We start from the raw sequence: 56,754 nt of genomic DNA, 5'->3' as shown, positions 1-56,754 counted from the left end.
TCGCCTGGGCGCCGGTGATTTCACAGGCCGAGATGATCGCGGGCATCGAGAGATAGCTCTGGGGGCCGGGTGCCGGTCCGATACACACGGACTCGTCAGCCATGCGCACGTGCATGGCGTCACTGTCAGCGGTCGAGTGCACGGCAACCGTCGCAATCCCCATCTCGCGCGCGGCGCGGATCACACGCAGGGCGATCTCGCCTCGGTTGGCAATCAGGATCTTGTCGAACATGGGCCCGCCTTACTCGATGATGACCAGAGGAGTGCCGAATTCGACAGCGTCGCCATCCCCGACCAGGATCCGCTTGACGGTGCCGGATTTGGGGGCGTGGATGTGGTTCATGGTCTTCATCGCTTCGACGATCAGCAGCGTGTCGCCTTCGGAAACAGATGCGCCAACGGCAATGAACGGGGACGCGCCGGGTTCCGGCTGCATATAGACGGTACCAACCATGGGCGAGGTCACCGCGCCAGGGTGGCTCGCCGGGTCCTCGACGGCAGCGGGTGCTTCGGCGGGGGCAGCAGCGGGGGCTGCGACAGGTGCCGGCGCGGCAGCGGGTGCCGGGACGGCAACTTGCACAGGCGCGGCTGTCGGGCTTACTCGGCTGACCCGGACGTTCAGGCTGTCTTCTTCGCCATATTCCCGTTTCACCTGCAACTCAGTCAGGTCGTTTTCGCGCAAGAGTTCGGCCAGTGCCTTGATGAACGTCACATCCGCTTCGTGTCTGTTGTCTGTCATGAGTGTCCTCGAAGGTTCCCCTTTGGCCCGTCTATCTGCGCGGGCTCTGGTCAATTACGCTGCGTTATAAGGCAACCGCGCGGCCATGAAAAGCGCCGACTGGGGCCGTTCGGCCCCGGTTTCTGCGTTATCGGCAGGGTCCACGACAGTCAGAGCGGCGTGCCGGACAGTTTGGCGACCAGTTCCGGCAGCTTGCGCGCGCCGAATTTCTCGAGCAGCCGGGCGCGGTAGGCTTCGATGGTCCGGTAGCTGAGCCCCAGTTCGACGCCTATTTCCTTGGCCGACAGGCCGCGACAGGACAGGATCGCGACTTCACGTTCGCGTTTGGTCAATTCGACCAGCGGGCGTTCCTCGGAAATGTCGGAAAAGCTCCATATTCCATGGCGGAATGGGTCATCGGGTGTCAGCGACCGGCCGCGCGCGCGACACCAGAACAAGTCGCCGTTGCGGCGGCGCATGACCCGCTCGTCCGTGTAGTAGCCGGTGTCCCGCATGACCTGAAGACTTCGTGCACCAATTCTCTCCCAATCGGCAACGGATGGGTACAGGTGCAGCAAAGGCAGGTTGCGGTAGTCGGATTCGTTGCCCCCGAATGTCCGGGCAAACTGCAAATTGCACCGCCGGATGATGCGGTTTTCAAGCTCGACAAGCCCGATAGGTGCGTATTCGAAGGCCGGATCACTCATTTGCCTATCGTGCCGCCAATTCGGCCGGAATTGAAGAGGGCATTGCAGCACAGGATAGCTTTGGCGTCCGAAAGCGATCAGAGCCCGGTGAAAGCCACGACATTGTCAATGTTGTAAAACTGCTTTGAAAAGGGCGGCGTAAATCGTATAAATACATGAAGTATTCAGAAAATAAAGGGTTGTTTCGAGGGCAACTCGAACACGTTTCGGCGGGGGCATCATGCGTGATTCATTGACGGGCAGCCGTATCCGCGAAAGGCGGCAAATCTCGGGCTTGCGTCAGGCCCAGCTGGCGCGTCAGGTCGGCATTTCAGCGTCATATCTGAACTTGATCGAGCACAATCGGCGGCGCATCGGGGGCAAACTGCTGGTCGATATCGCTTCGGCTTTGTCCGTTGAGCCTTCGGTTTTGACACAGGGGGTCGAGGCGACGCTGATCGCGGCTCTTCGTGAGGCGGCGGCGGATGCGGTCGGCCAAAAGGCCGAAGTTGAGGCGCTGGATGAATTCGCCGGCCGGTTTCCCGGCTGGGCCGCTGTACTGGCACAGATGCATCGTCGGGTGGTTTCGCTGGAACGTACCGTGGAAACCCTGTCAGACCGGCTGACCCATGACCCGCACCTTGCGGCATCCATGCACGAAGTCCTGTCCGCCGCAGCAGCGATTCGGTCGACAGCCGCCATCCTGGCCGAACCGGGCGAGATCGAGGCCGAGTGGCGCGACAGATTCCACCGAAACTTGCACCAGGATGCCGAACGTCTGGCTGAAAGCTCAAAAGCTCTGGTCGCCTTTTTGGACGAAAGCGAGGACACCGGCGAACGGCGCGGGTTGCCGATGGAGGAGGTCGAGGCATTTCTGGAGAAGCGCGGGTTTCATTTGCCGGAACTTGAGACAGGACAGGACCCGGTAACCCTCGCGCAGGCCGAGATGGCCTCTTCCGCCTCAAGATCTGTCGCGCGTCAGGTGCTCGACGCCTATGCGGCGGATGCCCGGGCCATGCCGCTGGAAGCGGTTTCGGAGGCACTGGAGGTCGAAGGTGTTGATCCTCTGCGTCTTGCCGCGCGGTTTTCGGTTGACCTTCCGACAGTCCTGCGACGGCTTGCGTTTCTGCCCGAGGATGTCATGCCGCGTCCGGCCGGGTTGGTCATATGCGATTCATCAGGAAGCATTTTGCTGTTCAAGCCGGTCCCCGGTTTCGCAATGCCGCGCCACGGCGAAGCCTGTCCTTTGTGGCCGGTCTTCAGCGCGCTGAACCGGCCCCTTGTGCCGATCCGAAAACGCGTGACCCTGTTGGGCCGGACGCCGGCGGATTTCGACTGCTTTGCAATCGCCTGGCCTCAACCCGTCAGCGCCTTCGGTCAGGAACCTGTGTACAGATCGGCGATGCTGGTGCTGCCGGTCGAAGAGCCCGGCGTGGCCACCGACTTGCCGCTACAGGTCGGCACGAGCTGCAGGATCTGTCCCCGAAAGCCGTGCGACTCGCGGCGGGAGCCGTCGATTTTGAGTGAAGGTTTTTGACAGTTTCCTGACACAGCGATTAATCTGCACTTGGCAGGTGGCTGGAGGTGCGACCGGTCTTGGGGAGGAAGTGAACATATGAGCCGCAAGGTTCTGTTGATCGAGGATGAACCGAACATCACGGAGGCAATCAGGTTTCTGCTGACCCGCGAAGGGTGGCAGGTCGAAACCCATGCCGAAGGTGAAAACGCGGTTCAAACGATATTGTCTGCGCAGCCTGATCTGGTCATTCTGGATGTGATGCTGCCCGGCAAGAGCGGTATGGATGTTCTGCGCGAATTGCGCGAGCACGAGGAGATGCGCGCCTTGCCTGTTCTGATGCTGACCGCTCGCGGTCAGTCGCGAGACCGCGAGATGGCTGAAAAGGCAGGCGTCAGCCGGTTCATGACGAAACCGTTCTCGAATACCGAAGTGCTGACGGCTGTGCGTGATTTGCACGCGCAGGCGTCACAGTCATGACCACACCGGAAAACGAGCCAGCCCGCCCGACAGGCCCGCGTCCGTCGGTGTTTTTGGAACGGCAGAGTTACCGCCGCCGCAGGCTGGCCGATGCGGCCCGAATGCTGCCCTTTGTCGGCGCGGGTCTGATCTGCATCCCGCTGCTGTGGCCGGATCCGGGGCCGGAAAACTCTGGCGTCCCGTTGTCGTCGGCCATTCTTTATGTCTTTTCATGCTGGGCCGCCCTGATTGTGGTCAGCCTCCTGTTCGGCTTTGCCGCCCGGCGGATGTCGTCCTCGGAGGGGTCCGCGGCAGAGAGTGAGCAATGGCCACGCTGAACGTCCTGATCCTTGTTTGCCTGGGCTACGTCGTGCTTTTGTTCGGCGTTGCGTTTGCAGCCGATCGAATGGCCGCCGCGGGGAGAGGCAAATGGCTGCGGTCACCGTTGATCTACACGCTGTCTTTGTCGATCTACTGCACCGCCTGGACCTTCTATGGCGCGGTTGGCAATGCGGCCCGGTCCGGTCTGGAATTCGTGACGATCTACCTCGGGCCGACCTTGGTGATGATCAGCTGGTGGTGGGGGCTGCGCAAGCTAGTGCGTGTGGGCCGTAGCCAGAGGGTGACTTCGGTCGCCGACTTGATCTCATCGCGCTATGGCAAGTCGAACACCTTGGCCATCTGTGTTACGATCCTCGCCGTGCTGGGGGGCACACCCTATATCGCGCTGCAACTCCAGTCGATAACGCTGTCGTTCTCGATTTTCGCCGAAGCCGACCCTTCGGGCCTTTACCGCGAGGGCGCCAGCGTATTCTGGGTGGCCGCGGGTCTGGCCGTGTTTGCCATTCTGTTCGGCACCCGGAACCTGGATGCCAATGAACGGCACCATGGCGTGGTGACCGCCATCGCGTTGGAATCCGTCGTCAAACTGTTCGCTTTGTTGGCGGTGGGCATCTTTGTCGTCTGGGGGGTGGCCGGAGGCGTCACGCCCATGATGGAGCGGATCGACGCGTCGGAAATCGGGCGTTGGAACGTCGATACCGGACGCTGGATGGCCATTACCTTCCTGTCGGCGGCTGCTTTTGTCTGCTTGCCGCGGATGTTTCAGGTCATGGTCGTCGAGAATGACGACGAAAGCCACCTGAGAACGGCGGCCTGGGCTTTCCCGCTCTACCTTCTTTTGATGAGCCTTTTCGTGGTTCCCATTGCGGTCGTCGGGCTGGATCTGCTGCCGGCCGGGTCAAATCCGGACCTTTTCGTGCTGACGGTTCCTCTGTCACAGGGGAATGACTGGCTGGCGATGCTGTCCTTCATCGGCGGTTTTTCGTCGGCCACGTCGATGGTCATCGTGACGGCGATGGCCCTGTCGACCATGGTCTCGAACCACGTCGTGATGCCGATCTGGCTGAATACGCGCGAGAACGCCAGTTCCATGTCAGGCGATGTGCGAAACGTGGTGCTGATGGCGCGCCGGGTTTCGATTGCCGCCATCATGGCCTTGGGGTTCTTCTACTATCGTATGTCCGGTGGCGGCGCCGCGCTGGCCTCGATCGGCCTGGTGGCGTTTGCAGGTGTGTCGCAGATTCTGCCGGCTCTGGTTGGCGGCCTGTTCTGGCGCGGGGCGACACGGACAGGTGCCCTTGTTGGGCTGAGCGTGGGGTTCTTCCTTTGGATCTACACGCTGTTACTGCCGGGAATGGGCGGTAATGTCATGTCCGCCTCGGTCATTGAAAACGGTCCTTTCGGTCTGGGGTGGCTGCGTCCGCAGGCGTTGTTCGGCCTTGATGGTTTGGACCCGATGACCCACACGGTGCTTTGGTCGCTGTCACTGAACACGTTGGCCTTTTGCCTAGCGTCACTTCTGAGCTTTCCCAGCCCGCTTGAACGGTTGCAGGGGGCGCAGTTCGTCAACGTATTTGATCATTCTGTCGCGCCCGGGGGGTGGACGGGATCCGTTGCCCAGAGTGAAGACCTGATGATCATGACCCAACGGATCCTCGGGGCCGGTCCCGCTCAGGATTTCTTTCAGGCCGAGGCGGAAAAGCAGGGCGTGCGCGGGCGCTGGCCAGAACCTACGCCGGGTTTTCTGGAACGGCTGGAACGCGAATTGAGCGGCTCGGTCGGTGCGGCCACGGCTCATGCCATGATCGGGCAGATCGTCGGAGGTTCGTCCGTTTCGGTCGAGGATCTGTTGGCGGTGGCCGACGAATCCGCGCAATTGCTGGAATACTCCAGCCAGCTTGAGGCGAAGTCGGCCGAACTGAGCCGTACGGCCCGCAAACTGCGCGAGGCCAACGAAAAACTGACCCAGATCTCGCGTCAGAAAGATGCCTTCCTGGGGCAGGTCAGCCACGAGTTGCGCACTCCGATGACGTCCATTCGTGCCTTTTCGGAGATCATGCGGGACACTGACGGGCTGAGCGCTGAGGAATCTCGGCGTTATGCGACAATCATCCATGACGAAGCGCTGCGCCTGACGCGGCTGCTGGATGACCTGTTGGACCTGAGCGTTCTGGAAAACGGTCAGGTCAGCTTGAATATGGGTGATGCCAGCTTGCGGACGGTTCTGGATCGGGCCGTGTCAACGACTATGGCAGGGGCAGACAGCCCTTTGACCATTCTCCGCAATCTGTCTGCCGAGCGCATCGCGTTGCATTCCGATCTGGATCGCCTGGGGCAGGTCTTCATCAATCTGATTTCGAACGCACAGAAGTACTGTGACGCGCCCGAGCCGGTCCTGACGATTTCAGCCCATGATGTCGGCGGCCAGGCGGTGATCGACTTTGTCGACAACGGCAGCGGTATCCCGCCGGACGCCCAGTCGATGGTCTTTGAGAAATTCGCGCGGGTCGGATTTGACAAGGCGGGCGGTGCAGGTCTTGGACTGGCTATTTGCCGTGAGATCATGCACCGGCTTGGGGGAGAAATCACCTATCTGCCCGGGCAGGGCGGCGCAGCGTTCCGCGTGAGCCTGCCATTGCCTCACCGGCAGGCCGCTCAGTAGCGGGCAAGTAAAGGTATTCGTAACGAACAATGGGCTAGACCAGTAGCGAGCAGAATCGAAACTGGCGGACCGTTGCGATGTCAAAGACTGTCAGCGCGGCCTTGGCGCGCAAATTGTCGGCAGGACAAGAGGGGGCGGGTAGCAAATCCCGGGCGCTGCTGCGGGCATTGCGCCTTGCGATTGCCCGCGCCGCGGTCGAACGTTTCAAGCTATCAGCATCCGTCATTGGCGCGAAACAGGCCAGAAGATGCCAGGAAGTCGTCACGAGCGGGCTGGAAGATGGTCAGTTGTTTCTGCTGTTCGCGACCAAAGAGGGCAGGGTAGCCAGTGTTGTCTTGGACGTCGGTTTGGTCTCGGCGGTCATCCAGAAGCAGACAATGGGCGAAGTATTCCCGGACCCGCCCCAGCCTCGCGCCCTCACCGACACCGATGCGGCAATGGTTGCCCCGTTGGTCGAGGACATGCTGGAACGGGCCCGGAAACTGGTCGATGATCAAAGCGATGCAGCCCGCCTGAATGGATATGAGTTCGCTTCACGGGCGGTCGATCGGCGGACGCTTTCTTTGGCACTGGTCGAGGACGGGTATGATGCGTTCGAGTTCAAGGTTGAACTCGAGGGCGGTGTACGGCAGGGAACGGTCCTCATCCTGCTGCCGGAAATTTCAGTGGCCGAGGGGCAGGACGGGCACGCAGATTTGGAACCGCTGAAGACGCTGTCGCAAGCCGCAGGCGTGGTTCGGGCCGAACTCAACGCGGTGATTTGTCGGATGCATCTCCCGCTGACAACGCTGTCGGAGCTGGGCATCGGGGATCTGCTGCCACTTGCGGGAGCGCGACTTGATCGGATCGACATTGCCGCGATTGATCGGACCCAGGCCACTACGGGACGTCTGGGCCAATGTGGCGGTCAACGGGCAGTGCGGATCAACGAGTTTCTGCAGCCGCCCGCCCCAACACGACCCGAAGCGCAGAGCTTTGTCGAGCACAAGCGAAGGGACGCGCCGGCTGAAACAGCAGATTTTGATTTGTCGCGTCAGGACGCCGTTGCCCAAGACCGATCGCATGCGCAATCCGCAGTGGATGAAGACTTCGCGCAAGCAAGCACCGACCGCCTCGCGTCCGAAATATCCGAATTGGCGGGTCTACCTGCTCCTGCGGAACGACCCTACGACTGACGTATGAAATCAGGTGTTCGCCGCCCGCATCTGCAGCAATGCCGGGCGCAAACCGTCCAGCGCGTAGCCCGCCTTTGCCGTGGCTTCGAGAATTTCATCGGGGCTCATCTTGTCGCACTGCCCAAGGGCCCAAACGACAGAACAGCGGGTGCCCGAGGCACAGTAGGCAAGAACCGGGCCTTCGCAAGACTCGGCAAGGTCGCGCTGCCGTGCCACGTTCTCGGGCGTCATGGTTTGGTGCGTCAGTTCAAGCACCTCAAACTCGAGACCCGCATCCCGCACGGCCTGGCCGATTACCTCGGATTGCATGGTGGCAGGCACTTCAACATTCGGACGGTTGCAGATTACCTTGACGAAGCCGGCGGCAACGATGGCGGGCACATCCTCGACCGTGATCTGCGGCGAGACGAAATAGCGGGGCGTGATCTGTCGAATCTCCATGCCGATTTCTTAGGTCGCAGAGTCAGCCCTGTCCAGTTCCACGGCGTGACCGTTCTTGCGCTGCGGCTTTTGCGGATTGATGTCTGTCAAGGCAGTTCGGTCGAAATCAGGTTAATATTCGATCGACTCGCGGCCCAGCGCCGGCCGCCGGATAGCGCGCGGGCGATTTTTTGCTGGGTTTGGGCGGGTCCTGTGTTGGTCTCAATCCTGTTACCTATATCAGGCAGGATGGCAGCATTTGGGAGGATGGCCATGACCACGAACGAGCTTTATTTCGAAGCCGAGCGGTTGGAGCGGAAACTGCACGGGGCAAATCTCGAGACCCGGCTGGCACTGCAGCCCAGCGTCACGAAGGTAATTGAACGCATGCGCGCTCAAGGCATGAGCGTACCATCGCGCTTCCGACGGCTGGACGCTGCGTTGATCGAAGATGCGGTTGAAGCCCAGTTCGACAATATGCCGATCTGACACCGGCGGTCAGCCGAACGATATGCCAAGGATAACCAGCATCAGTCCTATGACGGACAGAAACAGCGCGCCCATGTTCCAAGGCAGCACCCGCTGAACGGCAGCCCGCAATTCGTCGTCAGTCAAGTCTGACCGACGAGCCTTCATCACGCGCAGAATGCACCAGACCAATCCTGCCAGCCCGGCCAATGACAGGCTGGCGCCTCCCCAGATGAACACGTCGAACATTGCGCCCCGCATCGTTCTGTTTCGCTGCCGATGCGCTTAGCGGATCGTTGCCGGCGGCACAAGGCAAGCAGCCCTATTGTTCGCTTGCGGCTGACCCGCCGGCACGGTATCCGACATGTTGCCCGTGACCCCGGCTAAAGAAATTTCCACTTGGGAGAGACGCATATGGAAGACATGACCGAAGACCAGGCCGCTGCGAACTACCGCGTGACAGCAGGCGAGCTGCGCCAGTTCATCGAACGGTTCGAACGTCTGGAGGCCGAAAAGAAAGACATCGCTGACCAGCAGAAGGAAGTGATGGCTGAGGCCAAGGCACGTGGCTACGACACCAAGGTGATGCGCAAGGTTATCGCGCTGCGCAAGCGTGACAAAGACGATATCGCCGAAGAAGAAGCGGTGTTGGAAATGTACAAGGAAGCCCTGGGCATGTAAGCCTCGGGCCTTCCGAGGCTTCGGTCAGCGACCCAGAAACCGCACGCCCGGCATTTTCTTGAGCCGTTCCAGATCCTGTGTGTAAAGCTCGGAAAACGCCGCGTGGATTTCGGCGCTCCACCCGGGGAAGTCCAGTTCCTCCTCGATTCTGTCCGGCAAGGCGTGCTGCGAAAAGACGGCGGCGAGGCGGTCTTGCAGGAGGGCCGGGTCCGTGTGCCCGACTTGCTGTTGGATCGCTTCAATCTCCCGCTTGCCGTCTGCGTCAACCAGCGAGGATAGCAGCGAAAACTCCTCGGTCAGTGGTATGTCGGCGCTCAGACCGCACAGGCTGCGGATGATGTCTCCCCAGATCAGTGGGCACTCCTCATTGGCCCAGACCGTAATGGAAACGGCGGGGGCAAGATCGTGAATATCCTCGATAAGGGTCAGCCAACTCAGGCAGCTCAGGTCCGTTGACGCCAGAATGCTCTCGCGGGTTTCGTCCGGCAATGCCATCAATACCTTGGGTATGAAGCTGCCCGGATTTTGCAGCCCGATAAACAATTCGACCTCGTGTCCTTCGAAAGCCTGATCCAGCAAGGCCAGCCGACGACCTGCATGGGGATAGAATTGGCCGTCCTTAATGGCGCTGTTCAGTTCGCCGATGAAGTCCACAGTGCTCATGACCACTCGGCCGGTTTCCGGATCATCAGGAATTTGGGCTCTCAAACGCTCGAAGGCATCTGGGGTCAGCTTGCCTTCGTCCAGCGCATTCAGCGGCGTCTTGAATGCCTTCCGGAACCGACGCGGACCAAACAGCACAATGCCGTTTTCCTGCAATACACTGGCATTCGCCTGAAGCGATTTGAGCAGGAGCCCCCCGTCTGAAAAAACCACACCGGAGTGAATGGCCACATGCATGCCGACCGCTGTCCTTGCCCTTCGATTGAATACGTTTCGGGGTTACAGGTTGAACGATAGACAGTCAAACCTGCCATTCTTTCGCCATGATAAAGATTGCCTGAGAACGTCGAAACTTGATTGTGGTCAACAGGACAGCGCCAGAAACGACTGGGTCGAATTGCTTCGCAACCGTCGTTGCCGCGTAACCATCTGTGGCGTCTGTGTTGCAGATAATCGAGGCGATTTTATGTGGCGCCGATTTTCCGCATGTTGTTGCAAAATTCCGTCGCAAACCCGCTTGCCTTTATTGAGGCTTTCACCTAATCACAGCGCCATCGGCTCAATGAAATTACATGTGTTTCGATAGGCATGTAATCACAGAGGGTTGAAAAGGTGGGAGTGGTTGCCCGTTCTTGCCTTTGCCTGCAAAGGTATCTGAAAGCGTAATGCTTGCCCCTATAGCTCAGCTGGTAGAGCAACTGATTTGTAATCAGTAGGTCCGCGGTTCGAGTCCGTGTGGGGGCACCATCTTCTCCGAATACGCCAAAAGGTTGGTCGTGATCTGAAAGCTGAACGGTTTTCCGCCGGTGCAGCACGTTTTTTTTCCATCTATTTCAGGAAACGCCTTTCTTAAACTTGCTCCATCGCGCTCGCTTGGGTGCGCTTGGCAGGGTTGGTCTCTGAGGTCTCAATTGCGAGGCCAATTCAGGATATGGCTGCGACATTCTTCTGCCACTTCTGGGAACTGTGTTCGCTCGCGGGTGTACAGATAGACATCACGAACGTCCGACAAATCCTCGATCGGACGGAAGGCAGTGTTTTCCGGCAAAAACCGTGCGACCGTTTCAGGCAGTATGGTCACCCACCGCCCGGTTGCGACCATGGCGATCAACGAGTGAGTGTTGTGCACCGTGATCGCAGACCCTGCGATAACGTCTTCGAAACCCGGATTTTCGATGAGTTGGCACAGCGAGTTGTGCACGAATCCCTTCGCTGCGACTTGGTTCAGCGTTGGTGGCTCGTGCGCAGTGATCAGGGCGTGATCAGCGGCGGCCACAAGCCCAAACCTGTCTTGAAACAGCGGCTCGGCCCGTATTCCGTTCAAGGGGTGATGGCCCGAGGCAATCCCCACATCCGCCCGCCCTTCGGTGAGGCTGTCCAAAACCTGTCGGGTGTCGGTGTCCCTCAGCTCGATCTTCAGGCCGGGAAAGGCGCTGGACAGGTGGTCAAGCAGCGATGGAAACAGCAGTGCTGCCACCGAAGGGACGGAAACGATCCGGATCAGCCCTTGGGACGCTTTGGCCAGGGCTTCAATGCTTTGGACCGTGTCGTCAAATTGGCGCACCTGATTTTGGGCGAGGGCAAAGACTTCCGCCCCCAGAGGCGACAGCTGGTTCTTTCGCTCACCCAGGAACAAGCGTTTGCCGAGATGTTCTTCAAACTGTTTCAGGGTCATCGAGACTGCAGACTGAGTGCGACCCAGACGGCTTGCGGCTTCGGCAAGATTTCCGGACTGGGCGACTGTGCAATAGCAGCGGAGCATTTCCAGTTTCAGTGACAAATTTCAGATTTCCTGAAGTTCATTAAATTTGTTTGAGTTTGCCTGATGTCCGGGCAGAGGTCTATTCTGTTCGTGAAACGTACCGGATCCGAGGCCCCCTGTGACGAAATTGAACCTGATTGCCGGCGAGTGGATGGCCGGCGACACCGCGATCGAGAACCGCAACCCTTCTGATCTGACGGATGTGATTGGCCTGTTCGCCCAGGCAAGCGCTGATCAGCTGTCCGCGACCCTCGATCGGGCACGTATCGCGCAGCTGGAATGGGCGGCCTATGGGGTGGAACGCAAGCAGGCGGTTCTGATGAGTATCGGGACCGAGTTGATGTCCCGCGCCGAAGAGTTGGGGCGCTTGTTGTCGCGAGAAGAGGGGAAGCCGTTTGCCGAGGGCAAGGGCGAGGTTTACCGCGCGGGGCAGTTCTTTACGTATTATGCGGCGGAATGCCTGCGCCAGATTGGCGAAAACGCGGACAGCGTACGTGAGGGCGTCGAAATCGACGTGCGCCGCGAACCGGTCGGGGTTGTCGCGGTAATCTCTCCTTGGAATTTCCCGACAGCTACGGCCGCGTGGAAGATCGCACCGGCCTTGTGTTATGGGAACGCCGTAGTGTGGAAGCCAGCCAACCTGACACCCGCCTCAGCCGTGGCGTTGACCGAGATCATCGAGCGTCAGGACATTCCCAGGGGTCTTTTCAGTTTGGTCATGGGGTCAGGCGGCGCAATCGGACAAAGGCTGGTTGAGAGCCCTCAGGTAGATGCGATTTCGTTCACCGGGTCGGTGCCCGTCGGCAAGGGCATTGCCGCAGCAGCCATCCAGAACCTGACCAAGGTGCAGATGGAGATGGGCTCCAAAAACGCGTTGGCCGTGATGGATGACGCGGATCTGGATCTGGCGGTGTCACTTGCGCTGGGCGGAGCTTTTGGCGGCACCGGGCAGAAATGCACCGCCTCTTCGCGGTTGGTTGTCCACGCCGCGATCCACGACGCGTTTGTCGAGAAACTTGTCGCCGGCGCCAAGGCACTGAAGGTCGGGCATGCCCTTGAGGAAGGCACGCAGATGGGCCCCGTCGTCAGCGAGCAGCAACTGCAAGAAAACCTGGCCTATGTCGAACTTGGCCAATCCGAAGGCGCCGAGCTGGCGTGCGGCGGGCATCGGCTGGAGCTGCAGCATGACGGGTCTTACATGTCGCCCGGCGTGTTCGTGAACACGAACAACTCCATGCGGATCAACCGGGAAGAGATGTTCGCCCCGCTGACCAGCGTGCTCAAGGTCGACAGCTATGATGAGGCTTTGGCGATCGTGAATGACACGAATTTCGGCCTGACATCGGGCATCGTAACCCAGAATCTTGCGCGCGCGACGCATTTCCGGCGTCATGCAAGAACCGGTGTCGTGACCGTCAATTTGCCCACCGCAGGTACTGATTATCACGTTCCTTTCGGTGGCCGGGGCGACAGCTCGTATGGACCGCGCGAACAAGGCAAAGCGGCCGCCGAGTTCTACACCACTGTCAAAACCGCCTATATCAGCGCCGGGACCCCGATCTGATGCGGATTGACGGCCTGCAATACGCCAACTGGTCGGAAAAGATCTTCCGGCAATTGCGGGAAGGGGGCGTGGATGCCATCCACGTCACCGTCGCCTACCACGAGAATTTTCGTGAAACGGTTCAGAACCTCGAGAAATGGAACCGTTGGTTCGAGTTGTTCCCGGACCTGATCATGAAGGGACGATCGGCCAGCGACATCGACACCGCGCGTGACACCGGGCGTACGGCCGTTTTCTTTGGTTTCCAGAACCCATCACCCATGGAAGATGACATTGGGCTGATTGAAATACTGTACGATCTCGGTGCCCGGTTCATGCAGTTGACCTACAACAACCAATCCCTGCTAGCGACCGGCTGCTACGAGGCCGAAGACACCGGTATCACCCGGATGGGGCGGCAGGTGATCAAGGAGATGAACCGCGTGGGATTGGTAATCGACATGAGCCATTCTGCCGACCGCTCGACGATCGAGGCAGCCGACCTTTCCGCGCGTCCGATCGCCATCACCCACGCCAATCCGTATGATTGGGCGCCCGCCCTGCGCAACAAGCGTGACCCCGTCATCCGCGCCGTGACGGAAAGAGGTGGGATGCTCGGGTTTTCGGTCTACCCTCATCACCTGAAGGACAAGTCCGACTGCACGCTGGAAAGCTTTTGCGCCATGATTGCCCGAACGGCCGAAAAATACGGAACACAGCATCTCGGGATCGGAACCGACCTGTGCCAGGACCAACCCGACAGCGTTGTCGAGTGGATGCGTGTGGGTCGCTGGACCAAGGAAATCGATTACGGCGAAGGATCGTCTGCGAACCCGGGTTTTCCGCCGATGCCAAAATGGTTCCGGGACAATCGTGACTTTGACAAGATCGAGGCCGGCCTTCTCGCGGTTGGGATGACCTCGACCGAAGTCGCCGGGATCATGGGGCAGAACTGGTACCGCTTCTTTGCGGATAACTTCGGACCGGTCCAGAATTGACCGGACCGGGGCCGCATATGGCGCGCCGGGATCCGGCAACCGTTATGCGGCTCAGCAGGCTCGGGTCTTTGCACCAGTGCAGGCTCAGCTTCATGCGCGTTCTGACCCGCCGCCTGGCACGCGACAACTGGCGGTTTTCCACGCCGGTGTTCGAGATTGACGAGGCGGGTGTCGGACGGGCCGTCTATGTCGCACAGGGACCCGAACGCGCGTATTCTCTGGTGGCCTTCGCCCATGATCTTCCACCAGAAAAACGGTCGGACCGGGTGATCGCGGATGCTTGGGACGCGACCTTCACCCTATTTGACGGAATCCCTTCCGAAGCCGACCTTGACCGGCTTTCCTGCAATGTTCCGCTGCAGGAGGCCGGCCGGATCAGCGAAACCGAACTGTCGCTATCCCGGGCCAATCGTTCGGTCCGATTGTGGACGCATGTCGTCGAAGCCCTGGCTGACGGTCGACAGCCGGATCTGGAGCAGATCCAAGAGGTTGGCTACCTGATGCGAACCACGGCTGTTTACGGATCGGGAAAATTTGGGGCCGCGGACCGGGAAAACCTTGCAAACCGCACGGAAACCGAGGGGCCGTTTCAGGCCGAGATGCTGTCGGTCTTCCTCACACGCGCCTTCGTGCGGGACCTGGTCGAACACATGGCGCGTGCCAAAGGGGGAAGCAAGGCCGTCAAGATGGCCCCTGATATCGCGCGCCGCCTTGGCATCGGGAATTCCACTGGACTGGGCATGGCGCCCTTCCTGATCAATCATCCGGTCCTGCTGAACAACTGGATCATGGCGCGCGAGGAGGCAATCGCCCGGGTTCGATCCGTGCAAACCGCGACCCAAGAAGAAATCAGTGTATTCCGGTCGGTGTTTGATCGCTGCCTGGTGTCGATTGGCCAATGGCATTCGGAACATCCGATACAAGATCGGAAACTGTCTGCTCTGAAATCAGACCTCGGGGTGATCGCGGACTTTCTCCGCCACTACGATCTTACGGGCCGAAGACCGTGGAACCGTCTGGTGGAGTGGTCGGAAACTGTGCTGAGCGAGGAGGGGCAGGAGTTGCTTCTTTCCCTGATCCTCGAACCCTATTCAGACTTGGTGGACGGTTTGTCAGGATGCATGGCGGATTCAAGCCCGCATATGTACGAGATTGACGGCGCCATGCCGCTGGCAGATGTGCGGCAAGCGATCCGCGACGGTTTCGGTTGGGCGCTGGATCTGGACTGGGGCGCCCGCGAAGCCTGCGCAAGGGTCTGGTATGTATCGGAAGAAAAGCTGGAACCCAGACTGGGTGAGCGCTTTGATGAGCCGGTAGCCGAGTACGAACAACCGCTTGCCCCGGCGCGGGATGCGGCAGCGGCATATTCGGCAATGGCCGATTGGGACACCGCCGCGACCACCGCGGAATTTCTTCTGCGCCATCCCGAACATCGCCACACGATCCGCCGGGCGCAGATCAGCCGCAAGGCCCCCTACAGCGAGATCCGAGACAACACGATTGGTGCATCAGTTCTGCCGATCGACATGCTCCGCGCCAAACTGTCCTTTTTCGGCGCGACGCATTTCGATCCCCGCTCGGACCGTTGGGTCCGTATCTGCATGTATTCAGGCGCGCCGTACCCCGAGGATCTTTCGCCCGAAAATGCCGATTTCTGGGTTTATCCGGAGGTGCCGGAATGAACCTGTCGCTGAACGAGGTCGAAGGACTGGCAAAACGCGCGGCACGTGGGGCGGGTCATCACTGGGGGCCGGCCGAGGACGCCGCCAAGGCGACCCGCTGGCTGTGTCTGCAAGGTTTTGACGGTGCAGCCGCCTTGTCAGCGGTCCTGCGCCAGGAATTTGCCCTTCGGTTTGATGCGCACACGCCGCGGGACCTCGGGGCGCCTTGGCGGGCGCATGGGCAGATGTGCCCGTTGGGGGCGGGGATGCTGCTGTCAGATTGTTCGGATCATCTGGGCCGCGGGCCGATCGTTCTGTATGACGTGGCGGTTCCACTGTTGCTCTTGCCGTTCGCTGGCAACGCTGCACGCCGATTGCAAACCAATGTGACCGTCGTCTGTGATGAACTCAGCGCCACGACGGATGGGGAGGTCGTGGACGCTCCGGATCTTTGGCCGGAAAGCGCCACAAAGGTCATCGTAAGGATCGGCGGTACACCTGAAAAACTGCGCGCCAAGCAGACGCGCGCCCTGCCGGCGCCCGCGGCTCTGGCTTTTTTGAACACTCTGGCTCAACGCACCTATGCCCCCGCAACTGAGGAGTCTCGCCGTTTGGGCGCCGGTGCTGGTTTGTCCGATAATGACTGAGGAGGCCGAGATGCCAGAAACCCGAACGTTGTCCCTTGCCGAAATCGAGGATCTGTCGCTGCGCGCTCTGATGGCGGCCGGCACGTCCGAGGGCAATGCACGGCCATTGGCGGTGGCGACCGCCGCGACCGAGGCGGATGGGGTGGCCAGTCACGGGCTGGCCTACATCCCGATCTATTGCGAGCACGTACAGTGTGGCAAGGTAGACGGGCGAGCACAGCCGGTGATGTCCGCCCCAAAACCGGGCGTGGTGGTCGTTGATGCGGCCACCGGTTTCGCGCACCCGGCGATCGACTTGGGGTTCGACGCGTTGATCCCGGCCGCACGCGAGCAGGGAATAGCTGCGCTGGCCATCCGCAACAGTTACAACTGTGGTGTGCTGGGGTATCACACCTATCGCTTGGCTCAGGCGGGCCTTGTTGGTCTGGGGTTCACCAATGCACCTGCATCTATTGCGCCGTCGGGTGGTTCACGGCCCGTCGTGGGCACAAACCCGTTTTCGCTGGCCGTTCCGGGTGCTGATGGGCAACCTGCCGTCTTGATCGACCAAAGCGCCAGCACGATCGCAAAAAGCGAGGTCATGAAGCAAGCCCGCGAAGGAAAGCCGATTCCTGTCGGTTGGGCGCTGGACCCTGATGGCAACCCGACAACTGACCCTGTCGTGGGCCTCAAGGGCTCGATGGCGCCTTCGGGCGGCTACAAGGGCGTGGGTGTCGCACTTCTGACCGAGGTAATGGCCGCCGCATTGACCGGGGCCACCTTGGGTATCCATGCTTCACCCTTTTCAGGAACCGTAGGCGGCCCGCCAAAAACCGGCCAGTTCTTCATTGCCATCGACCCCGGCGCTACGGCCGGGTCGGAGTTTGCTGCCAATATCGCGGAACTGGCCGAGGCGATCCGGTATCAGGAAGGAGCGCGTCTGCCCGGCGATGGTCGGCGCGCCAAGCGCCTGCAGGCCAGCCAGGACGGGGTTGGTGTCAGCGTCGCGACGCTGGACAAAATCCACGCCATCCTGGCCTGACACCCGTTTCAGGCGGAAACAGGGGCAAGGCTGATGCCTCGCCCCCTCTGCATCACGCATTGATGATGTTGTGTTCCGGTCCGTACGGAAAGCCGGTGATATTTTCGGCCCCATCCTCGCCTACGACCAGAATGTCGTGCTCGCGATAGCCGCCCGCGCCGGGTTGACCTTCGGGAATCCACAGCATCGGCTCGATGGAAACGACCATGCCCGGCTCGAGCACCGTGTCGATGTCTTCGCGCAGTTCCAGGCCCGCTTCACGACCGTAGTAGTGGCTGAGGATGCCGAAGGAGTGCCCATATCCGAACGAGCGGTATTGCAGCAGGCCCTGATCGGCGAAGAACCGGTTGATCTCGGCTGTGATGCCGGAACAGGTCGCGCCGGGTTTGATCAGGCTCAACCCCAGCTCGTGCGCGGCTACATTGGCCTGCCACAGGCGCAGGCTGTCGGCGTCGGGCTCGCCCAAGAACAGGGTGCGTTCCAGCGCGGTGTAATAGCCCGAGATCATCGGGAATGTGTTGAGTGACAGGATATCGCCATTCTGCAAGGCCCGCTTGGTGACCGGGTTGTGTGCGCCGTCGGTGTTCAGGCCCGACTGGAACCAGACCCAGGTGTCGCGGTACTCGGCGTCGGGATAGGCGCGGGCGATCTCGATCTCCATCGCATCGCGGCCGGCCATGGCGATCTCGATCTCGGTGGCGCCTTCACGAATCGCGGCATGGATGGCCGCGCCGCCCACGTCCGCCGTACGTGCGCCGCCTTTGATCAACTCGATCTCTTCGGCCGATTTCACCATCCGCGCGGCCATCGTGTCGGGGGCGATGTCCACAAGCTCGGGCTGGTTCAGCATGGACAGGGCCGTGTCGCGCGCGGCCAGCGTCATGTGGTCGCTTTCGATGCCGATCCGGCGGGCAGTCCCGATCAGGCTGGCTACGGCGCGCCAGTAGTTGTCGCGCTTCCAGTCGGTGTAGATTACGTTGTCTTCGACCGACCGACGCCAGGGCTGGCCCGCGTCGATATTCGCTGACACGGTGGTGCAGCTGTCCTGCGTCACCACGCAGCCATAGGGCCGGCCGAAGGCGCAGTACAGAAAGCCCGAGTAGTAAGCGATGTTCTGCATCGAGGTCAGCAGAACGACCGGGATGTCCCGCTGCGCCATGATGGCGCGCAGTTTGGCCAACCGGCGGTCGTACTCGGCGCGGCTGAAGGGCAGGGGCGCCTTGTCGCCGTTGTGGCAGGTGAAGAATTCGGGGCGATTTGAAAGGTCTGTCATGTGCTCTCTCGTTTCTTTGCCGGACGTGCAAAGCCCGGCCACATGTCCCGGCGTACAGGACAGGCGGTCTCGGGGTCCGAGAGCCGATCACCCCCTTGGGCGCTGCGACGCCATCGCAGCAGGGGGCGAACAGAGAAATCGTTAGATCAGGCCACGCCGCCGGTCAAGCCGGCGTCAGCCCGCGCAGACGTTCCGACCGCCGCCGCAGCAGCTCGACCGTGGTCAGCAGGGCGATCGAGATGACGACGAGAATCGTGGCCACGGCCAGGATGGTCGGGCTGATCTGCTCGCGCAGGCCGGTGAACATCTGCCACGGCAGCGTCTTTTGGCTGGCCGATCCGACGAAAAGCACCACGACCACCTCGTCGAACGAGGTGATGAAGGCGAACAGCCCGCCCGAGATCACGCCCGGCAGGATCAGGGGCATCTGAATCTTGAAGAAGGTCCGCACCGGACCCGCACCCATATTCGCAGCAGCCCGCGTCAGCGAACGGTCAAACCCGACCAGCGTGGCGGTCACGGTGATGATGACGAAGGGAATGCCCAGAACGGCGTGGGCCAGGATCACCTTAAGGTAGCCCACAAAGGTCTTGTTCATGCCCAAAGTGCCTTCAAGGAAGCGGCCGATGTCGCTGTAGAAGAAGAACATGCCCGTCGCCGAGATGATCAGCGGCACGATCATCGGAGAAATCAGGATCCCCATGATGGCGCGCCGCCCCGGCACATGCGATTGGCTGAGACCGATGGCCGCCAGCGTTCCCAGCGTTACAGAAATGATAGTCGCGATGGGCGCGATGATCAGCGAGTTCTTGAAGCTGCGCTGCCATTCGTTGTTGGTGAAGAAATCCTGGTAATGCTTCAGCGAATACCCTTCGGGGTCCAGCCGCAGCATCTCGGGTGTAAAGGTAAAGAAGTCCTGCGCGTTGAACGACAGCGGAAGAACCACCAGAATCGGCGTGATCAAGAAGACGAAGATTGCGCCGCAGATCACCCGGAACAGGTAGTGATAGAACACCTGCTGCGCCGTCAGATAAGGGAGCAGCTTGCGGCGGTATCGGCCCTCGTACAGCCAGAATGTGAACCATGCGAAAAACCAGCCGCCCAAGAAGCCGAGCACACCGCCCATCGGCCCTGAAACCGCGAAGCCGACGGCCGCGAAGCCGATGATGTTGATCCAGTAGGCAAGCCTCTCGTTCTTGAGGACCGAGATGTAGATCCAGGCCAAAAGGGCCGTCAGCGCCGCGCCGCCGATCATTCCCAGGGGGACCGAGCCGTTTCCGGCACCAACAAACATGCCGGCAAACGCGCCGGCCGGTGCGACGCTGGGAAGGACCATGGATAGGGGCTTGCGCGAAATTGGTGTCAGTGCGGCCATGTCGGTTACCCCAGCTTCACGTTATCGATGCCCACGATCTTGTCGTAGACCCAGTAGAGGATCAGAACCACTGCCAGCAGGATCGTCCCCAATGCTGCAGCCAGGCCCCAGTTCAACGACGACGATATGTGATAGGCAATCCGGTTCGAGATGAAGACACCCTTGGTGCCGCCCACGATTTCGGGCGTGATGTAGTAGCCGATTGCCAGAATGAACACGAGGATCGATCCCGCTCCGATGCCCGGGATGGATTGCGGGAAGTAGATCCGCCAGAACGTGGTCCAGTTCGTCGCGCCCATGGATTTGGCCGCGCGGGTGTAGGATGGCGGAATCGTCTGCATCACCGAATACATCGGCAGGATCATGAACGGCAGCAGGATATGCGTCATGGCAATGATCGTGCCGATCTGGTTGTTGATGATGATCAGCCGGGCGTCATCTGCGACCAGCCCGAGCCAGACGAGGGTGTCGTTTATAACGCCCTGCTGCTGCAGCATGACCTTCCATGCGGATGTCCGCACCAGAAGTGACGTCCAGAAGGGCAGCAGAACCAGAATCATCAGCAGGTTCGACACGCGCATTGGCAGGGTCGCCAGCAGGTAGCTGACCGGATAGGCCAGCAGGATGCAGGCCCCGGTGATCACCAGCGACATGAACAACGTGCGCCCGAACAGTTTGATGAGAATCTGTTTGTCTTCCGGCTGTGCCTGAGCACCTTCCGGGGTGCGCCGCATGTCGATTGCGTTCAGGAAGTAACCGTTGGTGATCGGAACCGCATGGGTCTTGATCACGCGCCACGTCTGCGGATCCCCCCAGCCGTCATGGATCTCGATCAGCTTTTCCTTGAACGGACCGTCGGTTTCAGGGTCCAGCCGTTTGATCTTGCGGCCTGACTGGCGGAACAGCGAAGACATTCCGGTTTCTTCGTAGTTCAGACGCGTGCCAAGCCGGGTGTGTTCCTTGTTTTCGATCGCGACCACCATGTCACGCACGAAGGCATCATAGACGTCCTCGCCCGGCAATTCGCCGCTGGTTTCATCCCAGTTGTCCAGCGCTTCGACCGTCAGGGGCAGGGTTTCCGAGACAATCCCGTTTTCGACCGACCGAAACAGCATCGATGCGATCGGTACGAGGAAGGAAAACAGCACGAACAGAAGCAAAGGCGCGATCAGCATAAGCGCGCGCAGTTTCTGACGTCGCAATGAACGCGCCAGCGATTGCTTGAGCGGCGTTCCGTCCGCTGCCAGCATGGGTCCTGCTGTTTGGCTTGCGTCAGTCATCAGTGCCTCTTGGTTGTGCCCGGGTCAGATGGCGGCGCACCGCCACCTGACGTTTCTTCAGAGATTCAAGCGCTTATTGCGCCAACCACGCCTGGAATTTGGCGTCGATGTCATCGCGGTAGTCAGCCCAGAACTCGTAGTTGTAGAGGAACGTGTTCTTGGCGTTTTCCGGATCGGTCGGCATGTGCGGAGCCATGTCGATTCCCAGTTCGGCATGCTTGCCGACCAGCGGAGCCGACGAAGCGCGAGCCGGGCCGTACGAGATGTATTTGGCCTGATCCGCCAGGCGCTGGGTGTCGGTCGCGAACATGATGTAGTCCAGCGCGCGCTGCTTGCGCTCTTCGCTCAGACCGGCGGGAATGATCCAGCCGTCCAGATCGAAGACCTGCGCGTCCCACAGCATGGCGACGGGCTGTTTCTGCTCTTCGATGACGCTGAACAGGCGGCCATTGTAGGTCGAGCCCATGACGACTTCGCCGTCAGCCAGCAGCTGGGGCGTATCGGCACCGGCGGACCACCAGACGACGCTGTCCTTGATGGTGTCCAGCTTCTTCAGAGCACGATCCTGGCCTTCGTTGGTTGCCAGAACGTCATACACTTCGTCCTTAGGGACGCCGTCGCACAGCAGGGCCCATTCCATGTTGTTGATCGGGCGCTTTTCCAGCGACCGCTTGCCGGGATAGGTCTCCAGGTCGAAGACCGCACAGATGTCGGTCGGCGGGTTGTCCCCGACCATGTCGGTCCGATACCCAAAGGTGGTCGAATACACGATCTGAGGGATGAAGCATTCGCTGACCAGCAGATCGCCGAAGTCTTCCGAAGCCGGAGTGCCGTCCGGCGCGGGCGCCAGCTGCGTATCCGGGTCGATTTCCATCGCCAGACCTTCGTCACACAGACGGATCGCGTCCGCGGCAACCACGTCGACGACATCCCATGTGATGTTGCCCGCCTCGTTCATGGCGCGCAGTTTGGCCACGGCCTCGGCCGAGCTGTCATCGTTCAGGATGGTGACGCCGGTCTTTTCCGAATAGGGCTCGTGATAGGCCTTGAGCTGCGACTTGGAATAGGCGCCGCCCCAGGACACGATCGTCATTTCTTCGGCGGAAACTCCGCCTGCTGCAGTTGCCAGAGCAACAGCTGTCAGCATTGTGGTGGTACGTTTCATATGTAGCTCCCAGTTTTTCCCGTTTTATGCTTGGTCGACCAACGCACGGGTTTTCGTCGGTCGGTTCTTTCGGCTTGGGGACGGATTGCGAAGCCGGGCGCGCCTAGGCGTCCAGAGCGCGGCAATCCTGCGCCAGCCATCCGATCTCGATCTCCTGACCCGGTGTCAGCCTGACGGCGTCAGGGGCATTCCGGGTCTTGACGATGAATTCATCATTGCCGGCCACCGACATGCGGAACCTGAATACATCGCCCATGTAGATGAATTCCTTCACCACAGCCTTGAGCGTATGCGCTTCGGGGCTGAGGCGATCCTTGTTGAATTCCACGCGCTCGGGCCGGATCGAGACCTTGGTCCGTTCCCCCGGTTGGCTCACGTTGATCGGAACCGCGTCGATCTCGGACCCATCGTCCAGTGTTACGACGCATTTCCCGCCATCGACGGATTTCAGAACGCCTTCCAGCGTGTTGTTCTCACCTATGAACTGCGCAACGAAACTGTTCTCCGGTTCTTCATAAAGCTGGTCCGGCGGTGCAAGCTGCTGGATCCGCCCATCGTCAAAGACCGCTACGCGATCCGACATGGTCAGCGCTTCGGTCTGGTCGTGGGTCACATAGACGGTCGTGATCCCCAATTCATGGGCCAGACGCGTGATTTCAAACTGCATGTGCTCGCGCAGCTGTTTGTCCAATGCGCCCAGCGGTTCGTCCATCAGAACCAATTCGGGTTCGAAGACCAGCGCGCGGGCCAAGGCGATACGCTGTTGTTGTCCGCCTGACAGCTGAGCGGGTCTGCGGCTGCCGAAGGCACCCATCTGCACCATGTCGAGGGCGCGCTGGACCTTTTCTTCGCGCTCGGACTTGCCGATTTTTCGGACTTCCAGCGGAAAGGCGAGGTTCTCGGCCACAGTCATGTGCGGGAACAGGGCATAGTTCTGAAACACCATCCCGATGCCACGCTTGTGCGGCGGAATGTTGTTGATCGGTCGCCCATCCAACAGAATTTCGCCATGCGTCGCAGTTTCGAACCCGGCCAGCATCATCAGGCAAGTGGTCTTGCCAGATCCCGATGGGCCCAACATTGTCAGAAACTCGCCCTTTGGCATCGCGAGGTTAAGGTCTTTGACGACAAGATTTTCGCCGTCATACGATTTTTGAACGCGTTGAAATTCGACAAACGCGGCGTCGCTAGAAGTGCCGGTCACAAGACCCCCTGTTGCGTCAATTCTTGATCCGGTTGGTCCGGATTTCATTGATCCCTGAGCACATTAAAGACGCAGCAATGTCCGGCTGGCAAGACTCAATGACAAAAACCAATCCTCATTGGGTGGGATTCAAGGATTTTGCGCAGTGTTGAGGCGCCGCATGTGCCACGCAAGGGTCTGATTGCTGGACAAGACCGGTTTGCCAATCTGTTCATGGATCCGCGGGATGGCGTCCAACGTGCGAAGGTTGGTGCAGCTGAGAAAAACAGCTTCGACCGCTCTGTCCGAACCCAGCCTCACCGCGGCGTCAACGATGGATTGCGTTGATATCCGGACGACCTTTGCTTCTTCGGAAATCCCAAAGGTGCCGAACACATCCATGAGGATCCCTTGATCGGCGAAGGCCGCGCGAAGCGCCGTGTTGACCTGCTCCTCATAAGGGGACAGCAGTGCAAAGCGTGACACACCCAATTCGCGCGCCTGAGCAACCGCGGCGCGCAGAGGGTTGGTTACCGTTTGCACGTCACAAGTCTGCTTTACCAGTTCTTCGACCTTTTCCGATCCGATGACCGAGCTTGCCGAGGTGCAGGCGTAACCCACAGCCCGGAAGGGGCGCGCCTTGGGCAGTAAATCTGCCGCCGCTGGAAGCGCATGCTTCATGCGGGTCAACGTCTTGGTCGTGACCTGCGGGTCGCTGGTTATGCGCGAGACATAAATGGGTGAAGGGTCGCCGGCAAAAAGCCTGCGGAAATCGCCTTCGATCGTCTCGTCTGTCTGCAGAACGATCAGGCCAAGCGGAGATATACCCGGGTCATCCGTGTCCAGAGAAAATGGCAGTGTTGTCATAGCTCGGGAATCTCCCGTCGTGCCTTGGGGCTCAGGAACCGCGGTGCGCTTTCGGTGACCAGCACATTTTCCTCGTGGACAAGTATTTTGCCACCGACCTCAATACCTGGCTCCAGCGTCAACACCATTCCGGGTTTCAGAACCGTTTGATCCGTTGGGATGAGCGAAGGCCACTCGGTCAATGACGTGCCCAATCCGTGGCCCAGGCGCCCGGCTTCGGTCCCGCCGCCGCCACGGGACAGGACCGAGCTCATCGTGTGATACAGGTCCGAGGCCGTCGCGCCCGGTCTGGCCTGCTCGAACGCCGCCTCGGTCGCATCGATCAGCGCGTAGTGCGCCGCGCGCACGGCGGGACTGGCCGGGCCGACGGACCAGTTGCGGTCGAAATCGCAAAAATACCCATCCCAGACCAGCCCGGTATCCAACATAAGCACGTCGCCCGGCTTCAACGGTCGTTGGGTTGCCGGTGAGATTACGTCGCCATATCCGCCTTGGTCGGCCGCGCCGGCAAGATAAGGCACCCAATCGGCGCCTGCGTTGAGACACAACATCTGGAACCGTCGAAAGACCTGATCCAGAGGAACACCGGCCGATGCAATCTCAGGAACCCGCTCAAAAGCCTGTCCCGCGATCAGGCAGGCGGTTTCGATCTTTTTGATTTCGGCTTGAGATTTGACCATGCGCAGGTCGCGCAGAATGCCAAGGTCGCCGGTGATCCTGCGGCGGTCGATTTCGGATTTCAGACGCCCGAAATCTGCAAGCGGCATCCGCAAGTGCGTTTCATGCCCATCGGGACATCCGATCAAGCCGCCGTCCGGAACAAGTTCGCGCAGGGTTTCGGCCAGCAACGATACTCCGTCGTCTGCCAGATCCGGGGCGGACCAGGTGCGGATGTCTTCGATCCAGGTCTGCGCCATCAAGGCCGCGCCAATCGACGGGATCACCGCGACAGGTTTGCCGGTCGCAGGAACGACAAGGAACCAGGGGCGCGTCGGGCTTTCCCAGAACCGGGTCAGAAAGCCGCTGAAATACCGGACGTCGGGCTCGGTCGTCAGCAGCAGGGCGTCCAGGCCATGCTCTTGCATGAGATCCTGTGCACGCGCAGTTCTGTCCGCGAACTCGGCTTGTTCGAACCCTCTCACGAGGCTTGCTCGGTCACGATGCACAAAACGCGGTCCTGTGGTCCGATATTGAGCAAGTTGCGGCTATCGGCATCCAGAACGGCGGCCAGTCCGGCGCCGCCTGACGCAGTCGTTTCGAACCCGGCCTCTGCCATGACCGGAAGCTGAGCGGCCACGGTGTCATCCTCCAGCGTCAGAAACTGATCGGCATCCCGCGCCAGTCCATTCAGTGCAATCAGCGATGGCTCCTTGCAATCCAGCCGTCCCATGATGCTGTCCGGACCGTCTGCAAAAACCGGCGCGCCGGCTTGGATGCTGGCCATCAGCGCCGGGGCTGCGGCCGGTTCGACCACGATGATCTTGGGGTCGTCTCCCCAAGCCTTTCGGAAACATGCGGCAACGGCGCCCGCCATGCCTCCCACTCCGGCCTGCAGCAGGATCAATGTCGGAGGTTCGGGACACTGATCAACCGCCTCGACAGCCATTTGAACGTACCCCTCCATCAAGAGATGGGGCAGGTCATAATACCCTTCCCAAGAGCTGTCTGACAGAAGCGTCCAGTCGTTGTCGTTCGCCGCGCGGCTTGCGGCGCTCATGCTTGCGGCGTAATCGACGCCTTCGCGCACCACTCGCGCACCTTGCGCCGAAAGGCGCTGAGCAAAGCTCTCGGGCACGGTTTCAGAAATGAACACTACGGCATTCGCACCAAAAACGCGCGCACCCGCAGCCATGCTTAGGCCGTGGTTCCCGGCGCTGGCCGTTACATAAGTACGGCCAGCAAGGGATGTGTTGTCGGGTGTCTCGGTGGCTTCGCTCGCTTGGTAGGCGATGACATAGGCCGCGCCCAATGCCTTGAACGACCCGAGATTCATCCGCGTCCGTTCATCTTTGATCCAAAGGCGGGAAACGGGCGCCAAACCCTGCGCTTCGGCCAGTGGTGTCACGCCGGAGGCAGGGCACAGCGACAAAAGCTGCGCCAACCGGCTGGAATTGGTTGAAGGGAAGGGGGCCTGTGAAAACAGTTTGCCTTCGCCTCGATACGGGTTGGTGACGGACTTCATCGCGGCCTCCCTCAACGATCCGGCAGACGTCATAGAAATGCAGTCAATCTGTCAAGGCAAAGGGGTGAAATGCGAGAAATGCACACTTCCTGTTCCCTGGGAAAAGTGGCTACCTGCCCTGAACCAAACGGCGTTGATCTGGCTGGCGAATTGACCGCTTGCGGTCTTTGCAATCGGAATCGGTGCGTGTAAGTGTTCGGCACGTGATCCGTTGCCGGTGCATCAGACCGGCCGGATGCGGGCGTGATGGAATGGTAGACATATCGGACTTAAAATCCGAAGGCCCTAGCGCCGTGTGGGTTCGAGTCCCACCGCCCGCACCAAACACAATGGTCGACTTGGCCGAGGGCGATCGTCAGACCGGATAACCCAGCTTGGAGATCAGCCGCCAGATGTCCTGGTTCGCCGCCGACAGCTGCGCTACGACATCCTCGATTTCCTGCATCGCCTGTTCGTCGACCGTATCTTCGCGTCCCAGCTTGATGTCTGTTTTTCGATCGGCAATGCGCATCAAGATCGTTTTGGGGTTCCCGGTTTCCTGGTCGAAAGAATAGATGCAGTGGTTGAACTTGTTGCGGATTCCCGACAGGCGGCTGAGCCGCTGCGTGTGCTCAAGGATCGGATCACGAACCGAGGCAGGCCTTCCGTCCATCTTTGCCAGACGCTCGACCAGATCAATTCGGGCGCGGGTCGTGTTCAGGGTCAGGAAAATGATGACGGCTACGTCTTTGCTGGTCCCCGAGAGGCCGGCAATCAGATGAATCAGCAGGCTTTCGGTGTTCGTCCAGACATAGTTCAGGCGGCCGACCAAAAGGATCAACCGATCGAACCTGGCTTCGAAGTCGTCAGTCAACCGAGGTTCGGTGCGCGTCCTGCGCCGCCGCCTCAAAGAAGAAATGCGCCGCTGCCGTTCTGTTGCTGACACCGATCTTGCCCGACACATTGTGCATGTGCAGCTTGACCGTGTGTTCGGTGATACCCAACTGGGCAGCGATCGCCTTGTTGCTTTTGCCTTCGGAGACAAGTTGCAGAACCTGCTTCTCGCGCCGGGTCAGTTTTGACAACAGAGGGCCAGCCGCAGGGGATTTCGGAGTTTCTCGGGCCGTAGTCGCACCTGTCGCGCACGGCTTCGATGCAACGCAATTGGCCACAAATCCCGGCAGGTACAACTCTTCATGCATCAGCAGCCGCAGGATCGCGCGCCATGCGTCCGGGGCGACGTTCATCGGAAGATACCCGATTGGTCCGTACCGGGATCGGTCCCATCGCTCGAAAACGAAACGGGCTGCGTCCTCTTTGCGGTATGCGAAGGCAAGGCATCCCGGCATGGACGATTGAACATAATCGGAGGGATGGGCCAGCAGATCCTCCATCATGATCTGATCCACGACAACAATCTTGCCGGAACCCTCAGCATTGCTCGCCTCGGACAAGAATGCCGCGAGGGATTCAAACCGATGGGCTGCCACGCCGAATTCGTGCTGAACGCTTCGCAGGGTTTGGTTGGAGTAGAAGAGCTCTTTCCCAACAAAAACAATCATGAAATCTTCACTTTTGTCGATCGTGCTGGAACTGTTACTTAATTCAGAAATGCTCATTTTTGCGCCCCCCCTAAATACCCCAGATTACGTCCTGAATTGGCCGTTACTGGCCGGGGTGAAACTGAATAAAAACAATTAAAATTATGTATTGAGTATACCAGAAAGTTCAGTTTTCGACAACTGTACGGCTTTGAGAATCACCAGAGTTTAGAACTTTCGATTAAGGCCGTTTGACGGTCGGACCGCTTAAATATCTGGATACGAAGAACTTTAATTCACCAACCTTTGTCGCTGGCCAATTCGGCTCCGAACTCGGCCATGAAATGCGTGTTCGAGTAATACATCAAGCAAATCAGCCTTTTAGTGATGTTAATACTTTCTGCCAGCTAGGCAGGCCGAACGGCATCTGTACCCTGTGTCGTGCTTCAATTTGCGAAGTGTACTTGTACCTGGCGTGTCTGCGGCCCGCGTATTTTCGCGTGATTTTGAGCAGTCACGGAATCGGCTTGGCCGAGAAAAGGGGGGTGACAACACATCATTCGAAAGACAAGGCCGCAGACATGCGCAGTTTCGCGAATGGATGCTCAATAATATTGTTCAACCGCGCCGAATATCGCTTTGTAGATGAATGGCGGTCTGGCGCTTCAAAAATGGAAGATTGTTATGCGACGCAATGTGAACAATACCAATGTCACGACCGTTGACGAAGTTAATGTTGAAAATCTCGAAGCTCCGATCTCGGTGGAAATCCCCGTTGAAGAAGCAAATATCGAGGCCGAACTGACCGCGCAGCAACAGCAGCAGGGTCAGGAAGTTCAAAACGCTGCAAACAACGAAGACGAACAGAACCAGGCTCAGGCTCAGGCGACCGAGGTTGCAAACGAACAGGCCCAGGGTCAGGATCAGGGCCAAGCGCAGCAGCAGGGCCAACAGCAAGGTCAGCAGCAATCGAACGTCAATGGCGGCGATGACAGCAACAGTATCTCGAACTCGATCAACATCGATTTCGGTGAAGGCGAGTGGATCCCGCGCGACGATGACCAGGTCGATCTGGATATCGGTGACTCGGCATCCGTCGGTGATGTCATCACGGCCGGGAACGACGTGAACTATGATCCCGGCGATGATCTGAACCTGACCATCTCGATGGGCGGTGACGGCAATGACATGTCGTCGATCAACAACCAGTTGGCCAACCTGAGTGACGATGACACGCTGGATTCGCCCAGCCTGTCGAATGACGGCTCGTTCTATCAGAACGGCAGCGCGACGGGCGGTTCGGCCTATGCCGAAGAAGGCATCGGTTCATCCTCCGGCGGCGGTAACTCGGGTTCCGGCGGAACCAGCTACGGCGGTGCCGCAAGCGGCGAGACCAATGGCAGCCACGCATTCGCGCTGGGCGGCCACACCGGCAATGCCGGCGCGGCTTCGCAAGGCGGTAACGGTGCGGCCTCGGGCGGTGCCAACAACACGAGCCTGGGTCTTGGTCTGTCGGGTGCCGAAGCCAGTGGCGAAAGCACGGCTGGCAATGGCGGCAACGCCAACAGTACCTCCAGCGCCAACAACACCGGCAGTTCGAATGCCAACGGCCAGGGAACTGGCGGTGAAGGCGGTAATGCCGGCTCGATCGGTCTTGGCCTTGGTCTGGGACTGTCCGGCGCCAACTCGGAAGGCAATGCCAACGGTGGTGAAAACGCGACCGGTTCGATCGGCGCGGGCCTTGGCCTGGCCGGAAACGAGTCGGGTGCGAACGGCGCCAATGGCGGCAACGGCGAGTCATCGAACTCGGGTTCTGCATCGAACAACAGCACCGGTACGACCGAAGCGAATGAAGCGACAGCCGGAAGCAATACGGGTGCGGGCATGGCTGGCAGCGGCGCGCAAAGTGGCGCGAATGGCACCGGCGGGCCTGGTTCCGGTGGCACGGGTTCCGGCGGCTCGGGCTCGGGTGGTAAAGGTGCTGGTGGCGAAGGCTCTGGTGGCGAGGGATCCGGCGGATTCTCGGCCATGGTCGAAGCAGCCATTGCAGCGCTGAACCAGGAAATCGCGGATGGTGGTCCGGCCTTGAATGCGGCTGATACCGACGCCGCGACCGGCGGCGGCGGAACCACGGGCAACAACCCGGGTACCGGCGGAGCGGGCACCGGTGGTGCTGGAACCGGCGGCGCAGGAACCGGCGGTGCCGGAACCGGTGGCGCAGGGTCCGGCGGAGCGGGCACGGGCGGCAGCTCGGCAGCCAACTCTGGCGCACAGGGCGTCGGCGATCTGGCCGCAAGCGGCCCGAATATCAGCCAGTCGCCTGGTGACGTGAACGGTGCGGCCAGCAACCCGCAAACGTCGACCGGAACCGGCGGAGCCGGCGGTTCGAACGCGGCCAATGGCGCGGCAAACGGAACCGGTTCGGGTTCGTCCAGTGCAGAAGGCGCTGGCGGAGCCGGTGGGACCACGACGCCAACGTCCACCTCGTCCGGTAACGGTGCGGGTTCTGCGGATGCGGTCAACACGGCCGGTACCGGTGGTGCGGCAGAAGTCTTTGCTGACGCTGACACAAACGGTTCCGCCGACAGCCTGGCCGAAGCCATAGCGGGATACGGCGGCGCGTCCTACACCGACAACGATGCCACCTCGACCGGATCCGGCAGCGCGACTGGCGCGGCCAGCTCGGGAGCCGGTGGTGCAGGCGGTGCGTCTGCAGCCAATGGCGGTACCAGCGGCTACGCCATGGGTAGCGCCATGTCCGGCGATACCACGGGTGGCGCAGTCACCGGTGGCAGCGCGGCCGGCGCTTATTCGGGTGACGGCGGAGCCGGCGGCAATGGCGGCACCTGGGGTTCCAACAATGGTGGCGACGGTATCGTCACTGGTGAATCCTACGCGTCGGCAGCAGCAGTGGTCGATACCTCGGCATTCAACCAGACAATCGTCATGGGCGCCAACGTGCTTGGCAACTCGGTCGATACCACGATGGTTGGCGGTTCGATGAGTTCGACCTACGCGAGCGACGACACCGAGGCATAATGCCTGACCCCGGAGGCCGCGATTTCGGCCTCCGGTCTTTGATGAAAACACCGGGGCCGTGTTTCATGGCCTCGGTCCAACTTAACCCAGACCCGGAAATTTTCTGCCGGAAAGGGTGACAGGGATAGTCCAGATGTCACTTGACAGCATTACGGAAACGATCGCGCATTTTATCGGTACTTTTCAGCTCACGATGGAACAGGCCATCCTGCGGCAGCAATACGAGGAGTTTACGGCGCTCCGCCGGCTGGCCGAAGTTGAAGGCCTGGAGGATCCGATCAGGATTGTCGTCAAGGCCGATCTGGATCTGAAGCCCAAGGACTACGACCCGCTTCCCTACCGTTTCCCCGAACCGCCCGCGGACCCGCAGTTGCCGCTGCCACCAGCCGGCCCAATGCTCGAGTCGAACATCCAGATCGGTGACCCGTTGGCTCCGGGCGGATTCGTTCCGCAGTCCGAATTGCCCATCTCGGTCGGGCCGCAATTCTTGATGTTGCAGCCTCAGGTCGTCAGCGACCTGATAGGGTCTGCCGTCACTTACACATTCCAGACATTGGTCCTGCGCGACAATGATACCGTGGGCGCGGGCGACTTCCGCGATGCGGCGATGCTGACAGCGCAGGCCGAAGCCGCGTTGGACGTGGCGCACTCGCTTCATGCGATGGCGGTGCCTTCACTGGCGATACCGGACTACATGACGCCAGAATACCTGGATACGCTGGTCGAACAGATAACGACACCGATGAACGGATCGGTCCAAGGTGTCACGGTTCACCAATTCCAAGGTGAAGACGCGGAAGGCATCATCGTCAACGGTCAACACGTGTCGGAGGCTCCGGTCTGGAGCGATCTTCTGCCGGCCTACCACCAGCCCGAGGAGGCTGAGGAAAATCTGGTGTCACAGTCCTATCCGGCCGAGTGGAACCAGTCCGAGGGGCCGGAGTCACACGAGGGTCATACCGTTGTCACCGGCGGCAATCTTGCGATCAACGAAGTCGCGCTGAACGTCGGTTGGGTGGATGCCCCCTTCATCGCCGTGGGTGGACAAGCGATCAGCCTGACGATGATCAGCCAGGTCGCGCTGGTATCAGATGTTGATGTCGGAAACACCGGCAGCGGCGCGGGCACCAACGTCGTCCAATCCGCCCAGATTGAAACAGAGGCGAATCCTGCGCCGTGGCTTGCCGGAACCTCGGCCGTCGCTGGTGGGGCCGGGCAGCCGTCCTTTTTGACCGTCGATTGGATCCATGGCGATCTGGTGGTTGCCAACTTCCTCAAGCAGGTCATCAACGCCACCGATATCGACCATATCCAGACCGAGATTTCCGCGTCTTCGACCATGTATGCGATGGGTGGCAACCAGATGGTCAACGTGGCTGATATTGTTCAACTCGGCAACTATTATGACCTGATAATGATCGGCGGCGACATGATCTCGGTCGACATGTTGTTCCAGACGCTTGTCCTGATGGATGACGACCTGGTGTCAGGCGGCCTAGCCGGACCTGCCGGAGGTGCGAACGAAAACCTGCTGATGAACCAGGCCTCGGTGATGACCAACGGCCTGGACCTGCAGGAGGCGCTTGAGGAGAACATGGCCGAGGCCATGACTCTGAATGAAATGAACATGGCGGCGCTCGAGGACGCATTGCTGAACGATCCGATGTTCGCGGGTATGGAGCAGATGCGCGTTCTGAAGATCGACGGAAACCTGCTGCAGGTGAATATTCTTGAGCAGGTCACCATGCTCGCCGATCAGGATGACATTTTCCTGTCCGGTCCGCATGGGGCCAGTACCGAAGTCGTGGCCGGCAGCAACGCGATGCTGAATGCGGCCAACATCAACAAGCTGGGCGTGGACTCCGTTGTCATGGGCGGGCAGGGCGCATATTCCGAGCTTTTGCTGCACCAGGCCAGTCTCATCGACTTGCCCGAGAATGAGATCGGCCAGGAATTTGCCAATGAAGCCATCGCAATCCTGATGGAGGAGGCAATGACCGCCGGGCAAGCAGTGAGCGGCCCGACCGCTCCTGCACTAACCCCCGAAGACTTGGACGCCAATGTAGGAATGCAATCCATCCTGACCTGATTTTCCCTTTTTTACGAGTGACCGGAAGGTTTGTTTATGTCGATCGTTTTTTCGTCGCGCCGCACCCGATATGCCAGCCCGCTGGACCGGTCGGGAAGCGGACAGCCTCTGACTTTGCGACCCAGCGACATGGTGTCTGGCTCGTCATTTGCAACGGAACGGCTGACCGCACGGCTAAGGCTGACCAAGGAGATGCGCGTGCCCGTGACCGAGCAGAGCCAGAACAAGGCAGCGCAGGAGGGCCCGGCCACGGCGCAGAAGGAGCAAGAGGTTGCTGGCAATGCAGCGGCTCCGGCACCGGAAGCCCGGGACGAAACCGATCAGAAAATAACAGACGACATCACACTGGAAACAACATTCAGCGCCGCTTCTCCCCGACGGCGCGAAACGCCGGAAACCGTCGCCGTGGAAGGGCGTGCGGGTGACGGCGAAGGGGTGGCCAATGCCGAGGACTCGGAACCGCAAACCGTCGAAAGCCCGACCGCGCGCATGACCCCCTCGTCCCGGTCGGGTGGGACGGATCGCATGGGCACCACTATCGAGGCCGAAGCGAACAAGCCGCTGCTGCGCACTGGTTCAGGCGATGGCGGCGGCAAAGGGCCACCCCAAACTTTTCACAAGCGCACGCCGCCCGAAGACTTTCAACGCACCCTTCGGACCTCGATGCGAGCGATATGGCGAAACCTTGCCTTTGTTCTGGTGCTGACCTGCGCGACCAATCTGTTGATCCTGGCGATCCCGATCTACCTGTTCCAGATCAGTGACCGGGTGCTGACCAGCCGCTCGCTGGACACGCTGATCATGCTGACCGCGATCGTGGCCGGGGCAATCATCTTTCAATCGGCTTTCGATGCGGTGCGGCGCTTCATGTTGATGCGCACCGGGGTCGAAGTGGCGGCGCGACTGGGTGCTCCGACCCTCAGTGCCGCAGCGCATGCCTCGTTGCACGGGACGGGACGCGAGTATCAGACGCTGGGTGATCTGCAGCAAATCCGCGGCTTTCTCGTTTCAAGCACCCTTCTCTCCTTTTTGGATGTTCCTTTTGCGCCGTTGTTCATCCTTATGATTTTTCTGGTTCACCCAGAGTTGGGCATGATCGTGGTGGTGACGGCCGTGATCCTGATGGTTATCGCGCTGATCAACCAGCGGATGACAGCCAAACCGTTTGCCGAGGCCAACATGGCCCAATCTCTGGCCAACCAGCATCTGGATTCGATGTCGCGGAACAGCCAGATCATCAACGCACTTGCTATGATCCCCGAGGCGGTTCGGATCTGGGGACGCGACACCGCCAACTCCCTGACCTGGCAGGTCCGGGCGCAGGACAGAAACGTGGTGTTCGCGGCGATCTCGCGCACCGTACGCCTGCTGACGCAGGTCGGCATTCTGGGATGGGGGGCCTATCTGGCCCTGCAAGGCGAAATCACGGGCGGCATGGTGATCGCGGCCTCGATCATCGCTGGGCGGGCTTTTGCGCCAATCGAAGGGTCAATCGAGGGCTGGAATACATTCCTGCTGACCCGCGGTGCCTACAGCCGCATCAAGGCATTGCTGTCCAATTCGGCGCTTCAGTATGAGAAGCTGCGCTTGCCCCGCCCCGAGGGACGAGTGGATGTTGAACGCCTTCTGTTTGTACCCGGGGGTACCAAACGCGTGGTTCTCAACGGCATCAGTTTTTCGCTCAACCCGGGCGAGACGCTGGCGATCATCGGCAACTCGGGCGCGGGCAAGACCACGCTGGGCAAAACGCTGGTAGGATCGATTCTGCCGACCTCGGGCAGCGTGCGGCTCGACCTGATGGATATCCGAAACTGGGATCCGCGCCAGTTCGGCGAAAGCATCGGGTACCTGCCGCAGGACGTTCAGCTGTTTCCGGGCACGATCAAGGACAATATCGGCCGAATGCGCGCCGATGCCACCGATGAGCAAATTCATGATGCTGCAGTTCTGGCCGACGTGCACAACATGATCGCCACCTTGCCACAGGGGTATGAGACCGTGGTCGCTGCCGATGGCTCGCCCCTGTCTGGCGGTCAGAAACAGCGGATCGCGCTGGCGCGCGCCTTCTTTGGCAATCCGCGGATGGTGGTTCTGGACGAGCCGAACTCGAACCTGGATGTCGCGGGCGACAAGGCGCTGGCCCGGGCAATCGAGCAGGCGAGGGAAAACAAGATTACCGTGGTCGTGATCACCCAAAAACCGACGCTCTTGAACGTGGTGGACAAGATCATGCTGCTGACGGACGGGCGGGTCGCCCTGTTCGGTCAGCGTGAGCAGGTGCTGCAGCAACTGAACGGGCCGCGCCAGCAGCCCGAGTTGAAAGGGTAGACGGGGGTTAAGGATGAACGAGTTGGTACAAGTAGACGATCCCGCCATTTGGTACGCCGAGGTTCCGAGATCGATAACCAAGTTCATAGTCGTGGGCACCGTGCTGCTGGTCGCCTGTTTCGGCGGGTTCGGCCTGTGGTCGTTTCAGGCGCCGCTCGCGGCCGCAGTAATTGCGCAAGGCAGCTTTGTGGCCACCGGGCGCAACAAGATCGTTCAGCATCTTGAAGGAGGGATCATCGAACAGATCCTGGTCACCGAAGGCCAGACCGTGCAGGAGGGGCAGGTCTTGATGACACTCGACCAGACCTCGGCCGAGGCAAATGAGCGTGAATTGTTCATCCGCAAGATCCGCCTTCAGGCGATGGTCGAGCGCTTGCTGGCCGAATACGCCGAAAAGGACACTTTGGAGTTTTCACCCGCCCTGATCGAGGCATCCGACGACGTTGAAGTGATGACCATTCTCGACAACCAGCGGCTCAGTTTCGAAGTCTCGCGCAAGACTCTGCTGAATGACATTGCCCTTCTCGAACGCAATATCGAAGCGCTGAAGATCAGGGCCAGCGGCTTCGAGGCGCAATTGGAAAGCATGGAGCGCCGCAAGGCGATCCTTCAGGAAGAATACGAAACCAAGAACGCGTTGTTCGAAAAAGGTCTTGTCCGAAAGGGTGAGTTGAACACCATCCGGCGAGTCCAGGCCGAAGCGGACGGGCAATTGGCCCGACTGGCGGCCGAGGCTTCGGAAACCAGCCAGATGCTGCTGAAATACGAAGAGCAGATCACCCGGACCCGGTCCGCCTATCGCGAAGCAGCGCTGGACGAACTGGGTGTAATCGAGGCGGATCTGGAAAGCGTGCGGGAAAAATCGCGCCAGGCCAGCAGTGTTCTTGCCCGCGCGGTGGTGCGCGCCCCGGTTGATGGCACGGTTGTGCGATTGCACTATTACACGCCGGGCGGCGTCATCGAGACCGGCAAGCCGATTGCCGAAATCCTGCCAGCTGATGCCCCGCTGATCATCGAGGCCCAGATCCCGCGCACCGATATCGACAGCGTTGTGACCGGCCAGACCGCGACTGTGCGGTTGGTGGCTTTGAATCAGCGCACGACACCGGTTCTGACGGGCGAAGTCTTTTACGTCTCGGCGGACGCGGTCCTGGAAGAAGCCAGCGGAATACCTCAAGAGGTCTATCTGGCCCGGGTGTCGTTGGAGCCTGACGAGATGGACCGGGTACGGGGGTTCATTCCGACCCCCGGCATGCCGGCCGAGATCATGATCCAGACCGAGGAACGCACCTTTGCCGCCTATATCGCCAAGCCGATCGTCGACAGCATGTCTCGGGCCTTTCGCGAGCAATAGTCGCCCACCATAGCGCTTACAAATTCAAAGGGCCCCGTGCTAGCATTCGTGAAAATCCGGGAGGGACCGCACGAATGCCATTGACCGTTAAAGAGATGCTTGAGGCCGCGAATGCTGATGTTCAACGTATCAGCGCCGCGCAAGCCAGGGAGCTATTGCAGCAGGGTGCGCTGCTGCTGGATATTCGCGATGCGCCTGAACTGGAAAAGACCGGTCGCGCCGTCGGATCTCACCATATCTCACGCGGTATGCTCGAGTTTCGTGCCGATCCTGCGCTGCAGTCGCATGACCCCGAGCTGCGGAAGGATCGCCCGATCATTCTGCATTGCGCATCGGGCGGACGGGCGGCTCTTGCGGGCAAGTTGCTCAAGGACATGGGGTATCAGCATGTCTACAACCTGGGTGGGTTCTCGGACTGGGTAAACGGCGGGGGCGACTATGTCGGCCCGGTTGATTCCGGGATGTAGGGACCCAGCCTGATCTGCATCAAAGCCGAATGTATTCCGCTTCGGCAATCTGCGCGTCAGACGCCATCAACAAGGACGACTGGCAATGATGAGACTTGCAGCGCTACTGCATTCCCTGATCGCGACCGCCCTCGCGGGGTCGGCCGTTATCGCCGTGCTGACCGCCGGGATGGTTTCGACCCTGGCCATCGTGGGTGCCGCAGCCGCCGGAGCGGTCGCGGCTTTGCCCGCATCCTGGCTGGTCGCCAAGCGCCTGTACCAATAGAGAGCTTAGGCGGCGTTCAGAAATACCCGGACAGCAGCTTCGAACTCACGCGGTTTTTCGGCGTGCAGCCAATGGCCTGCGCCCGGAATCTTGGCGAAACGGGCGTTCGGGAACAAAGATTTGATGACTTCGCGGTGACTTGCCTGAACATAGTCCGACTCCGCACCGGCGAGAAACAGCGCCGGGCCGTCCCAATGCGAGGTAAAGTCCGGAAAACCCATGATATTCGGCATCTCTTTGGCCAATACGTCCAGGTTCAGCCGCCAGCGTTTGCCGGGAACGTCCAGCGACTGAGTGAAGAAGCTCTGCAACGCCTTCTCGACTCCGAGATCGGCCAGTTGCTGTTCCACATCCGAGCGGTGCGCGACCTGTGTCATGTCCACGGCGCGCATGGCCTCGATATATTGCATTTGCGTGTGGCTGTACCGAACCGGAGCAATGTCCGCCACGACCAACCTGTTGACCATTTCGCCATGCTCGAGCGCCAATGTCATTGCCGACTTGCCGCCCATCGAATGCCCGATCACGTCTGCCACGCCGCCCATGCTTTCGATGACCTCAGCCAAATCATCCGCCAATGCCGGATAATCGTGCCGGTCGTCCCAGAAGCTGTGGGCGTGATTGCGCATGTCGACCGCCACCACCTGACGTTCATCTGACAGCCGACGCGCAATCACCCCCCAGTTTCGGGCCGATCCGTATAGCCCATGGGCAATCAAAAGCGGTGTGCGGGACGTCGGTTCGCCATGTGTGATCGTGTTCAGCATGTCTTTCTGATAGCCTCCGGCGCCCCGGACAACCAGCCCCATTGTGACCGCCTGCGCAGACCGTTAGATTGCCCCATCAGGAGGGGCGCATGGCTCAGGAAACAGAAATTCAGACCCAGATCGCGCAGACGATAATCCTGTTGCGCAAAAAACTGGGCGCAAAGGGCAAGACCCTGGCCGAGTCGGTGCGCCGTGCCAAGCGTCGCTTGCCGCGCAAGGTCTACAAACAGGCAATGGAACTCGCCCGTGCCGAGCCGTTGGTCGAGCATCCCAAGCTCCGGCTGACCCTGGACTCGCCGACCCTGGAAAAGGCGGCGAAGGATGTTCAGTCGCATCTGCGCGCCATTAATTTGGCGGATCGCCGCTGGGGTTGGTTCCTGGGCATGCTCGGGGGGCTGGCCTTCAACATTCTGGCCTTGGCCGCACTGTTCCTTGTCGTGCTTTGGTGGCGCGGTCTGATCTGATCAGGGCATCTGCCGGCAAGGAAAAATGGCGCCCGAAAAAGGCGCCATTCTGTTGTTTCTGACCTTGTGTCGTCAGAGGTTCGGGTAGATCGGGAACTTGGCGCACAGATCCGCGACCTGCGCTTTGACCCGCGCTTCGACCTCACCGTTGTTGTCTTCACCATTGGCGGCCAGTCCATCGACCACCTCGATGATCCAATCCGCAATCTGGCGGAACTCGGGCTCTCCAAAGCCTCGGGTCGTGCCGGCGGGCGAACCCAGACGGATGCCGCTGGTCACGGTCGGCTTTTCTGGATCGAACGGCACGCCGTTCTTGTTGCAGGTGATGTGCGCACGGCCCAGCGCCTTTTCGGTCGCGTTGCCCTTGACGCCCTTGGGGCGCAGGTCGACCAGAACAACATGGGTGTCGGTGCCGTGGGTCACCGTGTCCAGGCCGCCCTTGATCAGTTGATCCGACAACGCCTGAGCGTTGACGACGACCTGTTTGATGTAGTCTTTGAACGAAGGCTGCAGCGCCTCGCCAAATGCCACGGCTTTTGCCGCGATCACATGCATCAGTGGGCCGCCCTGGATGCCCGGGAAGATCGCCGAATTCACTTTTTTGGCGATCGTCTCGTCATTGGTTAGGATCATGCCGCCACGCGGGCCGCGCAAGGTTTTATGCGTGGTAGTGGTGGCCACATGCGCGTGCGGGAAGGGGCTGGGATGCTCGCCCGCGGCGACCAGACCGGCGAAATGCGCCATGTCTACGTGCAGATAAGCCCCCACCATGTCGGCGATCTCGCGCATGCGGGCAAAGTCGATCTGGCGCGGAATGGCCGAGCCGCCGGCGATGATCAGCTTGGGCTGGTGTTCTTTGGCCAGCGCCTCGACCTGATCGTAGTCCAGCATGTTGTCCTGCTTGCGCACGCCGTACTGAACCGCATTGAACCACTTGCCCGACTGGTTGGGCTTGGCGCCATGGGTCAGGTGACCGCCAGCATCCAGGCTCATGCCCAGAATGGTGTCGCCCGGCTGGATCAGCGCCTGGAACACGCCCTGGTTAGCTTGTGATCCCGAATTCGGCTGCACGTTGGCGAATTCGCAACCGAACAGTTGCTTGGCGCGGTCGATGGCCAGGTTCTCGGCGATGTCGACGAACTGGCAGCCGCCATAGTAACGCCGGCCGGGATAGCCTTCGGCGTATTTGTTGGTCATGACCGAGCCCTGCGCCTCCATGACAGCTGCGCTGACGATGTTTTCCGAAGCGATCAGCTCGATCTCGTCGCGCTGACGTCCCAGTTCGGAGGTGATTGCCCCAAAAAGTTCAGGGTCACGATCCGCGAGGGACTGGGTGAAGAAACCGGTATCACGAAGGTTGGCGTTCATGGGCGCTCCGCATGGCTGAGGTTGGTTTGGCGGATTTCCTATAGGAAACTGTACGGATGAAAAAGACTTTAAAGCGACGAAATGGCCAGCTGCGGCGTCACGTCTGGCCTAATGGGGAAAGGTATGTTTGTTTCGGAACCAAATGCGCAGCACCGGAAACTGGAAAACATGACCAAGAGAATCGCTTTTCTCGCCAGCGACGTGGATGTCGCGCAGTCGGCCCGCAACAAACTGGTGGCACGCTATGGCAATGCGGCCCCCCGAGATGCGGATGTCATCGTGGCGCTGGGCGGCGACGGGTTCATGTTGCGGACGCTGCACAACACGCAGCATCTGGATGTGCCGGTCTACGGCATGAATCGCGGGACCATCGGGTTTCTGATGAACGAGTTCCACGAAGCCGATCTGATGGAGCGTCTGAGAGCCGCCGAAGAAGAAGTCATCAACCCCTTGACGATGAAGGCCATGGACCAATCGGGACAGGTGCACGAAGCCCTTGCGATTAACGAGGTTTCGTTGCTGCGCGCCGGTCCGCAAGCCGCGCGCCTGAAGATCAGCGTGAATGGCCGCGTGCGGTTGGCCGAACTGGTCTGTGATGGCGCGCTGTTGTCCACGCCCGCCGGGTCGACCGCCTACAACTATTCGGCACATGGCCCGATTCTGCCCATTGGGTCGGATGTTCTGGCGCTGACGGCCATTGCGGCCTTTCGTCCTCGGCGGTGGCGCGGTGCGTTGCTGCCCAGTACGGCGCATGTGCGCTTTGACGTGCTTGAGGCCGACAAGCGTCCGGTGATGGCGGACGCTGATTCCATATCCTTTCCGGATATCGATTGGGTCGAGATTCGGTCGGAACCCAAGATCCGTCACAGGATCCTGTTTGACCCCGGGCATGGCCTGGAAGAGCGTCTAACGATTGAACAATTTACATAATTTCCCGAGATTCTCGGACTTATGTGAAGCAGTTCACAGGAAGCTGACCACCTCTCAGCTATGCTGATCTTGCCCGGAGAACACGCCGCGGTGGGAGTGAGTGGCCACCAAATGGTGTTTTCGGATGATTGCGCAGTTTTCGCGCTGGCGAGGGTGGGTGGTGCTACGCTCGTCATCACAATCCGGGCATATTTTAGCACGTGGACCCCGGGCTCTCAGTCCCGGGGTCAATTATTTTGGGCAGTTGAAAGCGGTTGGTGTTTCAGCCCGTGCGTGCCAGATCGGCCCACAGGTGATCAGCCATACGACCAACCCGGGCTTCAATCGCGATGGCGGCGTCCAACGCCAGGTCCTCGCGCCAGCGCTGCGCTGCGATCTGAACGTTGATTGGCTGGCGCCCACTCGGCAATTCGGCCAAACGCGCCGGAACGCAGGCGGCGGGCAGGCCCAGAAAGTTCATCGCATAGGAATAGACCGCGCAGCCCAGCACTTCGTGTACGCCTTCCGAGCCTTCTGTATCACGGTCGGGTCTGAAAAAGGGCTGCGGCAGGAAAGGCGACAGCACCAGCGGGTAGTCCTCCAAGAACAGGGACCATTCCCGCGCATAGTGGCTGCGCTGCGCCAGTGCTCGGATCAGGTCCGGGCCGGTGATCGGGGGAAATTCCTGGAAGTAAGTGGCAAAGATGCGCTGGATTGTCTCGGACCCGGCCGCCTCGACATCGGCTTTCATCAGGGTCAGAACCTCGCCCATCAATGCGCGATAACCCAGCCGTCCACATTCAAAAACGTTCGGAGGGTCGATCTCGTCAACGGTGTACCCGGCATCAACCAGTGCATCACGGGCCGCGTCCAGCGCCTTGTCGACTTCGGGGTGGAGATTGTAACCGAAAGTGTTCTTGGTGAAAGCCGCCCGCGGCTGCTGGTCAGGCTCGGTCACGCGCCAGGGCAGCGGAACGTGAAACGGATCGCGCGGATCCGGCGCGATCAGGCTGGGCATGGCCAGGTGCAGGTCAGCCGCGCTGCGGGTGATCAGGCCTTGCACCGACATGGATTGCGCAAGCAGTCCACGTTCGGCGGTTTGGCTGGGGTTCCATGCTGGAACGCGCCCCAAGCCCGGCTTCACGGTCACCGCGCCAAGGGCCGCGGCCGGAAACCGCAGGCTGCCGCCGATGTCGTTGCCATGCGCCAGCGCCCCCATGCCCGTCATCACCGCCACACCGGCCCCGCCCGAGGAGCCCCCGGGAGAAATATGTCGGCCCCAAGGGTTGTGGGTGCGTCCATAAAGCGGGTTGTCGGTGTCGGCACGGAATGAGAACTCGGGCGTGTTGGTCCGGCCAATCACCACCGCCCCAGCCTTCAGCAGGTTCGACACGACGGGCGCATCGTCGGGGGCAATTACGTCTTTCAGAGCGGTCACACCGTTGGTCGTGGCATGGCCCTTCTGGTCGACATTGACTTTGATCGTGACGGGAACGCCGTGCAGCGGGCCGGTCGGTTCGCCGCGGGCCCGCTGGGCATCGAGGGCGCGGGCGCGCTCCCGCGCCTCGGCGCTGAGGTCTTCGACGACGGCATTCAGCGCCGGGTTCAGCGCGTGCATCCGGTCGATTGCGCTTTGGACGGCTTCGGTCGCGCTCAATTCGCCGGAGCGGGTCAGTTTTGCGAGTTTTGTGGCGCTCAGGCGCCAGATGTCGTCATTTGCCATGTGCCCTCCGTCAAGGGCACAGTAGGCGGTCTGCCAATGGTTGCAACCCCGCAGGGCAGGGCGGGCGGCCCGGGGCCGCCCGATGCCCGGTTACTGGGCGTAACCGATTGATTTCAGGGCTTCGGTGATTTCGTCCAGAATGGCCGGATCGTCGATCGTGGCAGGCATTTTGTAATCTTTGCCATCGGCGATCGACACCATCGTTCCACGCAGGATCTTGCCAGACCGTGTCTTTGGCAGACGATCCACTACGACGGCCAGTTTGAATGCCGCAACGGGCCCGATTTTGTCGCGCACCATCTGCACGACCTCTTTCGCGATCTCGGCATGGTCACGATTGCAGCCTGCGTTCAGGCACAGGAAGCCAACCGGGGCCTGACCCTTCAACTGGTCCGATACACCGATGACTGCGCATTCGGCCACATCGGGATGGGCTGCCAGAACCTCCTCCATCGCGCCGGTGGACAGGCGGTGGCCGGCCACGTTGATCACGTCATCGGTGCGGGCCATGATATACAGGTAACCGTCTTCGTCGATCATCCCGGCATCGCCGGTTTCATAGTAGCCCGGGAAATGCTCGAGATAGGATTTCTTGAACCGCTCCTCGGCATTCCACAAGGTTGGCAGCGTTCCCGGCGGCAGGGGCAGCTTGACCGCGATCGCGCCCAGCTCGCCGGGTTTCATCGGGTGGCCGCCTTCGTCGAGTATCTGCACGTCGTAGCCGGGCATCGGCTTGGCGGGCGAGCCCAGCTTGATCGGCAGTTCCTCGATCCCCAGCGGGTTGCCGGCGATGGTCCAGCCGGTTTCGGTCTGCCACCAGTGGTCGACGACCGGAACCTTCAGCGCGTCCTGCGCCCAAGTGATCGTGTCCGGGTCGGCGCGTTCACCGGCCAGGAACAGGGCCTTGAGGCAGGACAGGTCGTATTTCGCCAGCATCTCGCCCTTGGGGTCCTCGCGCTTGACCGCGCGGATCGCCGTTGGGGCGGTAAAAAAGCTTTTGACCTTGTGCTCGGAAATCACCCGCCAGAAGGTACCGGCATCGGGTGTGCCGACGGGCTTGCCCTCGAACACGATGGTGGTGTTGCCGTGGATCAGCGGGCCATAGCAGATGTAGGAGTGGCCCACGACCCAGCCCACGTCCGAGGCCGCCCAGAACACATCGCCGGGATCGACGTTGTAGATGTTCTTCATCGTCCAGTTCAGCGCCACAAGGTGCCCCGCCGTGGGCCGCACGACGCCTTTGGGCGCCCCCGTGGTGCCCGAGGTGTAAAGGATGTAGGCGGGATCATTGCCTGCGACCGGCACACACTCGGCCGGCTCGACACCGTATTGGAAGCCGTGCCAGTTGAAGTCGCGCCCTTCGATCAGCTTGGCCACTTCCTGTTCGCGCTGGAAGATCACGCAGAACTCGGGCTTGTGGCTGGCCATGTCGATGGCGCCGTCCAGCAATGGCTTGTAATGTACCACACGACCGGGCTCCAGCCCGCAGGACGCCGCGATGATCGCCTTGGGTTTGGCGTCGTCGATCCGCACCGCCAGTTCGTTGCTGGCAAACCCGCCAAAGACCACCGAATGCACCGCACCCAGTCGCGCGCAGGCCAGCATCGCCTCGAGCGCCTCGGGGATCATCGGCATGTAGATGATGACGCGGTCGCCCTTTTCGATCCCCTTGGCCCGCAGCGCGCCGGCCAGGGTGGCCACGCGATTGCGCAGCTCCATGTAGGAGATCTCGCGCTTGGTGTGGGTGATCGGGCTGTCATAGATGATGGCGGTTTGCTCGCCCCGGCCGTTTTCCACATGGCGGTCCACGGCGTTCCAGCAGGTGTTCACCTTGGCATCGCAGAACCATTCGTACAGAGGAGCGTTGTCGTCAAACAGGGCCTTGCTTGGCGGTTGGATCCAGTCGATGCCTTTGGCGGCTTCCATCCAGAAAGCCTCTGGGTCATTTTTCCAGCTGTCATACACGTCCTGGTACGCCATGGGTCCTCCTCCCGAAAACTGTCATCTTTGTGTTAGGCGGCTGGGTTCACCCGAGCAAGCGGCGCGCGTGACGGCGCGTCAGTTTATCGCGAAATATTTGCAGAACTGCCCCATTTGCCTTGCAAAGTTTTGCAAATGATCCTTGTTTTCGCGCCTGAGCAGGAAATTTTTGCAGAACTTGCAAATTCGCAAAGCGTCCGGTGCAAAAGTGGGTTTGTCAGATTCGGATCAGGTCGCCGTTCCCGCATATCGGGGCAGGCTGTCCTCGATGTTCAGCCAGTGCAGATGCTCGGCGTGATAAACGTGAAACCGGGGCGCAGCATCCTCGGGGTTGTCCAACGTGGCGGTGTAGAGATGAATGTTCACCCGGTCGCGGGCATTGCGATATGCCATCGGCGTGCCGCAGGTCCCGCAGAACAGACGTTCAACATCCTCAGACGAGTTGTACACGCGTGGCGGATCCCCTGACCATGCCACCGAGCCGTGCGGCAGCCCGATGAACGCCGTGACTGGGGCGGCGCAATTGCGACGGCAATCCACGCAATGACAGTAGCAGCTCCAGGCGATCTCGGCATCGCTGGCCCATCGCACGGCGCCGCAGTGGCAGTGACCTTTCATGATGACCTCCCTCGGCAGGGCGGCCAGACCGGTCGGGCCGCCGTGGTCAACCGTAATGCGCGACGGGCGTTCCGGCAATTGCCGCCATGTTCAGCAGCCCGCGCGCGGTGATCGAAGGTGTCACGATATGCGCCTTGTTGCCCATGCCCATCAGGATGGGGCCGACCTCGATGCCGTCTGCCTTCATCTTCAGTATGTTGCGCACGCCGCTGGCCGCGTCCGCATGGGCAAAGATCAGCACGTTGGCGGCCCCCTCGAGGCGTGAATTGGGGAAAATCCGCTCGCGCAGTTCGGGGTCCAGGGCCACGTCCAGGTTCATTTCGCCTTCATAGATGAAGTCGCGGGGCTTGCTGTCCAAAATCGCAATCGCTTCGCGCAGGCGTTTGCCGGACCCCTCGGCCTGATTGCCGAACTGCGATTGCGAGCAGAACGCGATCTTTGGCGCCAGCCCGAAACGCCGGACATGGCGCGCGGCGCCCACGGTGATCTCAGCCAGTTCTTCCGGGCTGGGCAATTGCCGGACATGAGTGTCGGCGATGAACAGCGGGCCGTCTTCAAGGATCATGAGGGACAATGCACCATGGGGGCGCAGGTCGCCGTCATTCAGCACCTGCTCGACATAGTTCAGGTGCCACCGATACTCGCCAAAGGTGCCACAGATCATGCTGTCGGCTTCACCCCTGTGCACCATGATTGCGCCAATCGCGGTGGAATTGGTCCGCATGATCGCCTTGGCCAGATCGGGCGTTACCCCCCGACGCTGCATGATTTGGTGGTACGAGTTCCAATAGTCATAATAGCGCGGGTCGTTTTCCGGGTTTACGATCTGGAAGTCCTGCCCGGGGCGGACCGACAGGCCCAGTCGTTCGCAGCGTGCCTCGATCACCTCGGGACGGCCGATCAGGATCGGGGTTTCGGTGGTTTCCTCAAGAATCGCCTGAGCGGCGCGCAGCACGCGTTCGTCTTCGCCTTCGGCAAAGACGATGCGGCGCGAGGCAGCGGCGGCGGCCTCGAAGACGGGGCGCATCAGTAGGGCGGACTTGAAGACCGTCTGGTTCAGCTTTTCCTTGTAGGCTTCGATGTCCTCGATGGGGCGCCTGGCCACGCCGCTTTCCATCGCGGCGCGGGCCACGGCCGAGGACACCACACCCACCAGTCGCGGGTCGAACGGCTTGGGGATCAGGTAGTCTGGGCCGAAGGTCAGCTGTTCGCCCTTGTAGGCGGCTGCGGCCTCGGCGCTGGTGGTGGCGCGGGCCATTTCGGCGATGCCTTCAACGCAGGCGATCTGCATGGCATCGTTGATCTCGGTCGCACCCACGTCCAGCGCACCGCGGAAGATGAACGGGAAACAAAGGACGTTGTTCACCTGGTTCGGGAAGTCGCTGCGCCCGGTGGCGATGATGGCATCGGGGGCGACTTCGCGCGCGGCGTCGGGCAGGATCTCCGGGGTCGGGTTCGCAAGAGCAAAGATGATCGGCTGTTTGGCCATGCGCGAGACCATCTCGGGCTTGAGCACGTTCGGCCCGCTGAGGCCCAGAAACAGGTCGGCCCCGTCGATCACCTGATCCAGCGTGCGCAGGTCGGTTTTCTGGGCGAATTGGTCCTTGTGCGGGTTCATGTCTTCGACGCGACCCTCATAGACCAGCCCGTGAATGTCGCACAGCCAGATGTTCTCGCGCTTGACGCCCAGTTTGACCAGCATGTTCAGGCAGGCGATCCCTGCCGCACCGCCGCCGGTGGACACGACCTTGATGTCCTCGAACTGCTTGCCGGCCACGTGCAGCGCGTTGCGCGCAGCGGCCCCCACCACGATGGCGGTGCCGTGTTGGTCATCGTGGAAGACCGGAATGTTCATCCGCTCGCGGCACAGTTTCTCGACGACAAAGCAGTCGGGCGCCTTGATGTCCTCGAGGTTGATCGCGCCGAAGGTCGGCTCCAGCGCGCAAACGATATCGGCCAGCTTCTCGGGGTCGGGTTCGTTCAACTCGATGTCGAAACAGTCGATGCCGGCGAATTTCTTGAACAGGACGGCTTTGCCCTCCATCACCGGCTTAGAGGCCAGCGCGCCGATATTGCCCAGCCCCAGCACCGCGGTGCCATTCGAAACCACGGCCACCAGATTGCCGCGCGCGGTATACATCTCGGCGGTCGCCGGGTCGGCCTTGATCTCAAGGCTGGCCTCGGCCACGCCGGGCGAATAGGCGCGGGCAAGGTCGCGCCCGTTGGCCATGGGTTTGGTCGCCTTGATCTCCAGTTTCCCAGGCTTCGGATGCGCGTGGTAATCAAGTGCGGCCTGACGCAGGCTGGGTGTGTCGGACATGTCAAAACTTCCCGTTTGGAATTTAGTTTAGTGCTAAACTATTTCTTACGCAGGGGAAACCTCGAAATCGCATGACGGCGGATCCGACCCCGACTTGCAAATCCCCCAACGGCCCCTCACAGTCCCGCGCAGAGGAGACCAGCATGACCGATACCATAGCCGAATTCCGCATTCCGACCCAAGAACTGCGAAACGACATTCCGTTCTACACCAAGGTTCTGGGCATGCGGATGGACATGATCTATCCGGCGGATGACCCACGGGTTGCGGTGTTTTCGGGGCATGGCCTGCGACTGCGTGTGGAAAAGGACGCGCCCGAGGCGCCGGGCACCTTGCGTATCCTCACCGATGATCCGGACGGGTTTGCCGGCGGTCAGCGCAGCCTGGTCGCCCCCAACGGCACCCGCATCGAGATCGAAGAGCGCAACCCGCCCCTGGTGATGCCCGAGACGGTTCATTCCTTCGTTGTCCGCAGGCTCAAGGATCAGGCGCCCTGGATCATCGGGCGCGCGGGCATGCATTACCGCGATCTGGTGCCCGACCGGCTGGGCGGGTCGATCATCGCCAGCCACATCCGCATTCCCGACGGCGGCCCGGTCCCGGACATGGTGCATTTCCACAAGGTCGGGTTCCAGCTGATCTTCTGCATCCACGGCTGGGTGGATGTGGTCTATGAGGATCAGGGCGACAAGATGCGCCTGACCGCTGGCGACTGTTTCATCCAGCCGCCCGAGATCCGGCACCGCGTGCTCGAAGCGTCGGACAACGTTCAGGTGATCGAAATCGGCGTTCCGGCCGAGCATGTCACCGAGATCGACCACGAAATGCAGTTGCCTACGCCGCATTACCGCCCCGAGCGGGAATGGCAGGGCCAGCGGTTCGTCTACAACCGGGCCGAAGGGGCAGAGTGGCAGCCGTTCCGCCTGCCGGGTTATCAATGCCGCGACACGACGATTGCCGAAAACACCAAGGGCGTGGCGGGCGTTCAGGTGGTGCGCCGGGGGCAGGGCGACCCGGTCTGGGCCAGCCATGATGCCAATATCCACTTTACCTTCGTGATGAACGGGACCGTCACCCTGGAAGGTGAAGGCCGTGATCCATTTCGGCTGGAGCAGGGCGATGCCTTTGTCATCCCGCCCGGAATGCGCACGCGGCTGGCCGACCCCAGCGACGATGTCGAACTGCTCGAGGTCACGCTGCCGGGGTATTTCAAGACCGATCTGGGCTGACGCGCGGGCGCGTCGAGATTCCCGTGCAGAGGGGGCTTCAATTCCCCCGCGGATTTCCAGTAGGGTATGGCATTCTGACCAGATGATCAAAAATCGGGGAATCGCCATGTCGTTGAAAGAAGCAGCCCTCAAGGTGCGTGAAAACGCCTATGCGCCCTATTCGAATTTCAAGGTAGGCGCCGCGCTCCGCACCCCGTCGGGCGAAGTGTTCGCGGGCTGCAACGTGGAAAACGTGGCCTATCCCGAAGGAACCTGCGCCGAGGCCGGTGCGATCGCCGCGATGGTCGCCGCCGGAGAAAACAAGCTGGCCGAGGTCTATGTGGTGGCCTCCAGCCCGCAACCGGTGCCGCCCTGCGGCGGGTGCCGGCAGAAACTGGCCGAGTTCGGAGACAAGGACGTGGTGGTCACCATGGCGACGGTGGACGGGATTGAGACCCGCACGACCATCGGCGAGCTGCTGCCCGGCGCCTTCGACGCCTCGTTCATGTAAGGGCCGCGCCCATGGACGCCCGTTCGATTATCGCGAAACTGCGCCGCCGCGAGGTGCCGGATTCCGGCGAACTGGCGTGGTTCGCCCAAGGTCTGGCCGATGGCAGCGTCAGCGACGCCCAGGCCGGAGCCTTTGCCATGGCCGTCTGCATGGGCGGGCTGGGTCCCGAGGGCCGCGCCGCGCTGACGCTGGCCATGCGCGACAGCGGCGAGGTTCTGACCTGGAACCTGGACGGCCCGGTGATCGACAAGCATTCGACCGGTGGGGTGGGGGATTGCGTCAGCCTTGTGCTGGCCCCGGCGCTGGCGGAATGCGGGGCCTATGTGCCGATGATCTCGGGCCGCGGTCTGGGCCATACCGGCGGGACGCTCGACAAGCTCGAGGCGATCCCCGGCGTGTCGACCCAGATCAGCCAGGACCGGCTGGCCCAGATCCTGGCCGAGACCGGCGCCGCCATCGTTGGCGCGACCGCCCAGATCGCTCCGGCGGACAAACGGCTCTATGCGATCCGCGACGTGACCGCCACGGTCGAAAGCCTCGACCTGATCACGGCCTCGATCCTGTCCAAGAAACTGGCGGCCAGCCCGGATGCGCTGGTGCTGGACGTCAAGGTCGGCAGCGGAGCCTTCATGAAAACGCTGGACGAGGCGCGCAAGCTGGCGCAGGCCCTGACCGAAACGGCCAATGCGGCCGGGTGCCGGACCTCGGCCCTAATCACCGACATGAACCAGCCGCTGGCGCCCGCCTTGGGCAACGCCCTGGAAATCGCCGAAGTGATGAAGGTGCTGACCGGTGGGCAGCCCTCGCCCCTGGCCGAGATTTCGGCCGAACTTGGCGGTGTTCTGCTGTCTGACGCAGGTATGGTCGGCGACGCGCGGGCCGGGCGGGACATGATCGCCGAGGTGATCCGCGATGGCCGTGCGGCCGAACGGTTCGGACGGATGATGGCCGCGGTGGGCGGGCCGTTGGGTCTGGTCGAGGACTGGGCGCGCTATCTGCCCGAGGCCAGCGTGATCCTTGAGGTCACGGCCCGGGACGAAGGCTATGTCACCGCGATGGACGGCGAGGCGCTGGGCCTTGCCGTCGTGGCGCTGGGCGGTGGCCGGCAGGTGGAAAGCGATGTGATCGACCCGGCTGTGGGGCTGTCGGGGCTGGTGCGGCTGGGCGACAAGGTCTCGGCCGGAACGCCGCTGGCCGTGGTCCATGCCGCGCGCGAGGACGCCGCGCAGCGGGTCGCGCAAGCCGTGCATGCCGCAATGACCCTCGGCCCGGCGCCCGTTCCGGTTCCGGAGCTGGTACAAGAAAGGATCCTCGCATGAGCCGCGCGTTCCTTGTGGTGATGGATTCGGTGGGTATCGGCGGTGCGCCGGATGCTAACCGGTTCTTCAACGGCGACGTGCCGGACACGGGCGCGAACACGGTGGCCCATATCGCGCAGGCCTGCGCCGAAGGGCGGGCCGAGGATGGCCGGTCCGGGCCGTTGCGCCTGCCCAACCTCGATGCGCTGGGGCTGGGGGCGGCGGTGCGGCTGGCGTCCGGCGCGGTTGTGCCGGGGTTGGAGGCCGACCCGACCGGCCTGTGGGGGTGCGCGCGCGAGCATTCGCCGGGCAAGGACACGCCTTCGGGTCATTGGGAACTGGCCGGGCTGCCGGTGCCGTGGGACTGGCACTATTTCCCCGACACGGTCCCCGCCTTCCCTGATGATGTGACCCACGCCGCTGCACAAGCCGCAGGTACCGAGGGCATTTTGGGCAATTGCCATGCCTCGGGTACCACGATCATTGCCGAACTGGGCGCTGAACACATGCGCACGGGTTGGCCGATCTGCTATACCTCGGCTGACAGCGTGTTCCAGATTGCCGCACACGAGGAGACGTTCGGGCTGGAGCGCCTGTACCAGATGTGCCGGAGCCTGGCCCCCATGCTGCACGAGATGAAGGTGGGCCGGGTGATCGCGCGCCCCTTCGTGGGATCGCCGGAACAGGGGTTTGTCCGCACCACCAACCGCAAGGATTTCGCCATCACGCCGCCTGCTCCGGTGCTGACCAATTGGGCGCAGGATGCCGGGCGCACGGTGCATGGCGTGGGCAAGATCGGTGACATCTACTCGATGCAGGGGATCGACACGCTGGACAAGGGCTCGGACGCCGAACTGATGGGTCACCTCTCGCGCCTTGTAGACAGCGCCGAGGACGGCAGCCTGACATTCGCAAATTTCGTCGAGTTTGACAGCCAGTACGGCCACCGGCGCGACATCTCGGGCTATGCCCGCGCGCTGGAATGGTTCGACGCCGAGATTGGCCGTATCCTGCCCCGGCTGCGCCCGGGCGACCTGTTTCTGCTGACCGCCGATCACGGCAACGACCCAAGCTGGATCGGCACCGACCACACCCGCGAGCAGGTGCCGGTGCTGATCGCCGGCCTGGGGGGCGGACAGATCGGGCAGGTGAATTTCGCCGACGTCGCCGCCAGCATCGCACATCACTTGAACATTCCGGCGCAAGGGCCGGGAAGGATCTTTCTATGACCGTCGCAGACCTGCCCAAGATCGAACTGCACCTGCATCACGAAGGCGCGGCCCCGCCCGCCTTCATCCGCCAGCTGGCGCATGAAAAGAAGGTTGACCTGAGCGGCATCTTCAAGCCCGACGGCAGCTATGACTTTCGCGATTTCGCGCATTTCCTCAGCGTCTACGAGGCCGCTTGCGAGGTGTTGAAAACCCCCGAGGATTTCCGCCGCCTGACGCTGGCGATCCTGGAAGAAAGTGCTGCGAACGGGGTGGTCTATTCCGAAACCTTCCTCAGCCCCGATTTCTGCGGCGGGGGCGATCTGCATGCCTGGCGCGACTATCTGGCCGCCATTCAGGACGCCGCCGACGAGGCCGAGCGCAAGTTCGACATCACCCTGCGCGGCGTGGTAACCTGCGTGCGCCATTTCGGACCCGACAAGGCCAAGCGCAGCGCGCTGTGCGCCGCCGAAACCGCCGGTGACTGGATCACCGGGTTCGGTATGGGCGGGAACGAGGCCATGGGCCAGCAGGCCGATTTCAAATGGGCCTTCGACTGCGCGCGCGAGGCCGGATTGCGCCTGACCACCCATGCTGGCGAATTCGGCGGCCCCGAAAGCGTGCGCGATGCGGTGCGCGCGCTGGGGGTCGAACGTGTGGGCCATGGCGTGCGAGCCATCGAAGACCCCGATCTGGTGCATGAGCTGGCCGACCGGGGCGTCACGCTCGAGGTCTGTCCGGGCTCGAACGTGGTGCTGGGACTGTACCCCGATTTTGCGGCCCACCCGATCGCGCGGCTGCGCGCGGCGGGTGTGAAGGTCACAGTATCCACCGATGACCCGCCGTTTTTTCATACCACCATGCGCCGCGAATATGACATGCTGACCCAGGCCTTCGGCTGGGAAGCCAAGGATTTCGCCGCGCTGAACGACACCGCCCTGAACGCCGCATTCTGCGATGAAGAGACCCGCGCAAGGGTCAGAAAAAGACTGGAGAACACATGAGCGAACATCTGACCGTCGTCGACCACCCGCTGGTTCAGCACAAACTGACGCTCATGCGGGACAAGGGCACCTCGACCGCCTCGTTCCGGCAATTGCTGCGCGAGATCACGCTGCTGCTGGCCTATGAAGTCACGCGCGAAATGCCCCTGACCACGCGCCATATCGAAACCCCGATGGAGGAAATGGACGCGCCGATCCTGGCGGGCAAGAAGCTGGCGCTGGTGTCGATCCTGCGCGCGGGCAACGGGATGCTGGACGGCGTTCTGGAGCTGGTGCCCTCGGCCCGGGTCGGATTTGTGGGGCTGTATCGCGATGAAGAAACGCTGCAGCCGGTGCAGTACTACTTCAAGGCCCCCGAAGGCCTTAAAGATCGGCTGGTGATTGCGGTTGACCCGATGCTGGCCACCGGCAACAGCTCGGCCGCTGCGATCGACCTTCTGAAACAGGCCGGTGCCACCGACATCCGGTTCCTGTGCCTGCTGGCCGCCCCCGAAGGTGTGGCGCGCATGAAAGAGGCGCATCCCGACGTCAAGATCGTTACTGCCGCACTGGACCGCGAGCTGAATTCCAAAGGCTACATCATGCCCGGTCTGGGCGATGCTGGAGACCGGATGTTCGGCACCAAATAGGCGCGCCTAGTCGCTGCAGATGTTCTGCAGCCGTACCCAGTCCCGGTCGGGCATAACCTGATCCAAAGGCTGACCCGCCATCGGGTCGGCCTCGATCAAACCCAGAACCGTTTCGCCCGTGATATCAACCGCATAGGCATATGGGGTTGAGGGCAAATAGGCGGACGCAAACGCCTCCAGCAAGTCGTCTTCCGGAACTGCGGGGCGGGGTTCGGCCAGAACCTGTTCGGTATAGGTGTCCACGATCTGGGGTGTCAGTTCGCCCGTCGTCAGCAGGCGAAACGCTGCAGTGGGCCCAGTTTTGTCCAGGAGATCATCCAACGGATCATGCAGCCTGGCCCGCGTGCGTTCAGCTATCACGTAACCGGCGGCAACCGCGGGATCTTCACTGTCTTCAACCAGCGCTCGGTTCAGCAGCACGATCCCTCCGGGAAGTGAAAGGCTTTCCTGCACTCCGGCCGGCAACACAACGATCCGTCGCACACCTGTTCTCTGGGCCAGCTTCTGCAGCGCCGGCTGCGCGTCCGCCGAGGCGCAGGCCCGGCCCGAGACCCGTTCAATCCGTTGCAGAATCGTGTTCCCGATGTCCTGCCGTTTGATCTCGGGCACGACCTTTTCGACATGGCTTTGCAGGGCGCCGGGCAGCCAGAACAGCAAGACCGCCGCGACAGCCGCAACCACGCCGCCGACACTGGCCCACCGCAACCGCCCGGGATGCGGGCGCGCCCGTTCGATGGCGCGTTGCAAGCGGTCGATTGCCTCGATCATGGTGGTTTCGGACTGCTCCAGCTCCAGTGTCTCGTCCGGATCGCCGTCGGGGTTGAATATCGCGGGGAACTTGCCCGGGTTCTGCCTTTCAAGTGCGGCAAGCGACCAGTGCGTCAGCGCGCGATCGTTGAAATCGGTGATGGTCAACGTCGCCTCGCCGATCGAAACAACCACTTCGCGCCGCTGCTCGTCGGGCGACGGGCGCCACAGACCGGTAGCTTCGATCCGCTGGTATTGTTTCAGTGCCGTCATTTCGATGAGGTCTGCTCGTTTTTTCTTTTGTCGATTTCTAACACGGAGAGATTAATCCGCGCAAACCTGTTGCGTGGTGATTTGGAAATGTGCTCGATAACCGGGACGCGCAGTTTCGGCCAAAGGGCCCGGAGGCCAAGGCCACATGCAGACAGCACATCCTTCTTCACCGGTTCTTGCATCGGTCCTGATGGTCTCGGCCATGGCAATCATCGGCGTCGTGGACAATTTCGTCATCCGACTGGCTGAAACAATCGGTCTGTGGCAATTCCACCTTGGCCGGGCCGTTATGATGCTGCCTCTTATCGTTGGACTGTCGTTTCTTGGGTTTGGAGGGCTGCGACCTCAGAGGTTTTGGGCGGTCCTGCTGCGCAGTGTTCTGATCACCCTGGCGATGTTGTTCTATTTCAGCTCACTGGCTTTGATGCCAATTGCTCAGGCCCTTGCGGGGCTGTTCACATCACCGATCTTCGTTCTGTTGATTTCCGCGCTGTTGCTGGACCAGAAGATCGGCCCCTGGCGGGTCTTGGCTGTGCTTATGGGGTTTGTCGGAATCCTCTGTGTTTTGCAGCCTGACCCCAATGCCTTTGATGCGACCAGCCTATTGCCGGTGGCAGGCGGCTTTTTCTATGCGCTCAGTGCGATCCTGACCCGAACGCATTGTGCAAACGAAAGCACCGTCGCCTTGCTGGCTGCGATGATTGTCACTCTTGGGCTGGCCGGCGCCCTTGGCCTCGCCGTGTTTTCGGTTTTGCCGGTTGTGGAGTCTGACGGCCCGGCCGGTTTTGTGACCCGGGGCTGGGTCTGGCCGATGGAGGCCGCTCTGCCGTGGGTCGCATTGCAGGCGGTTGGGTCCACGGCTGCGGTATTCATGCTGATCAAGGCCTACCAACTGGGCGAGCCGTCATATGTCGCGGTGTTCGAGTATTCGGTCATGATCTTCGGGCCGGTTTTTGCCTGGGTGGTGATGGGGCAGGGGATCGGACCGCTGCAGATTGCGGGCATCGCCCTGATCGCCGCGGCCGGCGCAGTGCTGGCGTGGCGGGCGAGCGTGGTTCCCCAACGGGAACCGGCGCAATGATTCTATCAACAGGGCGGACCTACATCTTCATACATATTCCCAAGACCGGGGGAACATCGCTGGCGCTGGCGCTCGAGCAGCGGGCCATGAAGGACGATATCCTGGTGGGCGACACCCCCAAGGCGCAGCGCAGAAACAAACGCAACAGGTCACTGAAGACGGCGGGAAGGCTGTGGAAACACTCCCGTCTGACCGATTTGCGGGGGCTTTTGCCCGACCAGCAGATGCAAGAGATGTTCGTGTTCACGCTGATCCGCAACCCGTGGGACCGGATGGTCAGCTATTACTACTGGCTGAGGGATCAGTCCTTTGATCACCCAGCAGTCCATCTGGCCGGGCGGCTGGATTTTGAGGCCTTTGTTCTGCACCCTAAAATCCAGCAGTCCTTTCGGGAAAACCCGTTCCCATCCTATGTCAGAGACGCCACCGGAACCGATCTTTGTCGCGCATACATTCGGATCGAAAGCTTTCAGCGGGATGCGGCCCCACTGTTCGATCATCTGGGGTTTCGTCTGGACCTTCCGCATGAAAACCGGTCAGCCCGGGGGGCGGAATACGCCAACTACTACTCGGTCCAGGCAAAAAAGGCTGTGTTTGACGCCTGTCGCGAAGACATAGAGAGATTCGAATATCGGTTCGAATAAGGCTGGTCGATTATTTCCCGAATTGCGCGAAACGCTGACAAATACAGGCTTTTGTTTATAAAAAAACGCGACTAATGGGGCGAAAAAGGCCCAAATTGGCCCTAAATATGGCAAAACTAAGTCACTCCCGAAAACTTCGTGCTAGCACAATGGGATAGTTTGAAAGTGCCAAAAGGGGGTAGGCACGTGTTGG

53 protein-coding genes and 2 tRNA genes (2 of these 55 only partly in view) are annotated in these 56,754 nt (G+C 61.0%); 31 read left to right on the top strand and 24 right to left on the bottom strand.

The window, feature by feature from the left end; all coding sequences use genetic code 11:
* From accC to AC2FML_RS06140, 3 genes are all read right to left on the bottom strand, one after another.
* On the bottom strand, positions 1-232 hold the beginning of the coding sequence (gene accC / locus AC2FML_RS06150; RefSeq protein ID WP_170358311.1) for an acetyl-CoA carboxylase biotin carboxylase subunit. 1,115 nt of this gene lie to the left of the window's left edge; the window shows 232 of its 1,347 coding nt (coding positions 1-232); it begins with the start codon at positions 230-232; its stop codon lies beyond the left edge, outside the window.
* A 9-nt stretch (positions 233-241) separates the two neighbouring features.
* On the bottom strand, positions 242-739 hold the full coding sequence (gene accB, locus AC2FML_RS06145; RefSeq protein WP_170337596.1) for an acetyl-CoA carboxylase biotin carboxyl carrier protein: 498 nt from the start codon (positions 737-739) through the stop codon (positions 242-244).
* Between the two features lie 149 nt (positions 740-888).
* Positions 889-1,425 carry a LuxR C-terminal-related transcriptional regulator gene (locus AC2FML_RS06140; RefSeq protein ID WP_093962677.1) on the bottom strand — a complete coding sequence of 179 codons (537 nt, stop codon included), beginning with the start codon at positions 1,423-1,425 and terminating at the stop codon, positions 889-891.
* Between the two features lie 220 nt (positions 1,426-1,645).
* Between AC2FML_RS06140 and AC2FML_RS06135 the strand changes: the two genes are divergently transcribed.
* The 5 genes from AC2FML_RS06135 (at position 1,646) to AC2FML_RS06115 (ending at position 7,558) form a co-directional block, all read left to right on the top strand.
* Positions 1,646-2,941, top strand: a complete 1,296-nt coding sequence (locus AC2FML_RS06135; RefSeq protein ID WP_170358313.1) for a helix-turn-helix transcriptional regulator — start codon at positions 1,646-1,648, stop codon at positions 2,939-2,941.
* A gap of 78 nt (positions 2,942-3,019) precedes the next feature.
* A complete protein-coding gene (locus AC2FML_RS06130; protein ID WP_093962675.1) occupies positions 3,020-3,400 on the top strand; it encodes a response regulator transcription factor in 381 nt (126 codons plus the stop codon).
* Positions 3,397-3,717 carry a hypothetical protein gene (locus AC2FML_RS06125; protein ID WP_170337599.1) on the top strand — a complete coding sequence of 107 codons (321 nt, stop codon included), beginning with the start codon at positions 3,397-3,399 and terminating at the stop codon, positions 3,715-3,717. The genes AC2FML_RS06130 and AC2FML_RS06125 overlap by 4 nt, the downstream gene beginning before the upstream one ends.
* On the top strand, positions 3,705-6,383 hold the full coding sequence (locus AC2FML_RS06120) for a sensor histidine kinase (protein ID WP_170358315.1): 2,679 nt from the start codon (positions 3,705-3,707) through the stop codon (positions 6,381-6,383). The genes AC2FML_RS06125 and AC2FML_RS06120 overlap by 13 nt, the downstream gene beginning before the upstream one ends.
* A 167-nt stretch (positions 6,384-6,550) precedes the next feature.
* Positions 6,551-7,558 carry a FliM/FliN family flagellar motor C-terminal domain-containing protein gene (locus AC2FML_RS06115; protein WP_496782403.1) on the top strand — a complete coding sequence of 336 codons (1,008 nt, stop codon included), beginning with the start codon at positions 6,551-6,553 and terminating at the stop codon, positions 7,556-7,558.
* Between the two features lie 9 nt (positions 7,559-7,567).
* Here AC2FML_RS06115 and AC2FML_RS06110 read toward each other — a convergent pair whose 3' ends face one another.
* Positions 7,568-7,999, bottom strand: coding sequence for a protein tyrosine phosphatase family protein (locus tag AC2FML_RS06110; protein WP_170338056.1), 432 nt, complete (start codon positions 7,997-7,999; stop codon positions 7,568-7,570).
* Positions 8,000-8,251: 252 nt separating this feature from the next.
* Between AC2FML_RS06110 and AC2FML_RS06105 the strand changes: the two genes are divergently transcribed.
* Entirely contained in the window at positions 8,252-8,467 is a 216-nt protein-coding gene (locus tag AC2FML_RS06105; protein WP_170337604.1) for a hypothetical protein, read from the top strand.
* A 9-nt stretch (positions 8,468-8,476) separates the two neighbouring features.
* Here the strand turns inward: AC2FML_RS06105 and AC2FML_RS06100 are convergent, their stop codons facing one another.
* Positions 8,477-8,695, bottom strand: a complete 219-nt coding sequence (locus AC2FML_RS06100) for a hypothetical protein (RefSeq protein WP_170358321.1) — start codon at positions 8,693-8,695, stop codon at positions 8,477-8,479.
* 165 nt (positions 8,696-8,860) lie between these two features.
* Here AC2FML_RS06100 and AC2FML_RS06095 point away from each other — a divergent pair, with 165 nt between their 5' ends.
* Entirely contained in the window at positions 8,861-9,127 is a 267-nt protein-coding gene (locus AC2FML_RS06095) for a DUF2312 domain-containing protein (RefSeq protein ID WP_093962669.1), read from the top strand.
* A gap of 24 nt (positions 9,128-9,151) precedes the next feature.
* On the opposite strand, the gene AC2FML_RS06090 is transcribed toward AC2FML_RS06095, so the two are convergent.
* Positions 9,152-10,027, bottom strand: a complete 876-nt coding sequence (locus tag AC2FML_RS06090; RefSeq protein ID WP_480695024.1) for a hypothetical protein — start codon at positions 10,025-10,027, stop codon at positions 9,152-9,154.
* Between the two features lie 434 nt (positions 10,028-10,461).
* On the opposite strand from AC2FML_RS06090, the gene AC2FML_RS06085 reads away from it, so the two are divergent.
* Positions 10,462-10,537: transfer RNA gene (locus AC2FML_RS06085), tRNA-Thr, on the top strand.
* Positions 10,538-10,697: 160 nt separating this feature from the next.
* Here AC2FML_RS06085 and AC2FML_RS06080 read toward each other — a convergent pair.
* Positions 10,698-11,570, bottom strand: a complete 873-nt coding sequence (locus AC2FML_RS06080) for a LysR family transcriptional regulator (protein ID WP_496782401.1) — start codon at positions 11,568-11,570, stop codon at positions 10,698-10,700.
* Between the two features lie 133 nt (positions 11,571-11,703).
* On the opposite strand from AC2FML_RS06080, the gene AC2FML_RS06075 reads away from it, so the two are divergent.
* The 5 genes from AC2FML_RS06075 to AC2FML_RS06055 are packed head-to-tail and all read left to right on the top strand — an operon-like array spanning position 11,704 to position 17,422.
* Positions 11,704-13,116 carry an aldehyde dehydrogenase family protein gene (locus AC2FML_RS06075; protein ID WP_496782548.1) on the top strand — a complete coding sequence of 471 codons (1,413 nt, stop codon included), beginning with the start codon at positions 11,704-11,706 and terminating at the stop codon, positions 13,114-13,116.
* Positions 13,116-14,093: a membrane dipeptidase gene (locus AC2FML_RS06070; RefSeq protein ID WP_496782399.1), complete on the top strand. Its 978-nt coding sequence runs from the start codon at positions 13,116-13,118 to the stop codon at positions 14,091-14,093. Before AC2FML_RS06075 ends, AC2FML_RS06070 begins: the two co-directional genes overlap by 1 nt.
* A gap of 17 nt (positions 14,094-14,110) precedes the next feature.
* A complete protein-coding gene (locus AC2FML_RS06065) occupies positions 14,111-15,775 on the top strand; it encodes a hypothetical protein (RefSeq protein ID WP_496782397.1) in 1,665 nt (554 codons plus the stop codon).
* A complete protein-coding gene (locus AC2FML_RS06060) occupies positions 15,772-16,401 on the top strand; it encodes a DUF3726 domain-containing protein (RefSeq protein WP_170443427.1) in 630 nt (209 codons plus the stop codon). The genes AC2FML_RS06065 and AC2FML_RS06060 overlap by 4 nt, the downstream gene beginning before the upstream one ends.
* Positions 16,402-16,411: 10 nt before the next feature.
* Entirely contained in the window at positions 16,412-17,422 is a 1,011-nt protein-coding gene (locus AC2FML_RS06055; protein WP_496782395.1) for an Ldh family oxidoreductase, read from the top strand.
* Between the two features lie 52 nt (positions 17,423-17,474).
* Here the strand turns inward: AC2FML_RS06055 and AC2FML_RS06050 are convergent, their stop codons facing one another.
* From AC2FML_RS06050 to AC2FML_RS06015, 8 genes are all read right to left on the bottom strand, one after another.
* Positions 17,475-18,695 (bottom strand): aminopeptidase P family protein, encoded by a 1,221-nt coding sequence (locus AC2FML_RS06050; RefSeq protein ID WP_170338068.1) that lies wholly within the window; start codon positions 18,693-18,695, stop codon positions 17,475-17,477.
* A 163-nt stretch (positions 18,696-18,858) separates the two neighbouring features.
* Positions 18,859-20,070, bottom strand: a complete 1,212-nt coding sequence (locus tag AC2FML_RS06045) for an ABC transporter permease (protein WP_496782393.1) — start codon at positions 20,068-20,070, stop codon at positions 18,859-18,861.
* Between the two features lie 5 nt (positions 20,071-20,075).
* Positions 20,076-21,350 carry an ABC transporter permease gene (locus tag AC2FML_RS06040; RefSeq protein ID WP_170337618.1) on the bottom strand — a complete coding sequence of 425 codons (1,275 nt, stop codon included), beginning with the start codon at positions 21,348-21,350 and terminating at the stop codon, positions 20,076-20,078.
* Positions 21,351-21,423: 73 nt separating this feature from the next.
* Positions 21,424-22,515 (bottom strand): extracellular solute-binding protein, encoded by a 1,092-nt coding sequence (locus tag AC2FML_RS06035; protein WP_496782392.1) that lies wholly within the window; start codon positions 22,513-22,515, stop codon positions 21,424-21,426.
* A 103-nt stretch (positions 22,516-22,618) separates the two neighbouring features.
* Positions 22,619-23,767 (bottom strand): ABC transporter ATP-binding protein, encoded by a 1,149-nt coding sequence (locus tag AC2FML_RS06030; protein ID WP_174819681.1) that lies wholly within the window; start codon positions 23,765-23,767, stop codon positions 22,619-22,621.
* Positions 23,768-23,848: 81 nt separating this feature from the next.
* Complete coding sequence (locus tag AC2FML_RS06025; RefSeq protein WP_170587559.1) at positions 23,849-24,565, bottom strand: maleate cis-trans isomerase family protein; 717 nt, start codon at positions 24,563-24,565, stop codon at positions 23,849-23,851.
* The gene (locus AC2FML_RS06020) at positions 24,562-25,707 is read right to left on the bottom strand and encodes a M24 family metallopeptidase (protein WP_496782390.1); all 1,146 of its coding nucleotides are present in this window, start codon (positions 25,705-25,707) and stop codon (positions 24,562-24,564) included. The genes AC2FML_RS06025 and AC2FML_RS06020 overlap by 4 nt, the downstream gene beginning before the upstream one ends.
* A complete protein-coding gene (locus AC2FML_RS06015; RefSeq protein ID WP_170435176.1) occupies positions 25,704-26,747 on the bottom strand; it encodes a pyridoxal-phosphate dependent enzyme in 1,044 nt (347 codons plus the stop codon). The genes AC2FML_RS06020 and AC2FML_RS06015 overlap by 4 nt, the downstream gene beginning before the upstream one ends.
* 237 nt (positions 26,748-26,984) lie before the next feature.
* Here AC2FML_RS06015 and AC2FML_RS06010 point away from each other — a divergent pair.
* Positions 26,985-27,070 (top strand) — tRNA-Leu (locus AC2FML_RS06010).
* A 32-nt stretch (positions 27,071-27,102) separates the two neighbouring features.
* Here the strand turns inward: AC2FML_RS06010 and AC2FML_RS06005 are convergent.
* Positions 27,103-27,600 (bottom strand): hypothetical protein, encoded by a 498-nt coding sequence (locus AC2FML_RS06005; protein WP_093962654.1) that lies wholly within the window; start codon positions 27,598-27,600, stop codon positions 27,103-27,105.
* Entirely contained in the window at positions 27,593-28,345 is a 753-nt protein-coding gene (locus tag AC2FML_RS06000; RefSeq protein ID WP_496782389.1) for a helix-turn-helix transcriptional regulator, read from the bottom strand. Before AC2FML_RS06000 ends, AC2FML_RS06005 begins: the two co-directional genes overlap by 8 nt.
* A gap of 606 nt (positions 28,346-28,951) precedes the next feature.
* On the opposite strand from AC2FML_RS06000, the gene AC2FML_RS05995 reads away from it, so the two are divergent.
* The 6 genes from AC2FML_RS05995 to AC2FML_RS05970 all read left to right on the top strand — a co-directional run bounded on the left by AC2FML_RS05995 (position 28,952) and on the right by AC2FML_RS05970 (position 37,809).
* Positions 28,952-31,306, top strand: a complete 2,355-nt coding sequence (locus AC2FML_RS05995; RefSeq protein WP_496782388.1) for a hypothetical protein — start codon at positions 28,952-28,954, stop codon at positions 31,304-31,306.
* 133 nt (positions 31,307-31,439) lie between these two features.
* Entirely contained in the window at positions 31,440-33,395 is a 1,956-nt protein-coding gene (locus AC2FML_RS05990; protein WP_496782387.1) for a type I secretion protein, read from the top strand.
* A 36-nt stretch (positions 33,396-33,431) separates the two neighbouring features.
* Entirely contained in the window at positions 33,432-35,723 is a 2,292-nt protein-coding gene (locus tag AC2FML_RS05985; RefSeq protein WP_496782386.1) for a type I secretion system permease/ATPase, read from the top strand.
* Positions 35,724-35,736: 13 nt separating this feature from the next.
* Positions 35,737-37,077: an HlyD family type I secretion periplasmic adaptor subunit gene (locus AC2FML_RS05980; protein WP_170438578.1), complete on the top strand. Its 1,341-nt coding sequence runs from the start codon at positions 35,737-35,739 to the stop codon at positions 37,075-37,077.
* Between the two features lie 74 nt (positions 37,078-37,151).
* A complete protein-coding gene (locus AC2FML_RS05975) occupies positions 37,152-37,544 on the top strand; it encodes a rhodanese-like domain-containing protein (RefSeq protein ID WP_170390579.1) in 393 nt (130 codons plus the stop codon).
* An 85-nt stretch (positions 37,545-37,629) separates the two neighbouring features.
* Positions 37,630-37,809, top strand: coding sequence for a hypothetical protein (locus AC2FML_RS05970; protein ID WP_496782384.1), 180 nt, complete (start codon positions 37,630-37,632; stop codon positions 37,807-37,809).
* Between the two features lie 5 nt (positions 37,810-37,814).
* Here the strand turns inward: AC2FML_RS05970 and AC2FML_RS05965 are convergent, their stop codons facing one another.
* The gene (locus AC2FML_RS05965) at positions 37,815-38,618 is read right to left on the bottom strand and encodes an alpha/beta fold hydrolase (protein ID WP_496782382.1); all 804 of its coding nucleotides are present in this window, start codon (positions 38,616-38,618) and stop codon (positions 37,815-37,817) included.
* Positions 38,619-38,665: 47 nt separating this feature from the next.
* On the opposite strand from AC2FML_RS05965, the gene AC2FML_RS05960 reads away from it, so the two are divergent.
* The gene (locus AC2FML_RS05960; RefSeq protein ID WP_170337639.1) at positions 38,666-39,040 is read left to right on the top strand and encodes a hypothetical protein; all 375 of its coding nucleotides are present in this window, start codon (positions 38,666-38,668) and stop codon (positions 39,038-39,040) included.
* Between the two features lie 72 nt (positions 39,041-39,112).
* On the opposite strand, the gene glyA is transcribed toward AC2FML_RS05960, so the two are convergent.
* Entirely contained in the window at positions 39,113-40,408 is a 1,296-nt protein-coding gene (gene glyA / locus AC2FML_RS05955) for a serine hydroxymethyltransferase (protein ID WP_170337640.1), read from the bottom strand.
* Positions 40,409-40,576: 168 nt separating this feature from the next.
* Between glyA and AC2FML_RS05950 the strand changes: the two genes are divergently transcribed.
* Positions 40,577-41,338, top strand: coding sequence for an NAD kinase (locus AC2FML_RS05950; protein WP_170337641.1), 762 nt, complete (start codon positions 40,577-40,579; stop codon positions 41,336-41,338).
* A 262-nt stretch (positions 41,339-41,600) separates the two neighbouring features.
* Here AC2FML_RS05950 and AC2FML_RS05945 read toward each other — a convergent pair whose 3' ends face one another.
* From AC2FML_RS05945 to AC2FML_RS05930, 4 genes are all read right to left on the bottom strand, one after another.
* Complete coding sequence (locus AC2FML_RS05945) at positions 41,601-43,040, bottom strand: amidase family protein (RefSeq protein WP_480635423.1); 1,440 nt, start codon at positions 43,038-43,040, stop codon at positions 41,601-41,603.
* 90 nt (positions 43,041-43,130) lie between these two features.
* Entirely contained in the window at positions 43,131-45,020 is a 1,890-nt protein-coding gene (gene prpE, locus AC2FML_RS05940) for a propionate-CoA ligase PrpE (RefSeq protein WP_496782379.1), read from the bottom strand.
* 228 nt (positions 45,021-45,248) lie between these two features.
* A complete protein-coding gene (locus tag AC2FML_RS05935) occupies positions 45,249-45,638 on the bottom strand; it encodes a GFA family protein (protein ID WP_170401975.1) in 390 nt (129 codons plus the stop codon).
* Positions 45,639-45,684: 46 nt separating this feature from the next.
* A complete protein-coding gene (locus AC2FML_RS05930; protein WP_496782377.1) occupies positions 45,685-47,958 on the bottom strand; it encodes an NADP-dependent malic enzyme in 2,274 nt (757 codons plus the stop codon).
* Positions 47,959-48,101: 143 nt separating this feature from the next.
* On the opposite strand from AC2FML_RS05930, the gene AC2FML_RS05925 reads away from it, so the two are divergent.
* The 6 genes from AC2FML_RS05925 to upp all read left to right on the top strand — a co-directional run bounded on the left by AC2FML_RS05925 (position 48,102) and on the right by upp (position 53,816).
* A complete protein-coding gene (locus tag AC2FML_RS05925; RefSeq protein ID WP_496782375.1) occupies positions 48,102-49,187 on the top strand; it encodes a cupin domain-containing protein in 1,086 nt (361 codons plus the stop codon).
* Positions 49,188-49,293: 106 nt separating this feature from the next.
* Positions 49,294-49,677: a cytidine deaminase gene (locus AC2FML_RS05920; RefSeq protein ID WP_170363036.1), complete on the top strand. Its 384-nt coding sequence runs from the start codon at positions 49,294-49,296 to the stop codon at positions 49,675-49,677.
* 11 nt (positions 49,678-49,688) lie between these two features.
* On the top strand, positions 49,689-50,996 hold the full coding sequence (locus tag AC2FML_RS05915) for a thymidine phosphorylase (RefSeq protein ID WP_496782373.1): 1,308 nt from the start codon (positions 49,689-49,691) through the stop codon (positions 50,994-50,996).
* The gene (locus tag AC2FML_RS05910; RefSeq protein WP_496782371.1) at positions 50,993-52,204 is read left to right on the top strand and encodes a phosphopentomutase; all 1,212 of its coding nucleotides are present in this window, start codon (positions 50,993-50,995) and stop codon (positions 52,202-52,204) included. Before AC2FML_RS05915 ends, AC2FML_RS05910 begins: the two co-directional genes overlap by 4 nt.
* Positions 52,201-53,187, top strand: a complete 987-nt coding sequence (locus tag AC2FML_RS05905; protein ID WP_496782370.1) for an adenosine deaminase — start codon at positions 52,201-52,203, stop codon at positions 53,185-53,187. The genes AC2FML_RS05910 and AC2FML_RS05905 overlap by 4 nt, the downstream gene beginning before the upstream one ends.
* Entirely contained in the window at positions 53,184-53,816 is a 633-nt protein-coding gene (upp, locus tag AC2FML_RS05900) for a uracil phosphoribosyltransferase (protein WP_093962638.1), read from the top strand. Before AC2FML_RS05905 ends, upp begins: the two co-directional genes overlap by 4 nt.
* Positions 53,817-53,822: 6 nt before the next feature.
* Here the strand turns inward: upp and AC2FML_RS05895 are convergent, their stop codons facing one another.
* Positions 53,823-54,836 carry a hypothetical protein gene (locus AC2FML_RS05895; RefSeq protein ID WP_222456963.1) on the bottom strand — a complete coding sequence of 338 codons (1,014 nt, stop codon included), beginning with the start codon at positions 54,834-54,836 and terminating at the stop codon, positions 53,823-53,825.
* A gap of 145 nt (positions 54,837-54,981) precedes the next feature.
* Between AC2FML_RS05895 and AC2FML_RS05890 the strand changes: the two genes are divergently transcribed.
* The 3 genes from AC2FML_RS05890 to AC2FML_RS05880 all read left to right on the top strand — a co-directional run.
* A complete protein-coding gene (locus AC2FML_RS05890) occupies positions 54,982-55,917 on the top strand; it encodes a DMT family transporter (protein WP_496782368.1) in 936 nt (311 codons plus the stop codon).
* A complete protein-coding gene (locus tag AC2FML_RS05885) occupies positions 55,914-56,561 on the top strand; it encodes a sulfotransferase family 2 domain-containing protein (protein ID WP_170358384.1) in 648 nt (215 codons plus the stop codon). The genes AC2FML_RS05890 and AC2FML_RS05885 overlap by 4 nt, the downstream gene beginning before the upstream one ends.
* A 186-nt stretch (positions 56,562-56,747) precedes the next feature.
* A protein-coding gene (locus AC2FML_RS05880) for a Hint domain-containing protein (RefSeq protein WP_496782366.1) crosses the window boundary here: on the top strand, positions 56,748-56,754 show its start. Its footprint extends 758 nt past the window's final position; only the first 7 of its 765 coding nucleotides appear in the window; its start codon is at positions 56,748-56,750; the stop codon falls past the right edge of the window.

Source organism: Ruegeria sp. BHSC029 (assembly GCF_059613085.1).
This window is presented reverse-complemented; position numbering and strand designations above follow the sequence as displayed.

Bases quoted from the DNA above. Each gene is read 5' to 3' on its own strand.
- accB (WP_170337596.1), bottom strand. From the start codon at position 739: ATGACAGACAACAGACACGAAGCGGATGTGACGTTCATCAAGGCACTG.
- AC2FML_RS06140 (WP_093962677.1), bottom strand. From the start codon at position 1,425: ATGAGTGATCCGGCCTTCGAATACGCACCTATCGGGCTTGTCGAGCTT.
- AC2FML_RS06135 (WP_170358313.1), top strand. From the start codon at position 1,646: ATGCGTGATTCATTGACGGGCAGCCGTATCCGCGAAAGGCGGCAAATC.
- AC2FML_RS06130 (WP_093962675.1), top strand. From the start codon at position 3,020: ATGAGCCGCAAGGTTCTGTTGATCGAGGATGAACCGAACATCACGGAG.
- AC2FML_RS06125 (WP_170337599.1), top strand. From the start codon at position 3,397: ATGACCACACCGGAAAACGAGCCAGCCCGCCCGACAGGCCCGCGTCCG.
- AC2FML_RS06120 (WP_170358315.1), top strand. From the start codon at position 3,705: ATGGCCACGCTGAACGTCCTGATCCTTGTTTGCCTGGGCTACGTCGTG.
- AC2FML_RS06110 (WP_170338056.1), bottom strand. From the start codon at position 7,999: ATGGAGATTCGACAGATCACGCCCCGCTATTTCGTCTCGCCGCAGATC.
- AC2FML_RS06105 (WP_170337604.1), top strand. From the start codon at position 8,252: ATGACCACGAACGAGCTTTATTTCGAAGCCGAGCGGTTGGAGCGGAAA.
- AC2FML_RS06100 (WP_170358321.1), bottom strand. From the start codon at position 8,695: ATGTTCGACGTGTTCATCTGGGGAGGCGCCAGCCTGTCATTGGCCGGG.
- AC2FML_RS06095 (WP_093962669.1), top strand. From the start codon at position 8,861: ATGGAAGACATGACCGAAGACCAGGCCGCTGCGAACTACCGCGTGACA.
- AC2FML_RS06090 (WP_480695024.1), bottom strand. From the start codon at position 10,027: ATGCATGTGGCCATTCACTCCGGTGTGGTTTTTTCAGACGGGGGGCTC.
- AC2FML_RS06075 (WP_496782548.1), top strand. From the start codon at position 11,704: ATGGCCGGCGACACCGCGATCGAGAACCGCAACCCTTCTGATCTGACG.
- AC2FML_RS06070 (WP_496782399.1), top strand. From the start codon at position 13,116: ATGCGGATTGACGGCCTGCAATACGCCAACTGGTCGGAAAAGATCTTC.
- AC2FML_RS06065 (WP_496782397.1), top strand. From the start codon at position 14,111: ATGGCGCGCCGGGATCCGGCAACCGTTATGCGGCTCAGCAGGCTCGGG.
- AC2FML_RS06060 (WP_170443427.1), top strand. From the start codon at position 15,772: ATGAACCTGTCGCTGAACGAGGTCGAAGGACTGGCAAAACGCGCGGCA.
- AC2FML_RS06055 (WP_496782395.1), top strand. From the start codon at position 16,412: ATGCCAGAAACCCGAACGTTGTCCCTTGCCGAAATCGAGGATCTGTCG.
- AC2FML_RS06050 (WP_170338068.1), bottom strand. From the start codon at position 18,695: ATGACAGACCTTTCAAATCGCCCCGAATTCTTCACCTGCCACAACGGC.
- AC2FML_RS06045 (WP_496782393.1), bottom strand. From the start codon at position 20,070: ATGGCCGCACTGACACCAATTTCGCGCAAGCCCCTATCCATGGTCCTT.
- AC2FML_RS06040 (WP_170337618.1), bottom strand. From the start codon at position 21,350: ATGACTGACGCAAGCCAAACAGCAGGACCCATGCTGGCAGCGGACGGA.
- AC2FML_RS06035 (WP_496782392.1), bottom strand. From the start codon at position 22,515: ATGAAACGTACCACCACAATGCTGACAGCTGTTGCTCTGGCAACTGCA.
- AC2FML_RS06030 (WP_174819681.1), bottom strand. From the start codon at position 23,767: ATGAAATCCGGACCAACCGGATCAAGAATTGACGCAACAGGGGGTCTT.
- AC2FML_RS06025 (WP_170587559.1), bottom strand. From the start codon at position 24,565: ATGACAACACTGCCATTTTCTCTGGACACGGATGACCCGGGTATATCT.
- AC2FML_RS06015 (WP_170435176.1), bottom strand. From the start codon at position 26,747: ATGAAGTCCGTCACCAACCCGTATCGAGGCGAAGGCAAACTGTTTTCA.
- AC2FML_RS06000 (WP_496782389.1), bottom strand. From the start codon at position 28,345: ATGAGCATTTCTGAATTAAGTAACAGTTCCAGCACGATCGACAAAAGT.
- AC2FML_RS05995 (WP_496782388.1), top strand. From the start codon at position 28,952: ATGCGACGCAATGTGAACAATACCAATGTCACGACCGTTGACGAAGTT.
- AC2FML_RS05990 (WP_496782387.1), top strand. From the start codon at position 31,440: ATGTCACTTGACAGCATTACGGAAACGATCGCGCATTTTATCGGTACT.
- AC2FML_RS05985 (WP_496782386.1), top strand. From the start codon at position 33,432: ATGTCGATCGTTTTTTCGTCGCGCCGCACCCGATATGCCAGCCCGCTG.
- AC2FML_RS05980 (WP_170438578.1), top strand. From the start codon at position 35,737: ATGAACGAGTTGGTACAAGTAGACGATCCCGCCATTTGGTACGCCGAG.
- AC2FML_RS05975 (WP_170390579.1), top strand. From the start codon at position 37,152: ATGCCATTGACCGTTAAAGAGATGCTTGAGGCCGCGAATGCTGATGTT.
- AC2FML_RS05970 (WP_496782384.1), top strand. From the start codon at position 37,630: ATGATGAGACTTGCAGCGCTACTGCATTCCCTGATCGCGACCGCCCTC.
- AC2FML_RS05965 (WP_496782382.1), bottom strand. From the start codon at position 38,618: ATGGGGCTGGTTGTCCGGGGCGCCGGAGGCTATCAGAAAGACATGCTG.
- AC2FML_RS05960 (WP_170337639.1), top strand. From the start codon at position 38,666: ATGGCTCAGGAAACAGAAATTCAGACCCAGATCGCGCAGACGATAATC.
- glyA (WP_170337640.1), bottom strand. From the start codon at position 40,408: ATGAACGCCAACCTTCGTGATACCGGTTTCTTCACCCAGTCCCTCGCG.
- AC2FML_RS05950 (WP_170337641.1), top strand. From the start codon at position 40,577: ATGACCAAGAGAATCGCTTTTCTCGCCAGCGACGTGGATGTCGCGCAG.
- AC2FML_RS05945 (WP_480635423.1), bottom strand. From the start codon at position 43,040: ATGGCAAATGACGACATCTGGCGCCTGAGCGCCACAAAACTCGCAAAA.
- prpE (WP_496782379.1), bottom strand. From the start codon at position 45,020: ATGGCGTACCAGGACGTGTATGACAGCTGGAAAAATGACCCAGAGGCT.
- AC2FML_RS05935 (WP_170401975.1), bottom strand. From the start codon at position 45,638: ATGAAAGGTCACTGCCACTGCGGCGCCGTGCGATGGGCCAGCGATGCC.
- AC2FML_RS05930 (WP_496782377.1), bottom strand. From the start codon at position 47,958: ATGTCCGACACACCCAGCCTGCGTCAGGCCGCACTTGATTACCACGCG.
- AC2FML_RS05925 (WP_496782375.1), top strand. From the start codon at position 48,102: ATGACCGATACCATAGCCGAATTCCGCATTCCGACCCAAGAACTGCGA.
- AC2FML_RS05920 (WP_170363036.1), top strand. From the start codon at position 49,294: ATGTCGTTGAAAGAAGCAGCCCTCAAGGTGCGTGAAAACGCCTATGCG.
- AC2FML_RS05915 (WP_496782373.1), top strand. From the start codon at position 49,689: ATGGACGCCCGTTCGATTATCGCGAAACTGCGCCGCCGCGAGGTGCCG.
- AC2FML_RS05910 (WP_496782371.1), top strand. From the start codon at position 50,993: ATGAGCCGCGCGTTCCTTGTGGTGATGGATTCGGTGGGTATCGGCGGT.
- AC2FML_RS05905 (WP_496782370.1), top strand. From the start codon at position 52,201: ATGACCGTCGCAGACCTGCCCAAGATCGAACTGCACCTGCATCACGAA.
- upp (WP_093962638.1), top strand. From the start codon at position 53,184: ATGAGCGAACATCTGACCGTCGTCGACCACCCGCTGGTTCAGCACAAA.
- AC2FML_RS05895 (WP_222456963.1), bottom strand. From the start codon at position 54,836: ATGACGGCACTGAAACAATACCAGCGGATCGAAGCTACCGGTCTGTGG.
- AC2FML_RS05890 (WP_496782368.1), top strand. From the start codon at position 54,982: ATGCAGACAGCACATCCTTCTTCACCGGTTCTTGCATCGGTCCTGATG.
- AC2FML_RS05885 (WP_170358384.1), top strand. From the start codon at position 55,914: ATGATTCTATCAACAGGGCGGACCTACATCTTCATACATATTCCCAAG.